Here is a 57,671-nt window from a genome sequence, read left to right as displayed (position 1 = left end):
GCCGCCCCTCCGGCCGGCGGTGCAGCCGGGCCAGCACTTCGAACCAGGCCAGCGAGATCCCGTGGGCGTCCATCAGCTCACGGTCGAGGGTCTTGGAGACCAGCGAGAACGCGTGGACGACGGTCATCCAGGCCTGGAAGCCGGCCTCGCCGGCCTCCGGCGGGGCGATCCCCAGGGGGAGGGACGCCGATTTTTTGATTGACATGGAAACCATCATACGGATACATTGCCGCTCGGAACGGTTTCCAAGTTAATTAATCTCAACGCGCCCCCTTGTGCGCGGCGCGTACCTCCTGAGGGGACGTCATGTCCGAACGCGTAACTCTCTCGGCTGATTCGGCGACCCGCGGGCATCCCGTCCGGACTGCGATCGTGGTCGGGATCGCCCTGTTCATGGCCTCGCTGGACAACCTGATCGTCACCACGGCGCTGCCGAGCATCCGCGAGGAACTGCACACGGACGTCGAGGGCCTGGAATGGACGGTCAATGGCTACACATTGACCTTCGCGGTCTTCCTGATGATCGCTTCGGCGGTCGCCGACCGGTTCGGCCGCAAGCGGCTCTTCGCGATCGGACTGGCGATCTTCACCGGTTCCTCCGCGCTCGCCGCGCTCTCCAGCAGCATCGAGACGCTGATCGCCGCCCGGGTCGTCCAGGGCCTCGGCGCGGCCATCGTGCTGCCGCTCACCCTGACCCTGCTCTCCGCCGCCTTCCCGCCCGAGAAGCGCGGTGCCGCGCTCGGCGCCTGGGGTGGCATCGGCGGCCTGGCCGTCGCGCTCGGCCCGCTGGCCGGCGGCCTGGTGCTGAACAACCTCTCCTGGTCCTGGATCTTCTGGATCAACGTGCCGATCGGCATCGTCCTGCTGGCGCTCATCCCGGGCTGGCTCACCGAGAGCCACGGCCCGAGTGCCAAGCTCGACCTGGTCGGCACCCTGCTCGCCGGGCTCGGCATGCTCGGTCTGGTGCTCGGCATGGTCCGGGCCGGCGAGCGCGGCTGGACCGACGGCCAGATCGTCGCCAGCCTGGCCGCCGGCGTGCTGTTCTTCGCCGCCTTCGTCTGGTGGGAGGCCCGCACGCCCGCCCCGATGCTGCCGATGCGCTTCTTCCGCAGCGCCACCTTCACGGCGGCCAACCTGGCCTCGCTCTTCATGTACTTCGGCATGTTCGGCGTGATCTTCCTGATCACCCAGTACCTGCAGACCGTGCAGGGTGCCTCGCCGCTCGGCGCCGGCGTCAAGATGCTCACCTGGACCGGCATGACCCTGCTCGCGGCCCCGGCCAGCGGCATCCTGTCCGACAAGATCGGCGGCAAGCCGATCGTCGCGGCCGGCCTCTTCCTCCAGGCCGCCGGCATCCTCTACCTGGCCATGGTGGTCACCCCGACCGCGTCCTACGCCGTCCTGATCCCCGGCTTCATCGCCAACGGCCTCGGCATGGGCCTCTACTACGGCCCGGTCGCCAACCTGGTGCTCGGCTCGGTCGGCCGCGCCGAGGAGGGCATCGCCTCCGGCGCCAACAACGCCATCCGCGAGCTCGGCGGCGTCTTCGGCATCGCCGTGCTGGCCTCGATCTTCACCGCCGAGGGCGGCTACGGCAGTGCCCAGAGCTTCACCGACGGCCTGGCCCCGGCGCTGTGGGTCGGCACCGCGGTGGTCCTGCTCGGCGGCATCTCCGCGCTGTTCATCAAGGGCGGTCCGGCGGCGCAGGCCGCAGGGGCGCCGGCCGGACCGGCCGGCGAGCCGGTCAAGGAGGCGGTGGGCCGCCCCGGCGGTGCCGTCCTCAGCGAGATCGAGATCTGACCCGTTCCGTACCGGCGCGACCCACCGGGCAACCGCCCGGGGGGTCGCGCCCACGACCGAGAGGTTCGGCCGCCGTGGCACGTCCGGTCATGCTGCTCGCCCTGGTCTGCACCGGCCTGTTCGCCGGATTCTGCTTCTGCTACGCCTTCGCCGTGGTCCGCGCCCTGGCGCGGCTCGACGACCGGGCCTACGTCGTCGCGATGCGGCACCTGAACGAGGCGGTCCCCAGCCCGCCGTTCCTGGTGGTGCTGGCCGGGACGGCGCTGCTGCCGTGGGCCGTCCTCGCGGGCGGCTTCGGCGGCGGTAGGCGCACCTGGCTGCTGGGTGCGGCGGCGCTCTGCGCGGCCGGCGCGATCGCCGTCACCCTGCTCGGCAACGTCCCGCTGAACGCCCGGCTGGCCGCCGGGAGCCCGGTCGCCGAGGCGGACTGGCACGCGCTGCGGCAGGGGTTCGAGGCGCGCTGGAACGCCCTGCACGCCGCGCGCACCGCGCTCGCGGTGGCCGCCTTCGGCCTGCTCGCGGCGGGTGGCCTGAAGTAGTCGGCGGCCCGGCGCCACCGTGGGCCGCCCGGGCCGCGCGGTGGCGCTACGCCCGGCCGCGCAGGCCCCGCAGGTGCTCGGCGACGGGCGCCAGCGCCTCGTACATCGCGTCGAGCTGCTCGGCGGAGAAGCGGTCGATGAAGTGCGCCCGGACGCTGCGCACATGGCACGGCGCGACCCGCTGCATGGTCTCCCAGCCCTGCTCGGTGAGGTGGGCGTAGAGGCCGCGGCGGTCGCCGGGACACTCCTGGCGCAGCACCAGGCCGGCGTTCTCCATGCGGGTGATCTGGTGCGAGAGCCGGCTCTTCGACTGGAGGGTGGCGGTGGCCAGGTCGGTCATCCGCATCCGCCGCTCGGGGGCCTCGGAGAGCACCACCAGGATCTCGTAGTCGTTGATCGCGAGGTTGTGCGGCTGGAGTTCACGGCTGAGCTGGTAGTCCAGCAGCTTGGCGACCTCCAGGTGGGCGCGCCACAACCGCTGCTCCCGGGCGGTGAGCCACGGGGTCTCCTCCTCGGGCCCCTCGGCCGGGGGGGCTGAGATGTCGGCGGGGTCGATCGTGTGCGTCTCCATGGGTCCCACGATACCGCATTTAGTTCAATGTTGTACGACTCTCCCGGTGCTCCCGCCGGACGGCCGACGCGATCCGGCCACGGCGCGTGCGGGGTGGCCGGATCGCGCCGTGGCCGTGCGGTCAGAGCCCGAAGCGCCGTCCGAGGTTGCCCAGGTTACCGAGTCCGGGCACGTTCATGTTGGGCAACTGACTGTTGCCCGAGCCGTGCTGGCCCGGCACTCCGCCCATCGGCACCCCGGCCTCGGCATGCACCTCGCCCACCGAGCGCTCGGCCATCAGGACCTCGCTCGACTGCAGCAGCACCTGGCCGGCGCCGATGAACTCGAACTGGTGCTCCTCGCCGGAGGCCCCGCCGAGCCCGGTGAGCCGGCGCAGGCCGCCGATCAGCCCGTGCATGTAGTCGTGGTCGTAGTGGTGGCACGGCGCCGGGCAGTCCGCCCAGCCGACCAGCGCCTGCGGGTCCACCCGGATCGGCGGCTCGACGAAGTGCACCGGCCCGTTCGAGGCGGCGACGAACTTGCCGGTGCCGATCAGGGTCAGGAACCCGGGGATGATCGACTGCTTGAGCTTCAGGGTGGGCTCGTAGGCCAGCAGGTTCCCCGAGCGGACCGTCAGGTTCCCGTTCTCCAGGTCGTAGGAGTTCAGGTCGAAGGCCCGGTCGGCCAGCAGCAGCTTGCCGCGGCCCTCGGCGACCACCCAGTCCGCCGCGTGCATGGGGGAGTTGAAGTGCCCGAGCAGCCGGTCGGCCGCGCCGGAGCCGACGCCCTTGAAGGAGATGTCGCCGTAGTAGGCGATCATCTTGCCCTTCTGGAGGAAGTACGGGCCGTTGAGGTCCACCGAGAAGGCGTACGGGTTGACGTTGTCGTTGGACGGCAGGCTGTGCGCGTCGTGCACCACCGGGCCGGAGCCGTCCTGCGCCGTGGGCAGCGGGGCCTGCGCGCCGCCGTACTGCTCCTGGGCGTACTGCTGCGGCGGCTGGGCGGGCGGCGGGGGCGGCGGGTAGCCGCCCTGCTGGGGGTAGCCCTGCGGCGGGTAGGGCTGGCCCTGCTGGGGGTACGGCTGGCCGGGCGGCGGCGGGTAGGGCTGCCCCTGCGGCGGATACGGCTGCCCTTGGGGTGGGTAGGGCTGGCCGGGCGGCGGGTAGCCGGGCGGCGCGGCGGGGTGGCCGGGCTGGGTCGGCTGGCCGTACGGGTCCTGGCCGTACGGGGGCTGCGGAGGGTAGGACATCAGAGCTTCTCCTCGCTCGCCTGCACGTACACCGTGCCGTTCCCGGACAGCTCCAGCTGGAACGCCTCGCCGGAGCCGCGGCCGATCATGTCGCGCCACCCGAGCGCGGTGGACAGCTTGTTCTGGACCTGGCCGCGGTGCGCGACGTAGGCCTGCGGGTCGACGTGCACCGGCTGGTGCGGGGTGATCGGCAGCTCGAAGACGCCGCCGTGCGCCATCACCGCGACCGAGCCCTTGCCGTCGAGCTTGGTGGTGAACAGGCCCTGGCCGGTCACCTGGCCGCGGACCATGCCCATCACGCCGCCCTGCGAGCCCATGAACATGGTGGACTGCTGCAGCGAGCCCTCGAAGGCCAGCAGCCGGTCCGCCTCGACGTACAGGGTGTCGCCGGTCAGGTCGATCACGTGCACGTGGTGGCCGCCGTGGCCGAACATCACGCTGCCCTGGCCCTCGACGGTCATCAGCGGGGTGTCCTCGTTGGCCACCCGGCGGCCGATCATCGACATCACGCCGCCCTGGCCGCCGGTGATGTTCGGCGTGAACTTCACCTCGCCGGTGTACGCGAGCATTGCGCCGCGCTGGCTGAACAGCCGCTGGCCCGGGACGACCCGGGCCTCGATCATCTTGCTGTTGATCTTCGTGAACGCCATCAGACGTCGCCCCCGATGGTCAGCTTCTCGGAGGGCTGCACGTAGACCAGCCCCTCGCCGGTGAACTCCACCTGGACGGCCTCGCCGCCGCCCTCGCCGATGAAGGTGCTCCAGCCGGCGCCGGACTTGATGGAGCGGTTGAGGTTGCCGGTGTGGGCGACGTACGCCCCCGGGTCGACCCGCAGCGGTGTGCCCTGCGAGACCCGCAGGATGATCGCCGGCCCCTTGGAGGTGACCGCGGCCCAGCCGTGGCCCTCGACCTTGGTGGTGAACAGGCCGTTGCCGGCGGACAGGCCGTTCAGACCGGTGAAGGTGGTGCCGGTCTTCAGGGTGCCCTCGGTGCAGAGCAGGTTGTCGGACTCGACGTACAGCGTCTCGCCGTTCAGCCGCACGAGGTTGATCTCGGTGGCCTGGTCGGCGAAGTAGCAGGTGCCCTGTCCCTTCACCTCCATGACCGTCATCTGCTCACCGGTGAGCCGACGGGTCACCATGCCGCGCAGGCCGTCACCGCCCCCGCTGAGCTTCTTGAAGTTCATCTGGCCGGTGTACGCGACCATCGAACCGTTCTTGGCCTTCACGGAATCGCCGGTCATGTCGACGGCGAGCGTCTTTGACCCCTGGAGTCGAAACTGTGCCACGGCCGCAATCTAGCGGTCGGCGGGCACGGCGGGGGAGGGGGCGGCGGTGTTCTGGTACGCGTCTGCGACAAAGCGGCCGGCCGGGCTCCGGTACCACCCCCGCCGATTGGTTCGGACAGGTGATCGGTGATAATGGACCGGATGCTTGTGAGCCGGTTCACAAGCGATCCCCAGAGCCCCCCGCGTATCGAGGTACCCATCGTGAACAGCAGCGCCGTCCACCGCCTGCGCCTGGTCTCCGGCCCCGAAGGGGTCTCCTTCCTGCTCCTGCTGCTCTGCTCGTTGCTCAAGCGCACCACCGACTTCAACGCCGTACCGGTGATGGGCATGATCCACGGGATCCTGTTCATCCTGTACGTCGTCTTCTGGATCATGGCCTGGCAGACGCAGAAGTGGGACGTCAAGCGCGGCGCCCTGCTGTTCATCCTCTCGGTGCTGCCCGGCGGCGGCTTCGTGGCCGAGCGGATGCTCGCCAAGGAGGAGCGCGGCGAGGTCGCGGTGCCGGCCGCGGCCTGACTCCTCCCCGCAACGCGCCGGCAGGCTGCCGGGGCCCCCTCTCCCAGTGGGCCCCGGCAGCCTGCCGTCTTTTCCGGGGGTGGTCCGTTCGTCGCTAGTTGACGTTCACCGCGCTCCACGCCGCGGCCACCGCGTTGACCTCCGGGGCGCCGTAGAGGTCCCTGGCGGCGTTCAGGGTGGCGGTGCGGGCCGCCTTGTAGTTGGTGCTCGACGTGAAGTAGACGGTCAGCGCGCGGTACCAGATGGCGGCGGCCTTGTCGCGGCCGATGCCGGCGACGGTGGAGCCGTTGGAGGTCGGGCTGTTGTAGCTGACGCCGTTGATCACCTTGGCGCCGCTGCCCTCGGACAGCAGGTAGAAGAAGTGGTTGGCCACGCCCGAGGAGTAGTGGACGTCAAGGCCGCCGATCCCGGCGTACCAGGCGTCGGGGGACTTGCCGTCCTTGGAGGGCTTGTCCAGGTAGCGCAGCGGCGTGCCGTTGCCGTTGATGTCGATCTTCTCGCCGATCAGGTAGTCCGGCACGTCGGAGGGGATGTTGGCGTACCACTCGACCAGGGTGCCGAAGATGTCCGAGGTGGCCTCGTTGAGGCCGCCGGACTCGTTGAGGTACGTGAGGTTGGCGGTCGCCGAGGTGACGCCGTGGCTCATCTCGTGGCCGGCCACGTCGAGGGCGGTCAGCGGGTGGGTGTTGCTCTGGCCGTCGCCGTAGGTCATGCAGAAGCAGGAGTCCTGCCAGAAGGCGTTGATGTAGGCGTTGCCGTAGTGCACCCGGTTGCTGGCGCCGACGCCGTCGTTGCGGATGCCGCTGCGGCCGAAGGTGTTCTTGTAGAAGTCCCAGGTGGCACCGGTGCCGAACTGCGCGTCGACCGCGGCGGACTGCGTGTCGGTGGCGAGGCCGTTGCCCCAGACGTTGTCCGCGTCGGTGTACAGCGCGTTGTTGTTCTTGGCGTTGCCGGTCCACTGGTTGCCGCGGGCCGGGTCCTTGAGCTGGTAGGTGGCGCCGCTCTGGGTGGTGTTGAGGGTGACGGTGCCGACGTGCACGCCCTTGCCGGTGCCGTTGACCGTCTGCACCTCCTCGTGGCTGGAGAGCACCTGGCCGGTGGCGGCGTCGGTGACCAGCTGCTGGCGGCTCGGGGTGCCGTCGGCCCGCTCGCCGTGGACCGCCGTCCGGTAGGCCAGCCGCGGGCTGCCGTCGCCGGCCCAGACCACCAGGGCCGGGGTGCCGGCGCCGTCGACCCGGGTGACCGGGGAGGCGTCCTTGTCGGTCGGGGCGATGCCGACGGTGGCCCGGACCGAGTCGACGGCCTGGGCGGAGGCGGTGCCGGCGGAGATCGCCGGGGTCAGGCTCGCCAGTGCGAGGCGGCCGTCGAAGGCCCGGTCCACCGAGGCGATCGTGCCGTTGGCCTTCTGGTGGACGACCAGGTCGCCGCCGAGCACCGGCAGGCCGGCGTAGGTGCGGTCGTAGCGCAGGTGGCGCGTGCCGTTGGCGTCGACCACCACGTCCTTGACGACCAGCTTCTCCTGGCCGCCGAGGGCGAGCGCCTGGGCCACCGGGGCGGCCTGCTGCCCGGCCAGCGCGATGAGCGAGTCGCGCTGCTGGACGGGGGCGGCGTGGGCGGGGGCGGCGGCGACCTGGATGGCGCCGGCCAGCAGGACGGAGGCGGAGAGTACGGCGCCGGCTGTCAGCTTTCGCTTCACGTACGGGTTCCTTCCACGAAACCGCGGGTGCGCGGTCACGCCACGTACCGGGGCGCCGGGGTCGGCGCCAGGGGCGGTAGGGCGCGGACGTGCTGGTCCCGTGCGGCCTGACGCACCGTCGATGGGTGGGGGCGACGGGCGTCCGGACGGGGCTTTGGTCAGAAGCATGACAACAAAGGGCGTGGAAGGACAGGTCGCCGCCGGGGATTGGCCAGGTCTCGCCAAGACCCGCACGGATGGGTTCGGGTACGACAGTTGACCGGTTCGTCCCGGTTGGTCCGCTGGCGGGTTCCCGCCAGCGGCGAGTCTTGCCGCCCCCGTCCGGCGTTGCTACGCGGGCGAAGGGAGCGGAGACGTCCGGGGCCTCCCCTCCCAGTGGGGCCCCGGACGTCTCCCTCGGCGGGCGTCAGTTGACGTTGACCCCGCTCCACGCGGCCGCCACCGCGTTGTACTCGGCGCTGCCGGCGCCGTAGAGGTCGGCCGCCGCGCTCAGGCTGCCGGTGCGGGCCGCCTTGTAGTTGGTGGTCGAGGTGAAGTAGACGGTCAGCGCGCGGTACCAGATCGCCGCCGCCTTGTCCCGGCCGATGCCGGTGACGGTGGAGCCGTTGGAGGTCGGGCTGTCGTAGGCGACCCCGTTGACGGTCTTGGCGCCGCTGCCCTCGGACAGCAGGTAGAAGAAGTGGTTGGCCACGCCCGAGGAGTAGTGGACGTCCAGGCCGCCCACCGAGGAGGACCAGGAGTCGGCCGAGGCGCCGTCCTTGGAGGGCTTGTCCATGTAGCGCAGCGGGGTGCCGTCGCCGTTGATGTCGATCTCCTCGCCGATGAGGTAGTCCGGCTTGTCGGCGGGGAGGTTGGCGTACCACTCGACCATGGTGCCGAAGATGTCCGAGGTGGCCTCGTTGAGGCCGCCGGACTCGCCCGAGTAGTTCAGGCCGGCGGTGGCCGAGGTGACGCCGTGGGTCATCTCGTGGCCCGCGACGTCCAGCGCGGTCAGCGGGTTGGTGTTGTTGGTGCCGTCGCCGTACGTCATGCAGAAGCAGGAGTCGTTCCAGAACGCGTTGACGTAGTTCCGGCCGTAGTGGACCCGGCTGGTGGCGCCGACGCCGTTGTTCTTGATGCCGTTGCGGCCGAAGGTGTTCTTGTAGTAGTCCCAGGTGGCCGCCGCGCCGAACTGGGCGTCCACCGCGGCCGACTGGCGGTTGGCGGCGGTGCCGTCGCCCCACACGTTGTCGGTGTCGGTGAGGAGGGTGCCGGAGCCGGAGGTCTTGCCCTTGAGGTCGCTGGTGGACTGGCCGCCGCGCGAGGCGTCCTTGAGCGAGTAGGTCGAGCCGCTCTGGGTGGTGGTCAGCGGGACGGTGCCGACGAAGACGCCGGTGCCGGTGCCGGTGGCGGTCTGCACCTGCTCGTGGCTGGAGAGGACCTGGCCGGTGGCGGCGTCGGTGACCAGCAGTTGGCTGCTGGGGGTGCCGTCGGCGCGGACGCCCTCGACGGTGGTCCGGTAGGCCAGCCGCGGGTTGCCGTCGGCGGCCCAGACGACCAGCTGGGCGGCGCCGGCCCGGTGCACCCGGGTGACCGGCGACTCGTCCTTGTCGGCGGCGATGCCGACGGTGGACTGCACCGCGCCGGTGGCCTGGTCGGCGGCCCGGTCGGCGGGGATCCCCGGGGTCAGGCTGGGCACCGCGATCTGCGCGGTGACGGCCTTGTCGACCGCCTTGACGGCCCCGTCGGCGGCCTGGTGCACGACCAGGTCGCCGCCGAGCACCGGCAGGCCGGCGTAGGTGCGCTCGAAGCGGAGGTGGCGGGTGCCGTTGGCGTCCACCACGGCGTCCTTGGCGACCAGCTTCTCCTGGCCGCCCAGCCCGAGGGCCTTGGTCAGCGGATCGGCCTGACCGTTCGCCAGCGCGATCAGGTCGGCGCGCTGCTGCGCGGCCTGCGCCTGGACCGAGGGGGTGGGGGTGGCCTGGGCGGTGGTGCTCACCTGGATGACGCCGGTGACGAGGGCGGTGGCGGAGAGTACGGCGCCGGCTGCGAGCTTTCGCTTCACGTACAGGTCCTTCCGGGAAACCGCGTGTGCGCGGTCGCGCCGCGCTCCGGGGTGCCGGGCTTGGCACCTGAGGGGCGGAACGGGCGCTGACGTGCTGCTCCGTGCGGTCCACGGTGGTCACCGGTGGGTGGGGCGGTGGCCACCGAACGGGGCTGGCGGAAAGCATGACAATCCAACAAGTGAAATGACAGGTCTCGTTCACGAATTGGCCAGGTCTCGCCAACGCGGCGGAAGGTGAACGGCGTGACGAACGGGACGAACCGCCCCGCCGTTCGGCGGGTTACCGTCCGAACCGACGCCCGGTGGCGGGGTGGAGGCCGCCGCGGGGGTCAACCGGCCCGTCCGCGCGGATGGTTGGTGCCCGTTCACACCCCGGCAACGTGCTGGTCCGTACCTGACAGGTCGACTGGCGGGTTCCCGCCACGTGTCGCGCTTGTCCACCATCAGGACGCCTGGTAGCCCTCCCCGTGCCCGCCGGTACGGTAAGGAGGTGGCCAAGCCCCTCGCACTCGACTTCGACCCGATCGCCCGCGCCGACGAGCTGTGGACCCGCCGCTGGGGGACCGTCCCCGCGATGGCGGCGATCACCTCGGTCATGCGGGCCCACCAGATCCTGCTCTCCCGTGTGGACGCGGTGCTCAAGCCGTACGGGCTGACCTTCGCCCGCTACGAGGCGCTCGTGCTGCTCACCTTCAGCCGGACCGGCGAACTGTCGCTCTCCAAGATCGGTGAGCGCCTGATGGTGCACCCGACCAGCGTCACCAACACCGTCGACCGCCTGGAGCGGGCCGGCCTGGTCGCCCGCCGCCCCAACCCGCTGGACGGCCGCGGGGTGCTCGCCGCGATCACCGGCCGGGGGCGCGAGGTCGTCGAGGGCGCCACCCGGGAGCTCATGGCGATGGAGTTCGGCCTGGAGGAGTACGACGCCGACCAGTGCCGGGAGGTCTTCGAGCTGCTCCGCCCGCTGCGGGTGGCGGCGGGCGACTTCGCCGAGCCGTCCGGCGAGGGGGCTGCGCGGCCGGGGGCGTGAGGGCGGCTACCCTCGTGTGAGCGGTGCGCGGATCCGGACGTACCCCCCGATGCTGCCGAGCGAGGCGATGAAGACGATGAAGGCGACCCCCCTGCTGGGCTGGTACCGCGCCCTGGCCATTGCGACCGGTGTGGCGCTGCTGGTGTTCTGCGGCTTCATGGTCGCGAAGTACGGCTTCCACGCGGCCGAGGACGTGACCACCTACGTCGCGATGCTGCACGGCTACCTCTACATCGGGTACTTCGTGGTGACCTTCCTGCTCGGTCAGAAGCTCAAGTGGCCGCTGGGCCGGATGGTCTTCACCCTGGCCGCCGGCTGCATCCCGTTCGCCTCCTTCGTCGCCGAGCGCAAGGTGGTCGCCGAGGCCGCCGCCAAGCTGCCCGCCGGTGACGCCGCCCGCCAGCCCGCCGGCGTCTGAGCGAAGCCCCGGGGCACATCCGAAGGGCGCCCTTCCCCGTCCGGGGGAGGGCGCCCTTTCGCATGCCCGCGTGGTCGGTGGGCGACGTCCGTCGACAAGTACTAGGACGTCCGAGTAAATTGGTAGGACGTCCTAATAGCTGTGCCGCCCGCTGGCGTGGCGGCCGTACGGAGCGGAGTTCGGGGTCATGGACGCCGAGGAGATCGAGCGCGGGCGGCAGCGCTGGCAGCAGCGGTACGACAGCGCCCGCAAGCGGGACGCGGACTTCACCACCCTCTCCGGGGACGAGGTCGAGCCGGTCTACGGCCCGGCCCCCGGACAGGCCTACGAGGGCTTCGAGCGGATCGGCTGGCCCGGCGAGTACCCCTACACCCGGGGCCTGCACCCGACCGGCTACCGCGGCCGGACCTGGACCATCCGCCAGTTCGCCGGCTTCGGCAACGCCGAGCAGACCAACGAGCGCTACCGGATGATCCTGGAGGCGGGCGGCGGCGGCCTCTCGGTCGCCTTCGACATGCCCACCCTGATGGGCTACGACTCGGACGACGCGCGCTCGCTCGGCGAGGTGGGCCACTGCGGCGTCGCGATCGACTCGGCCGCCGACATGGAGGTGCTGTTCCGCGGCATCCCGCTCGGCGAGGTCACCACCTCGATGACGATCAGCGGCCCGGCCGTGCCGATCTTCTGCATGTACCTGGTCGCCGCCGAGCGGCAGGGCGTCGACCCGGCGGTGCTCAACGGCACCCTCCAGACCGACATCTTCAAGGAGTACATCGCCCAGAAGGAGTGGCTCTTCGCTCCCGAGCCGCACCTGCGCCTGATCGGCGACCTCATGGAGTACTGCGCCAACGGGATCCCGGCGTACAAGCCGCTCTCGGTCTCCGGCTACCACATCCGCGAGGCCGGGGCGACGGCCGCGCAGGAGCTGGCGTACACCCTGGCCGACGGCTTCGCCTACGTCGAGCTGGGCCTGTCCCGGGGCCTGGACGTGGACGTCTTCGCACCCGGCCTGTCCTTCTTCTTCGACGCGCACCTCGACTTCTTCGAGGAGATCGCCAAGTTCCGCGCCGCCCGCCGGATCTGGGCCCGCTGGATGCGCGAGCGGTTCGGCGCGAAGACCGAGAAGGCCCAGTGGCTGCGGTTCCACACCCAGACCGCCGGTGTCTCGCTCACCGCCCAGCAGCCCTACAACAACGTGGTCCGCACCGCCGTCGAGGCGCTCTCGGCGGTGCTCGGCGGCACCAACTCGCTGCACACCAACGCCCTGGACGAGACCCTGGCACTGCCCTCCGAGCAGGCCGCCGAGATCGCCCTGCGCACCCAGCAGGTGCTGATGGAGGAGACCGGTGTCACCAATGTGGCCGACCCGCTGGGCGGCTCCTGGTACGTCGAGGCGCTGACCGACCGGATCGAGCAGCAGGCCGAGGAGATCTTCCGCAAGATCCTGGACAAGGGCCGTGAGGACCACGCGATCGGTCCCATCACCTCCGGCATCCTGCGCGGGATCGAGGACGGCTGGTTCACCGGTGAGATCGCCGAGGCCGCCTTCCAGTACCAGCGCGGCGTGGAGAAGGGCGAGAAGCGGGTCGTCGGCGTCAACTGCCACCCGCGCAGCGTCACCCCCGAGCTGGAGATCCTGCGGGTCAGCCACGAGGTGGAGCGCGAGCAGGTCCGGGTGCTCGGCGCGCGCAAGGCGGGCCGGGACGAGGCCGCGGTCCGGGCCGGGCTGGACGCGATGCTGGCCGCCGCGCGGTCCGGCGCGTCGATGATCCCGCCGATGCTGGACGCGGTGCGCGCCGAGGCGACCCTGGGCGAGATCTGCAACGTGCTGCGCGAGGAGTGGGGGATCTACCGGGAGGCCGCCCGGTTCTGAGCCGGTCCGCACGGGCGTGAAGGCCGCCCGGCGCCCCTGCGCGGGGTGCCGGGCGGCCTTCGCCGTGCCCGGCCTCAGCCGGACTGCGGGATCGGGAAGGGGCCGAGCAGCAGGCCGGTGAAGCGCCGGGTCCACTCGGGGGTGATCGGCTCGCCGCTGACCAGCACCCGGTGCTCGACCGTCCCGGCGATGGTGTCGAAGATGATGTCGACCTCCTCGCGGGTGGTCGCCTCGTCGCAGTCCGGTGCCAGCTCGCCGCGGGCCTGGGCGGCCGCGCGGCCCTGCCGGACCAACCGCTTCTGCGGGTCGACGATCGACTCCCGGATCCGCCGGCGCAGCTGCCCGTCGCGGGTGCCCTCGGCGAACAGGGCGAGCAGCGCCGCCTGGGTCTCCGGGCGGGCCAGCAGATCCGCGAACTGGGCCACCACGGCCTCGATGTCGGCCTGCAGACTGCCCAGGTCGGGCATCACCAGCTCGTCGAAGAGGCTGGCGACGGCATCCACCACCAGCTCGTTCTTGGACGGCCAGCGGCGGTACAGGGTGGTCTTGGCGACCCCGGCGCGGGTCGCGACATGGCCCATGGTGAGACCGCCCCAGCCGAGTTCGGCCAGCGCCTCGCGGGTGGCGTCCAGGATGGCGCGATCGGCGGCGGCGCTGCGCGGGCGGCCCTTGGCCCGGGTGGTGGCGGTCTCCGGGGTCTCCGGGACGAATGGCTGGGGGGCCGGCACCGGGCCTCCTCTGCGATTTACCGGTAAGTAACTTGGGTGGGGCTGGTAACGGTAGCGACTTCTTCGTGTCCAGGTCAGCCGGGCTGCGCCGGAAAGTGGCCCAGCTCACGTCCGGCAGGCCCCGGCGGGGGTTGCGGCGGGTGCCCCGGGTCCAGTTACGCTACGACTCGTAGCGAAAGCGACGACCAGGCGCCGCGTCCCCGTGGGACGGGAGCGGCGCGGGCGCGGATGGGGATCCGCGCCGAACGGTTCAGGCTATCGGGCAGTGGCTCCGCCACCCCGGGAATCGGGACCGCGCAGCCCGCGCGGGGCGTTTTCCGGGAGGTTGGTGCCCACCAGCGGCGCGGGCGGGGGAGGATGGTGCCATGCAGCCACGGAATTCTCGTCTCAACAGTGCCGCCCTGCGTGGTGCGGTCGACCTCGCCGCGGTGAAGGCAGCCGGCGAGGCTGCCCAGAAGGCCGAGCAGGCCAGGGCCGAGCGGGCCCGCCAGGCGGGCGCCGGAGATGCGGCCGGGGACGCCCCGGCCGGGACCGGGTACCCGCTCGTCGTCGACGTCACCGAGGACACCTTCGAGGTGGAGGTCGTCCAGCGGTCCACCGAGGTGCCGGTGGTGGTCGACTTCTGGGCCGAGTGGTGCGGGCCCTGCAAGCAGCTCAGCCCGATCCTGGAGCGCCTGGCCGAGGAGTACGCCGGCCGGATCGTGCTCGCCAAGATCGACGTCGACTCCAACCAGCTGATCGCCCAGCAGTTCGGCATCCAGGGCATCCCGGCCGTGATGGCCGTGGTGGCCGGCCAGCTGGTCCCGCTGTTCCAGGGCGCCGAGAACGAGGCCAACGTCCGCAAGGTGCTGGACCAGCTGATCCTGGTCGCCGAGCAGCGCTTCGGCATCGTCGGCGCCGGCGGCGGCGCGCCCGTCGAGGGCGCGGAGGCCGCCGCCCCGCGCCGTCCGGAGGACCCGGCGCTGTCCGCGGCCCACGACGCGCTCGACCAGGGGGACCTGAGCGGCGCGATCCAGGCCTACCGGAACGTGCTGGCCGACCAGCCGGGCAACGCCGAGGCCAAGGTCGGCCTGGCCCAGGCCGAGCTGCTGCAGCGGATCGAGGGACTGGACCTGCAGACCGTCCGGACCGCCGCCGCGGCGGACCCCAAGGACATCGAGGCCCAGCTGCGGGCGGCCGACCTGGACCTGGTCGGCGGGCACGTCGAGGATGCCTTCGGCCGGCTGGTGACGACGGTCGGCAGGACCTTCGGCGAGGACCGGGACGCGGCCCGGCTGCGGCTGCTGGAGCTGTTCGAGGTGATCGGCCCGGAGGACCCGAGGGTCACCGCGGCGCGCCAGGCGCTGGCCCGGGTGCTGTTCTGACGCAGCGTCGGGTGACACGCCGGATGACCTGCGGTGCCGCCTGGTGATTTGGCGACAATGCGGTCATCGTCTCTGAGGTTTACCAAATCTTGACAACACCCGTGGACGGTCACGACATGTGACCGTCCACGGGTGTTTCGCTGCCGTTTCCTAGGGGTTTAGCCCTCACGAATCCTCCATTTCGTCACGCTGCGTGCCCAGGGTGCCGATTTCATGATCATTCGCGCTCGTGTGGGATTACCCGTCAGTAATGCAACCTCTTGTGCTTCGCCCGGGATTCGAGCAGCATCGGCACGCCCGGTCCCCACACTTCGACCCCCGCCGGCAGCCGGTCGGCGGACCCGGAGGAGGGGATCCCCACCGGGCGGCCGGCGGTCCCGCCGCCGGCGAGAGGGCAGGGGGGTATCCGCTCCCACGGCGGTTCCTGTCCTTCGTACGGCCGCGCTGCCCGCGCGGTCGCTGGTTGTCGCTCGGGGGGACCGCCCGTGTCGCCACGGCGCTCTCCGCTACCGAGGACGTAGCTCTCTCCCATCCCAGGCCCCCATCGGTGCGGCATCCGCCACCGGGGAGCCGGAGATGTACGTCCCAGAAGGAGGACACGCATGTCCAGGACCTACGGCAAGACCCGCTGGAAGCGCTTCGCCCTGGTGATGGTGCCGAGCCTCGCGGCCACCGCCGCGGTCGGCGTCGGACTGGCGAACAGCGCGCTCGCCGCCTCGTTCAGCATCTCGGGCCAGCAGTTCAAGGTCTCCGCGAAGGAGCTGCACGGCACCAACTTCGCGCAGTTCGGCTCGATCGACGTCCAGACCGACAAGACGACCCACCCGGTCGCGGTCTCGGCCTTCGACACCGCCCGGATCAAGGGGATGTGCCAGTCGCTGGTCACCGACCCGAACGTGATCCCGCTGCCCTTCAAGCTCCCGAAGGTCACCCTCCGCCTGGAGGCCGGTGACAGCGAGGACGAAGCGCGTCAGGTCCAGGCCGGGAACCTGCTGATCGACCTCGACTACCTGGAGGCCGATGCCGAGTTCGGCCACATCAACATCGGCCAGGACGCCTCCACCCTCACCGGCGAGGCCACCAAGAACTGGAAGTCCGCGCTCGGCTCCGGCCTGCCCAGCGGCAAGACCGGTTTCGCCCAGGCCGCGGAGACCGCCGACCTGTACGGCGTGAAGCAGACCGCGTGGGCCACCTCGGCGGGCACCTTCAAGCTCAAGGGCCTGAAGCTCAACCTCTACACCGACGGCAACCACGAGTGCTTCTGAGCCGGTTCCTCGGCTGACCGGCTGACCGCCTGACGGCGGGTCGGGGGCGGGGGACGGCGGCCGCACGGGCCGCCGTCCCCGGGCTCCCCCTTTCCGTTTCACCTCGTCACACCATCGAGGAGCTGCTCCGTGTCCAGCACCCTTGCCGAGCCGCGGCCCGCCGAACGCGAGAACCCCCTGAGGTGGGTCCGCCGGGCGTTCCGTGACTTCCGCCGTTCCCGGCCGTTCTACGGCGGGCTGCTGGCCGTCCTCGCCGGCGTCCCGATCATGTACTTCCCGTACGCCAACCTGTCGTTGAACGGCATGACGCTCGCCATGGCCACCACCGCCGGCGCGGGCTCGCTGATCATCGGGGTGCTGCTGATCGTGCTCGGGCTGACCGCCTGGTTCCAGCCGGTCGTTCGGGTCTTCGCGGGCATCGCCACCACCCTGCTCACCCTGGTCTCGATCCCGGTCTCCAACCTGGGCGGCTTCGGGATGTCGATCCTGCCGGGTCTGATCGGCGGCGGTCTGATGATCGCCTGGGCGCCGTTCCAGGCCACCGACCCGGCCGGGGCCGCGGTCGCCGCTGCGTCCGGCGGGGGGACGGCCACCGCCACCGCGGCCGAGGAGCCCGTCGAGGAGCCCACGGCCACCGAGGAGCCCGCGGCCACCGAGGGCACCGTCCCGGCACAGCAGGCCACGGCGCCCGAGGAGGCCCGGTGAGCGAGCCGCGCGAGGAGCTCCCGCAGGCCCCGGCGCAGCGATCGCCGCGGCACGCGGCGCCCCGCACACCGGTCCGGGCACGGCTGCGCGGCCGGGCGCTGGCGATGGCCGCGGTGCCGACCGCGCTGCTGATGGCCGCCGCCTACACGCCGAACCCGGCGATCGCCGAGTCCACCGCCGGCAAGCCGTGCGCCACCGCCCCGGACAGCGTGCCGCAGTCGCCCGCGGTGGCCGAGACGCCGGTGCCCAAGAGCGAGCTGCCGCCGCCGGTCCCCGGTCCGTCCGTGCCGCTGCCCGAGGCCCCGGCCGCCGGGACGCCCGAGCCGACGGACGCCCCGACGGCCGTGCCGGAGCCGACGGCCGGCGCGACGGCGACCGCGACGGCGACCGCGACCCCGACGGCCGGGGCGAGCGCGAACCCCGAGGGCGGCGTCGTCCGGGCCGGCCTCGCCGACGGCCTCCTCGGCGGCATCACCCACCTGGTCACCCCGGGCGGCTCACCGAGCCCCACCGCCGCCGGCACCCCGGCCGCCGACCCGACGGCCGTGCCGACCGGCAGCGCGGCGCCCACGCCCTCGGCCACCCCGGGAACGCCCACGCCGACCACACCGACCACGCCGACCGCGTCGGCCGGACCGGCGACGCCGACCACCCCGGCCGCGTCGACGACGCCCTCCGCCACCGCGTCCGCCAGGGCGAAGCCGTCCGCCGGCGCCACCGCCTCCGGCTCCGCCACCCCCGCCGCGAAGCCGACCGCGTCCGGCAGCCCCTCGGCCACCCCGTCCAAGGACCCGAACTGCCTGGTCGACACCAAGGCGCTCGCCCCGAACGGCAAGCCGGCCGACAACCCGATCCTGGTCCCGGACCAGAACTGGACCCTGCAGACCACCCGGCTCGCCCTGAACCACGCCGTGCTGCTCGGCGTGGTCGACGTCCGGACCCCCACCGGTACCAAGCGGGTGCTGAAGTTCGAGGTGGAGAGCGTCGACATCGAGAACCTGCACATGTCGACGCTGCAGGGCAACGGCAAGACCTTCCACGTGAAGGGCGCGCCCGGCTCGGTCTCGACCATGCGCAAGGGCCCGGTGACCATGTACGTGGAACGGCTCTCCGGCCATCTGTCCAAGGTGCTCGGCCTGCCGGTCCCGATCGACCTGGGCGAGCTCACCCTCACCCCCGACGGCCCGCTGCCGCAGTGGCTGTACGACCTGATCGGCCAGCTCCAGCTGCCGCTGTGGATCGAGCTGACCGGGGTGACCGCGATCCAGTCGGGCCAGTTCGGCGGCACCCTGAAGATCCCCGGCATGCGGCTGTCCAACGACGACCAGCCCTACCCCGGGAACGCCTGAGGCCCGGCCCCCCGACGCCCGTGGGGCGGCCCCTCCCTCCGGAGGGACCGCCCCACGGGCGTGTTCCGCGCTGCCTCAGGCCTTGCGGGTGCCCAGGTGGTGCACCTGGACCATGTTGGTGTTGCCGGGGATGCCGGGCGGGGAGCCGGCGGTGACGATCACGGTGTCGCCCTCGCCCAGTTCGCCGATCCGCAGCAGCTCGCGGTCGACCTGCGCGACCATTTCGTCGGTGGTCTCCACCTGCTCGGTCACGTGCGCCTCGACGCCCCAGCTCAGCGAGAGCTGGTTGCGGGTGGCGTGGTCCGGGGTGAAGGCGATCACCGGGATCGGCGAGCGGTAGCGGGAGAGCCGGCGCGCGGTGTCACCGGACTTGGTGAACGCGACCAGCGCCTTGCCGTTCAGGAAGTCGCCCAGCTCGCACGCGGCGCGGGCGATGGAACCGCCCTGGGTGCGCGGCTTGCGGCCCGGGTTGAGCGGCTGGAGGCCCTGGGAGACCAGCTCCTCCTCGGCCTTCTCGCAGATCCGGCTCATGGTGCGGACGGTCTCGACCGGGTACTTGCCGACGCTGGACTCGGCGGACAGCATGACCGCGTCGGTGCCGTCCAGGATGGCGTTGGCGACGTCGGAGACCTCGGCGCGGGTCGGGCGCGAGGCGTGGATCATCGACTCCATCATCTGGGTGGCGACGATGACCGGCTTGGCGTTGCGGCGGGCCAGGGTGATCAGCTGCTTCTGGACCAGCGGCACCCGCTCCAGCGGGTACTCGACGGCCAGGTCGCCGCGGGCCACCATGATCGCGTCGAAGGCGAGGACGATCTCCTCCATCGCCTCGACGGCCTGCGGCTTCTCGATCTTGGCGATGACCGGCACCCGGATGCCGACCTCGTCCATGACCGCGTGGACGTCCTTGATGTCCGCGGCGTTGCGGACGAAGGACAGGGCGACCATGTCGACGCCCAGACGCAGGGCGAAGCGCAGGTCCTCCTTGTCCTTCTCGGACAGGGCGGGCACGTTGACGGCCGCGCCGGGGAGGTTGATGCCCTTGTTGTTCGAGAGCACGCCGCCCTCGACGACCACGGTCTTCACCCGCGGGCCGTCGACGCTGACGACCTCCAGGGCGATGACGCCGTCGTTGATCAGGACCGGGTCACCGGGCTTGACGTCGCCCGGCAGACCCTTGTAGGTGGTTCCGCAGATGTGCTGGTCACCGGGGACGTCCTCGGTGGTGATGGTGAACTCGTCGCCGTTGTCGACGGTCACCGGGCCGTTGGCGAAGGTCGCCAGACGGATCTTGGGGCCCTGCAGGTCGGCCAGAACGCCGATGGTCCGGCCGGTGTCCGCGGAGACCTGGCGGACCTTGCGGTACCGCTCCTCGTGCTCCGCGTGGGTGCCGTGGCTCATGTTCAGTCGGGCGACGTTCATGCCCGCTTCGACGATGGCCTTGAGCTGTTCGTAGGAGTCCGTCGCGGGACCCAGGGTGCAGACAATTTTCGCTCGGCGCATATCGATCAGTCTATCCGTTCGTGTTATTGGTGCATTCGGCCCGAATGGAGAGGAAACGGCGCCCAGGAGTCCGCGGAGCGAGACGACGGGGGGTCAGTTTTCGGACGACCGGTGCACCAGGGCGAAGGCCTGCCGGGCGATCTCCAGCTCCTCGTCGGTGGGGACGACGGCGACGGCCACCCGTGCGCTGCCGCCGGAGGGCAGCAGCGCCGGGGAGATGATCCTCGGCTCGCGCGAGCGTACCGAGTTGAGCTCGGGATCGACGGCGATGCCGAGCTCCTCCAGCCCGGCCGTGGCGGCCGCCCGCACCGGGGCCGCGTTCTCCCCGACACCGGCGGTGAAGGCGATCGCGTCCACCCGGCCGAGCACCGCGTAGTACCCGCCGATGTACTTGCGCAGCCGGTGGATGTAGGCGTCGAAGGCCAGCTTCGCGTCGGCGTCGCCCCCGTCGGCGCGGCGCATGATCTCGCGCATGTCGTTGTCGCCGCACAGGCCCAGCAGGCCGCTGCGGCGGTTGAGCAGGTTGTCGATGCCGTCGATCGACAGCCCGCCCACCCGGTGCAGGTGGAAGACCACGCCCGCGTCGATGTCACCCGAACGAGTGCCCATCACCAGGCCCTCCAGCGGGGTCAGGCCCATCGAGGTGTCCAGGCAGCGCCCGCCGCTCACCGCCGACGCGGAGGCGCCGTTGCCCAGGTGCAGCACGATCACGTTCACCTCGGCCGGGTCCTTGCCGAGCAGCCGCGCGGTGGCCCGCGAGACGTACTGGTGCGAGGTGCCGTGGAAGCCGTAGCGGCGCACCCGGTGCTCGTCGGCCACGGCCTTGTCGATCGCGTACCGCGCGGCGTACTCGGGCATCGAGGCGTGGAAGGCGGTGTCGAAGACGGCCACCTGCGGCAGGTCCGGCCGCAGCGCGCGGGCCACCTCGATGCCGGTGATGTTGGCCGGATTGTGCAGCGGTGCCACCGGGATCAGCCGGCGGATCTCCTGGAGCACGTCGTCGGTGACCACGGTCGGCTCGGTGAAGCGCAGGCCGCCGTGCACCACCCGGTGGCCGATCGCGGCCAGCTCGGGGGAGTCCAGCCCGAGGCCGTCGGCGGACAGCTCCTCGGAGACCGCCTTGAGCGCCGCGCCGTGGTCGGGGAAGGCCTGGACGGTCTCCCGCTCCGCGCCGCCGCGCGGGGTGTGCACCAGCCGGCCGCCGGCCTCGCCGATCCGCTCGGCCAGTCCGGAGGCCAGCCGGTCGCCGTCCAGCATGTCGATCAGCTGGTACTTCACCGACGAGGAGCCGGCGTTCAGCACCAGGACCCGAGTGCCGCCACTCATGCCGTGCCCCCTTCACCGCGCGGCTGGGACCCGCGCTCCTGCGACTGGATGGCGGTGATCGCCACCGTGTTCACGATGTCCTGCACCAGCGCGCCGCGCGACAGGTCGTTGACCGGCTTGCGCAGCCCCTGGAGCACCGGCCCGACCGCGACCGCCCCGGCCGAGCGCTGGACCGCCTTGTAGGTGTTGTTGCCGGTGTTGAGGTCCGGGAAGATCAGCACGGTCGCCCGCCCGGCCACCGGCGAGCCCGGCAGCTTGGTCGCCGCGACGTGCGCGTCCACCGCCGCGTCGTACTGGATCGGCCCCTCGACCAGGATGTCCGGGCGCAGCTCGCGCACCAGCTCGGTGGCCTTGCGGACCTTGTCGACGTCGGCGCCGGAGCCGGAGGTGCCGGTCGAGTAGGAGAGCATCGCGACCCGCGGCTCGACGCCGAACTTGGCGGCGGTGGCGGCCGACTGGATGGCGATGTCGGCCAGCTGCTGGGCGTCCGGGTCGGGGTTGACCGCGCAGTCGCCGTACACCAGCACCTTGTCCGCCAGGCACATGAAGAAGACGCTGGAGACGATGGACGCGCCCGGAGAGGTCTTGATCACCTCGAAGGCGGGCCGGATGGTGGCGGCGGTGGAGTGCACCGCGCCGGAGACCATGCCGTCGGCGATGCCCTCCTGGACCATCAGGGTGCCGAAGTAGGAGACGTCGGTGACCACGTCCAGGGCCAGCTCGACGGTCATGCCCTTGTGCGCGCGCAGCTTCGCGTACAGCTCGGCGAACTGGCGGCGCAGCGGGCTGGTGGCCGGGTCGACGATCCGCACCTGGGCGCGGTCGGCGGCCGGGATCTCGGCCGGCAGCTCGATGCCCAGCGAGGCGGCCTTGCGGCGGACGGCGTCGGCGTCGCCGAGCAGGGTGAGGTCGCAGATGTTGCGGCGCAGCAGGATCTCGGCGGCGCGCAGCACCCGCTCCTCGGTGCCCTCCGGCAGCACGACGTGCCGGCGGGTCGCCCTGGCCTGCTCCAGCAGCTCGTGCTCGAACATCATCGGGGTCACCCGCTCGGACCGGCCGACCTCGATCAGCTTGGTCAACTCGTCGGTGTCCACGTGCAGTTCGAACAGGCCGAGGGCGATCTCGGCCTTCCGGGGGCTGGCCGTCGAGAGCTTGCCCTCCAGGTGGGTCAGCGCGGCGGCGGTGAGCCAGCTGCCCTCCGGGACGACCGCGACCGGCGTGCCGGGGGCGAGCCGGGCGGCCAGCGCCATCACGTTCGGGCCGGGGCGCAGGCCGAGGGTGAGCAGGACGCCGGCGATCGGCGGGGCGCCGGCGGCGTGCGCGGCCAGCGCGCCGATCACCAGGTCGGCGCGGTCGCCGGGGGCCACCACCAGGGCGCCCTCGGTCAGCGCGTCCAGGAAGGTCGGCAGCATGGCGCCGCCGAAGACGAAGCCGCGGACGTCCCGGGCCAGGCCGGCCGCGTCGCCGAGCAGCACCTCGGCACCGGTGGCGTCGACCAGCTGGGCGACGGTCGGCGCGGCCAGCCCCGGTTCCTCGGGGATGACGTAGGCGGGGATCGGCAGCTTCTCGGTGAGCTTGCGCTGGACCGGCTGCTCGGCGGCCGGGGCGACCCGGTTGGCGATCACCGCCAGGGTTTCGCAGCCGAGGTCGGTGTAGGCGCGGTGGGCGTTGCGGACCTCGGCGATCACCGTGTCGGCGTCCTCGCCGTGTCCGCCGATCACCGGCAGCACGGCGGCGCCGAACTCGTTGGCCAGCCGGGCGTTGAAGGCCAGCTCGTCGGGGATGTTGGTGTCCGCGAAGTCGGTGCCCAGCACCAGGACCGCCTGGCAGCGCCGCTCCAGCGCGTGGAAGCGGTCGACCAGGACCGAGACCAGCTCGTCCTGGCCGTGCGCGGCCTGCAGCGCGGCGGCCTCCTCGTAGGTGAGGCCGTAGAGCTCGGTGGCCGGCAGGTCCAGCCGGTACCGGGCGCGCAGCAGCTCGACCACGTGGTCCGAGCCGGCCTCGCCCGGTGCATGGGCGTGCACCAGGGGGCGGAACACCCCGACCCGGTCCACCCGGCGGGTGAGCAGCTCCATGACGCCGAGTTCCACCGCCTGGCGGCCGTCCCCGCGGTCGATCCCGGTCACGTACACGCTGCGCGCCACGTGGCTCTCTCCGTCCCGTCGTCTCAGGAAGTGGTCATATCGACCATACCTTCGCACCGTGAACGCCCGTCCGCGAGCAGAACGGGACGGCTCGTGGCAAGGGGCCGAAGGTCACCGGACGCCGCTACGGCGTGCGGTCGGGGCCGACCAGCCGGACGGTCACGCCGTCCGGCCGCTCGATGAGGAACAGCTGGGTGACCCGCTTGTCCAGCAGCCAGCCGTGCCGGTGGACCAGGCAGCCGCCCGGGCCCGCGGTCCAGCCGTCGGCGGCGAGCCGGACGCGCAGCCGGCGGGCGGCCTCGGCGCCGGGCAGGCCCTCGGTGCTCACGATCGCGAGGTCGCGGCGGCAGGCGTGCAGTCCGCAGCTGCGGTCGGGGCCGCTGTCGTGCCGGACGGTGAGGCCGGGCGGCAGCGACAGCTCGGAGCGCTCCGGGGAGAAGGGCTCGTGGACGGCGAGCTGGTAGAGCAGACCGAGGACGAGGCCGACCAGGGAGTGGGCGGCGATCACGATGGTGGCCCCGGCGGCGGGCTGTCCGGACCCCCGGGTGGGCCGGGGCCCGCACAGCCGCCGTTCGGCCAGCGTGCCGAGCAGGACCACCAGCCCGGCGGCGAGCGGGTAGCCGGACTGGGACTCGGCGACCGCCCGGCTGTGGAACCACCCCCGCTCCAGGCCGACCGGGATCACCGCGAGGGCGGCCAGGACGGCGGCGACCGCCACCCCGACCGCCCGGGTGCGGGCCAGTGCGGCCCAACAGGCCAGTGGCAGCAGAACGTAGCCCCAGCCCAGCACCAAACCCACAGAAGGCCCCCCGCCCGCTGTCGACGTCTCAGCCGGGGAGCCTAGAACGTCACGCCGGGCGGAGCCAGATGGTCGCGAGCGGCGGCAGGACCAGCTCGGCGCTGCGCGGCTGCCCGTTCCACGCGGACGCATCCGCCTTCACCGGAAGGGAGTTGGCGGTTCCGCTGCCACCGTACTCGGTGGCGTCGGTGTTGAGGACCTCTTCCCACAACTGGTCGCGCCCGGCCAGCTCCGGCAGGCCCACCCGGTGGGCGTGCCGCACGACGGGGGAGAAGTTGCAGACGGCGACCAGCGGGGTTCCGTCGGCGGCGTAGCGGACGAAGGAGAGCAGGTTGTCCTCGGCGGCGCCGCCGTCGAGCCAGCGGAAGCCGGCCGGGGCGGTGTCCTGCTCCCACAGCGCCGGGGTGTCGAGGTAGCACCGGTTGAGGTCGCCGACCAGCCGGCGCACGCCCCGGTGCTCCTCGTGGGACGGCCACTGGTCGTCGAGCACCCACCACTGCGGGCCCTGCTCGTGGTGCCACTCCGCGCCCTGGGCGAACTCCTGTCCCATGAAGAGCAGTTGCTTGCCCGGGTGGGCCCACATGAAGCCGAGGTAGGCGCGGTGGTTGGCGCGCTGCTGCCACCAGTCGCCGGGCATCTTGGCGACCAGCGCCTGCTTGCCGTGCACCACTTCGTCGTGCGAGATCGGCAGGATGTAGTTCTCCGAGTAGGCGTACACCATCGAGAAGGTGATCTCGTTGTGGTGGAACCTGCGGTGCACCGGGTCCTTGCTCATGTAGACCAGGGAGTCGTGCATCCAGCCCATGTTCCACTTGAGGCCGAAGCCGAGGCCGCCCTGGTCGGTGGGCCGGGTGACGCCGTCCCAGGCGGTGGACTCCTCGGCGACGGTGATCACGCCGGGGCAGCGCCGGTAGACGGTGGCGTTCATCTCCTGGAGGAAGGCGGCCGCGTCGAGGTTCTCCCGCCCGCCGAACCGGTTGGGGGTCCAGGCGCCGCTGTCCCGCGAGTAGTCGAGGTAGAGCATGGAGGCGACGGCGTCCACCCGCAGGCCGTCGACGTGGAACTCCTCGCACCAGTACACCGCGTTGGCGACCAGGAAGTTGCGCACCTCGACCCGGCCGTAGTCGAACTCCAGGGTGCCCCAGTCCGGGTGCTCGGCGCGCTGCGGGTCGGCCGGCTCGTACAGCGGCTCGCCGTCGAAGCGGGCGAGCGCGAAGTCGTCCTTGGGGAAGTGCGCGGGCACCCAGTCGACGATGACGCCGATGCCGTGCCGGTGCAGGGTGTCCACCAGGAAGCGGAAGTCGTCGGGGCTGCCGAGCCGGGCGGTGGGGGCGTAGTAGCCGGAGACCTGGTAGCCCCAGGAGCCGCCGAACGGGTGCTCCATGACCGGCATGAACTCCACGTGGGTGAAGTTCAGCTCCTTCAGGTACCGGGGGAGTTCGGCGGCGATGGCGTGGTAGGTGGTGAGGTCGGGGCGCCAGGACGGCAGGTGCAGCTCGTACACCGACATCGGGGCGCGGTGGTGCGCGGTGCGCGCCCGGCGGGCCATCCACTCGCCGTCCTGCCAGCGGTGGGTGGACGCGGTGACGACCGAGGCGGTGCCGGGCGGGACCTGTGCGGCGCGGGCGAGCGGGTCGGCCTTGTCCAGGACCCAGCCCTGCCGGGTGTGGATCTCGTACTTGTACTGGGTGCCTTCGCCGAGGCCGGGGACGAACAGCTCCCAGACGCCGGAGGAACCGAGCGAGCGCATCGGGTGACCGGTGCCGTCCCAGTGGTTGAAGTCGCCGATCAGCCGGACGCCGACGGCGTTCGGCGCCCAGACCGCGAACGCGGTGCCGGGCACGCCGTCCACGGTGCGCGGGTGCGAACCCAGGGCCCGCCAGAGCTGCTCGTGCCGGCCCTCGGAGATGAGGTGCAGATCGAGGTCACCGAGGGTGGGCGGGGTGCGGTAGCCGTCGTGCTGGCGGATCGGCTCACCGCCGGGGTAGCTCACCAGCAGCCGGTAGTCGGGCGCCTGCGGGGCGGCGAGCAGGCCGGTGAACAGCCCGCCCTGCTGGTGGGTGAGTTCGACGGGGCCCTGGCCGGTCTCCACCACGACCCGCTCGGCGAACGGGCGGAGCACTCGGATCGCGGTGCCGCCGTGCACGGGGTGGGCGCCGAGCAGGGCGTGCGGGTCGTGGTGCTGGCCGCCGACCAGCCGGTCCACCTCGCCGGGCGGCAGCGGCGCCTCGGGCAGCCGCAGCGCTCCGGTGGGCGCCGGTCCCGGGACGGGCACCGGCTCGGCGGCGGGCAGCGGCTCGGCGGGCAGGGGCTCGGCGGACGGTGGCTCGGCGGGGGCCGGCTCGGCCCGCCGGACGGTCGCGGGCTCACGCTTCGGGGAGTCCGGGCCGGCCAGGAAGGTGGCCGGCACGGAGCGGGTGGTGCGGCCTGGCGGGTCGAGCGGCGTCACGGCGGGGACCTCTCTTGGAGCGGGGCGGCGGAACGAGGGACGTCAGACGGTGAGCGCCAGCCGGTTGATCGCGGCCAGCGGGATCGGCAGCCAGCTCGGCCGGTGCCGGGCCTCGTACACCACCTCGTACACCGCCTTGTCGATCTCCAGGGCGCGCATCAGCTCCGGCGAGGCGGCCGGGTCGGTGCCGCCGCCCGCGGTGTAGCCGGCGCAGAAGGCGGTGCGGTTGCGCTGCGCCCAGGCGGCGGCCAGGTGCGCCAGCTCAGGGTCGGGCGGCCCGCCGGCCAGCAGGTGGGCGGCGGCGTAGTCGAAGGAGCGGAGCATCGCGGCGACGTCCCGCAGCGCGGTCTGCGGCTCGCGCCGTTCGGCGACCGACTTGGCCGGCTCGCCCTCGAAGTCCAGCAGCACCCAGCCGTGCGGGGTGCGCATCGCCTGGCCGAGGTGCAGGTCGCCGTGGATCCGCTGGACCGGCAGGCCGTCCGGGTGGGCGTCGGCCAGCTGCCCGAAGGCAGAGCGCAGCGCGCCCCGGTAGCGCATCAGCCCCGGGACGGCGGCGACCGCGCTGTCCAGCCGGTCGGCCATCGCGGTGGCCAGCTGCCGGGTCTGGGTGCGGTCCAGCCGGGCGACCGGCATCGAGCGGGCGAGCACCCGGTGCACCTCGGCGGTGGCCCGGCCGAGCCGGTGCGCCTCGATCGCGAAGTTGCCCGGCGACGGGTCGCCCTTCAGCCGGCCGACCTGGTCGAGGGCGAGCTCCCAGCCGTCCTCGGCCTCGGGGAGGTAGCGCTGGAGCAGCCCGAGGGTGGCCGGCTCGGCGCGCTCCAGACGGCTCTCGAACCAGGCGGCGACCCGGGGGATGCGGGTCGAGCCGGCCCGGGAGAGCGCGAGCGACAGTTCGAGGTCGGGGTTGGTGCCGGGGTGGACGCGGCGGAACAGCTTGAGGATGTACGAGGTGCCGTAGATGACCGAGCTGTTGGACTGCTCGGCGGTGGAGGCGCGGCCGGGCAGGTTGGTGGGGAGTCCGGAGCCGGGGGTGCGGCGGAAGGACAGCGAGCCGAACCGGTCGCCGGTGGCCAGGTGCTCCAGCAGCCGCCCGGTGAGCTCGGGGTCGTGCACCGCGTCGTAGAGCGCCGCGCCGTCGTACGGGCCCTGGGTGAGCCGGCCGAGGACCGCGGCGGGCTCGATGCCGGCCGGACCCTGCGAGCGGATGCCGAGCAGCAGTTGGTAGAGGTCGCCGTGCGGCGCGCCGGCGGTGGCGGCGTGTTCGACCCGGAGGAGCAGGTGCAGCAGGGCGGGGTCGCCGACCTGGAGGGGGGTGCCGACCAGGGGGACCAGGCCGGTGATCGGCCGGCCCTTCCCGGCGTACCAGCGCTGGGTGGGGAGCCACTCGGCGATCAGCGGCAGCGCCGCCTGGACGAGTTCGCTGACCCCCAGGGCGGTCCTCCGGACCCCGGTGCCCCGCGGGGAGGCCGCCGTGGCGGGCCCGGCGGGGGCGTCACGGTGCAGGGGGGCTTGCGAACGGGAGGTTTCGGACATGACTCCCTTTCCCCGGAGGAGCTGGGCGGATCGCCCGACGGGTCTGGCCGGGTCCGTCAGTCTTCCGGATTGCGGCGGCGCGGCGGCGGCGGCACGCGAGCGGTGGGCCCGGGTGTCACGCCTTCGTGTGGGTGGCCGTTGGGCTGTTCTCCGTACGCGGTGGTGCAGAGACGACCGGGGGCGCGGGGTGCGAACTCGCGCCCCCGGAGGCTTCGGTGGGGCCTGCGGCGGTGCCGGATCGTTACTTCGATCGCCCGGTTCCGCTCAGCCGGGGGGGCCGGCGGAGCTGGAACCAGTAGAAGCCGTGGCCGGCGAGGGTGAGCAGGTACGGCCACTCGCCGATCGAGGGGAAGCCCACCCCGCCGATCAGCTCGACCGGGTACCGTCCGCCGTACCGCCTCAGGTCCAGTTCGGTCGGCTGCGCGAACCGGGAGAAGTTGTTCACGCACATGACCAGGTCCCCCTCGTGCTCGCGCACGAAGGCCAGCACCGCGGGGTTGCTGGAGGGCAGTTCGGTGTAGCTGCCGAGGCCGAACGCCGGGTTGAGCTTGCGGATCTCGATCATGCGACGCGTCCAGTGCAGCAGCGAACTCGAACTGCTCTGCTGCGCCTCGACGTTGGTCACCTGATAGCCGTACACCGGATCCATGATGGGCGGCAGACTGAGCCTGCCCGGGTCGGCGTGGGAGAAACCCGCGTTGCGGTCCGGGGTCCACTGCATCGGGGTCCGGACGCCGTCCCGGTCGCCCAGCCAGATGTTGTCCCCCATGCCGATCTCGTCGCCGTAGTAGAGCACCGGGGAGCCCGGCAGCGAGAGCAGCAGGGCGGTGAAGAGCTCGATCTGGTTGCGGTCGTTCTCCAGCAGCGGGGCGAGCCGCCGGCGGATGCCCACGTTGGCGCGCATCCGCGGGTCCTTGGCGTACTCGGCGTACATGTAGTCGCGCTCCTCGTCGGTGACCATCTCCAGGGTCAGCTCGTCGTGGTTGCGCAGGAAGATCCCCCACTGGCAGCCGTGCGGGATGTTGGGCGTCTTGGCGAGGATCTCCGAGACGGGGTAGCGGGACTCCCGGCGGACCGCCATGAAGATCCGCGGCATCACCGGGAAGTGGAACGCCATGTGGCACTCGTCGCCTCCGGAGGCGAAGTCGCCGAAGTAGTCGACGACGTCCTCCGGCCACTGGTTGGCCTCGGCGAGCAGCACGGTGTCCGGGTAGTTGGCGTCGATCTCCTTGCGGACCCGCTGGAGGAACTCGTGCGTCTCCGGCAGGTTCTCGCAGTTGGTGCCCTCCCGGGCGAACAGGTACGGCACCGCGTCCAGCCGGAACCCGTCGATGCCGAGGTCCAGCCAGAACCGCAGGCCGGCGATCATCTCGTCCTGGACCCGCGGGTTGTCGTAGTTGAGGTCCGGCTGGTGGGAGAAGAACCGGTGCCAGAAGTACTGCTTGCGCACCGGGTCGTACGTCCAGTTGGAGGTCTCGGTGTCGACGAAGATGATCCGGGCGTCGGGGTACTGCTTGTCGTCGTCGGCCCACATGTAGAAGTCGCCGTACGGGCCGTCCGGGTCCTCCCGGGAGGCCTGGAACCACGGGTGCTGGTCGCTGGTGTGGTTCATGACGAAGTCGATGACCACACGCATGCCGCGGGCGTGCGCCGCGTCCACGAACTCCATGAAGTCGGCGAGGTCGCCGAACTCCGGCAGCACCGACTTGTAGTCGGACACGTCGTACCCGCCGTCCCGCAGCGGCGAGGCGAAGAACGGCGGCAGCCAGAGGCAGTCGACGCCGAGCCACTGCAGGTAGTCGAGCTTGGACGTGAGCCCCTTGAGGTCCCCGACCCCGTCGCCGTTGCTGTCCTGGAAGGACCGCACCAGCACCTCGTAGAAGACCGCACGCTTGAACCACTCCGGGTCCAGGTTCTTCTTCGAGGTCTCGGGGAAGGTGTCGGGGACGGGCTCGTTCACTGTCACGCTGGGTTCCTCCGAACCGTGAGGAGGTGGGCCGGCTCGGCTGAGGGGTCGAGCCGGACGTAGTTGTGCCGGCCCCACGTGTAGGCGGCACCGGTGAGCTCGTCGTGGACCGCGAAGGGCCCGTCCCCGTCCAGGGTGACGGTGGCCGCCTGGGCGTGGTGGGGATCCAGGTTGACCACGGTGATGAGGTGGTCGGTGAGGCCGTCGGGTGTCAGGGCGGTCTTGGAGTAGGCGAGCACCTGGTCGTTGTCAGTGGGGTGGAAGCGCAGCGAACGCAGCTGCTGGAGGGCCGGGTGACGGCGGCGCAGCCGGTTCAGGACGGTGAGCAGCGGGGCGAGGGTGTCGGTGCGGCTCCAGTCCCGGGGGCGCAGTTCGTACTTCTCCGAGTGCAAGTACTCCTCGGATCCGGGGTGGGCCGGCTCGTTCTCGTAGAGCTCGAAGCCGGCGTACACGCCGTAGCTGGGGGAGAGGGTGGCGGCCAGCACGGCGCGGATCGCGAAGGCGGCCGGTCCGCCGTGCTGGAGGAAGGCGTGCAGGATGTCCGGGGTGTTGGCGAAGAGGTTGGGCCGCATGTGGGCGGCCGCCTCGCCGGTCAGCTCGGTGAGGTACTCGGTGAGTTCCGCCTTGCTGTTGCGCCAGGTGAAGTACGTGTACGACTGGTGGAATCCGATCTTCCCCAGGGTGTGCATCATCGCGGGGCGGGTGAAGGCCTCGGCGAGGAAGAGGACGTCCGGGTCGGTGCGGGCGATGTCGGCGAGCACCCGCTCCCAGAAGACCACCGGTTTGGTGTGCGGGTTGTCGACCCGGAAGATCCGGACGCCGTGCGCCATCCAGAACCGGAGGATCCGGACGGTCTCCTTGACGATTCCGTCCATGTCCTGGTCGAAGTTGATCGGATAAATATCCTGGTATTTTTTCGGCGGATTTTCGGCGTAGGCGATGGTGCCGTCCGTGCGGTGGCTGAACCATTCCGGGTGCTTGTTCACCCACGGGTGGTCGGGCGAGCACTGGAGCGCGAAGTCCAGTGCCACCTCCAGGTGCAGCGCGGTGGCCTCCGCGACGAAGTGGTCGAAGTCCTCGATGGTGCCGAGGTCCGGGTGGACGGCGTCGTGGCCCCCCTCCGGCGAGCCGATCGCCCAGGGCGAGCCGACGTCGTGCGGACCGGCCGTCAGGGTGTTGTCCGGCCCCTTGCGGAAGGCTCGCCCGATCGGGTGGACCGGCGGCAGGTAGATCACGTCGAAGCCCATCGCGGCGACCGCCGGCAGCCGCTCGGCCGCCGTCCGCAGGGTGCCCGAGCGGGGCGGCTCCACCCCGGACGGGTCCACCACCGCGCCCTCCGAACGGGGGAAGAACTCGTACCAGGAGCCGAACAGCGCCCGCTCCCGGTCCACCTGGAGCGGTGCCGGCCGGGAGGCGCTCACCAGTTCGCGCAGCGGGAAGCGGCCGAGCAGCTCCTGCACCTCCGGGGCGAGCGCGGCGGCCAGCCGGGACAGCGGCGGCAGGCCCGGGTCGCGCAGTGCCTCGGCGGCGGCCAGCACCACCGCCCGGCCCTCCTTCTTCGGCACCCCGGCCGCGGCGCGCTCCAGCAGCTGGGCGCCCTCCTCCAGGACGAGCGCGGTGTCGATCCCGGCCGGCAGCTTGACCGAGGCGGTCCTGCGCCAGCTGGCCACCGGGTCGGACCACGCCTCCACCAGGTACGACCAGCGGCCGGGGGCGGTCGGGGTGACGTACGCGCCCCAGCGGTCGGTGCCCTCGGCCAGCTCGCGCATCGGCGTCCACGGGCCGCTGCGCCCGCGCGGGTCGCGCAGCACGACGTTGGCGTTGACCGCGTCGTGGCCCTCGCGGAACACGGTCGCGCAGACCAGGAAGGTCTCGCCCGCCACGGCCTTGGCCGGGCGGCGGCCGGCGTCTACGAGGGGGCTGACGTCCAGGACGGGGATGCGGCCGATCACGGTGTCGCTCTCTGTCGTCTTGCGGGCGGCTGGCTTGCGGGCGGCGGCGGGCTTCGCGCGGGCGCGTCCGGCGGCGGGACGCGCGGCGGCGGTCCGGGCCGGTTCGGCGCCCTCGGCCCGGGGGGCGGAGGGGTCGGCGGTGCTCGCGCTGCGACGGGTGGTGGTGCGCTTGCGCGGGGCCTCGGCACGGCCGGGCCCTGGTGCGGCCCGGCTCTCGTCGGCCCCGGGTTGCCGGGCCGGTTCGTCGGGTCGCTCCGTACGGATAGCCCCGGCACCCCGGGGCCCCGGCATCGCCGCGTCTGTCCGAGTGTCAGAATCCATCCGTCCGGCGGATTCCGCGACCGCTGCGTCGAGGGTGTCGGCCACCGGTGTGGACTGGTCCCGCGTATCGCCGTGCATGCCAAACTCCTGCCCGAGATCGGCGGCAGCTCCCGCGGGCCGGCGCGGCCAGGGGAGTACCGGGAGGACTGCTGGGTGGGGAGGACGTGCGACCGGAAGCCTGCCCGCGCCGCCGTTCCGGGCAACCTGCCCCGCTCCCGCTCGGCCCGTGGCGGAGAGCCCGAGAGCCCGCGCGCGTTCCGGCGCACGCCTCTCGGGGCGCGCCTCCGGGTGCCCCAGCCCACCCGTGAACGATCAGGGCGGGACCGAGGACACGCGGCGGTCCGCGATGGGTGCCGAATGGACCAATCAGGATGAGGAACGGTCAACGCGAAAAGGATTCGGACGTGCTGCTTCGCGGGGGAACGCCACCCGTCTCCGCACACCCCGCAGCATCAACGACCGTGCTTCATCCTCGCACCGGTGGCCCCGATTCCGCAGCGGTACGCCAGGAGTTCCAACGACGATCGGGCGCGGGTCCGCCGGTGGAAATGGATCTGTTCCACGGTGTTCACGTATTGGTGGCGCGGCGCCGTGGAAAGTGCGCCTCGCGCGCCCCCCGTGCAGACCAATGCGCCGAATGCGATCTCATCAATAGGCCGAACGGATGCCGAATAGCCCAACTGACGCACCATCATGCCACCCGCCGAGGCTACGCTTCACGCCGTGAAGGCAATCCGCAGATTCACCGTCCGCACCGTCCTGCCCGAACAACTCCAGCCGTTGCACGAGCTGGCCCTCAACCTGCGCTGGTCCTGGCACCCCGAGACCCGGGACCTCTTCCGGTCCGTGGACCCGGACGTCTGGGCCGCGACGGGCGAGGACCCGGTACGGCTGCTCGGGGAGGTCCCCGCCGCCCGGCTCGCCGCGCTCGCCGCCGACCGCCGCTTCCTGCGCAGGCTCGGCGACCTCGCCGACGACCTGCGGGAGTACCTGGCCGGCCCGCGCTGGTACCAGAGCGCCGGGCAACAGGGCACCGCCCCGCTGCCCGCCGCCATCGCCTACTTCTCGCCCGAGTACGGGATCGCCGCCGCACTGCCCCAGTACTCCGGGGGCCTCGGCATCCTGGCCGGTGACCACCTCAAGGCCGCCAGCGACCTCGGCGTCCCGGTCATCGGCGTCGGGCTCTTCTACCGGCACGGCTACTTCCGGCAGTCCCTCGACCGGGACGGCTGGCAGCAGGAGCGCTACCCCCTGCTGGACCCGGACGAGCTGGCCGTCACCCTGCTCCGCGAGGGCGACGGCACCCCCAGCCGGGTCGACCTCGCCCTGCCCGGCGGCCGCACCCTCGCCGCGCACATCTGGAAGGCCCAGGTCGGGCGGGTCCCGCTGCTGCTGCTCGACTCCGGCATCGAGGCCAACTCGCCGGCCGAGCGCGACGTCACCGACCGCCTCTACGGCGGCGGCAGCGAGCACCGGCTGCTGCAGGAGATGCTGCTCGGCATCGGCGGCGTCCGGGCGGTGCGCGCCTACCAGCGGCTCACCGGCCACCCCGCTCCCGAGGTCTTCCACACCAACGAGGGCCACGCCGGCTTCCTGGGCGTCGAACGGATCCGCGAACTGGTCGCGGACACCGGCCTCGACTTCGCCGCCGCCCTGGAGGCGGTCCGGGCCGGCACCCTGTTCACCACCCACACGCCCGTCCCGGCCGGCATCGACCGGTTCGACCGCGAGCTGGTCGCCCGGCACTTCGGCGGCGACACCGCGCTGCCCGGCGTCCCGGTCGAGCAGGTGCTCGCGCTCGGCGCCGAGACCTGGCGCGGCGGTGACCCCAAGCTGTTCAACATGGCGGCCATGGGCCTGCGGCTCGCCCAGCGCGCCAACGGCGTCTCCACCCTGCACGGCGAGGTCAGCCGCTCGATGTTCAACGGCCTCTGGCCGGGCTTCGACGCCGCCGAGGTCCCGATCACCTCCGTCACCAACGGCGTGCACGCCGCCACCTGGATCGACCCGGCGGTCGTCCGGCTCGGCGCCGCCGAGATCGGCGCCGAGCGCGCCGAGGAGGCCATGACCACCGGCGAGACCCAGCGCTGGACGGGCCTGGAGAGGATCGGCAACACCGAGGTCTGGGAGCTGCGCCGCACCCTGCGCGCCCAGCTGGTCGACGAGGTCCGCCGACGGCTGCGCGCCTCCTGGCGCCAGCGCGGGGCCGGCGAGGCCGAACTCGGCTGGGTCTCCTCGGTGCTCGACCCGGACGTGCTCACCATCGGCTTCGCCCGCCGGGTGCCCTCCTACAAGCGGCTCACCCTGATGCTCCGCGACCCGCAGCGGCTGCGCGCCCTACTGCTGCACCCCACCCGGCCGGTGCAGATCGTGGTCGCCGGCAAGGCCCACCCGGCCGACGACGGCGGCAAGCGGCTGATCCAGCAGATGGTCGCCTTCGCCGACGACCCGGCCGTCCGGCACCGGATCGTCTTCCTGCCGGACTACGACATGGCGATGGCCCAGCGCCTCTACCCGGGCTGCGACGTCTGGCTGAACAACCCGCTGCGCCCACTGGAGGCCTGCGGCACCTCCGGGATGAAGGCGGCCCTCAACGGCTGCCTGAACCTGTCGGTGCTGGACGGCTGGTGGGACGAGTGGTTCGACGGCCAGAACGGCTGGGCGATCCCCACCGCCGACACCGGCGAGGGCGTGCTCGACCCGGACAGCCGGGAGGCCGAGCGGCGCGACGACATCGAGGCCGCCGCGCTCTACGACCTGATCGAGGAGCAGGTGGCCGCCCGGTTCTACGACCGGGGCTCGGACGGCCTGCCGCACCGGTGGATCGCGATGGTCCGGCACACCCTGGTCACCCTCGGGCCCAAGGTGCTGGCCGGCCGGATGGTCCGCGAGTACGTCGAACGGCTCTACGCCCCGGCCGCCCGGGCCCAGCGCGAGCTGGCCGGGACCGGCGCGTTCCGGGCCGCCCACGAGCTGGCCGACTGGAAGGCGAAGGTGCGCGAGGCCTGGCCGGCCGTCCGGGTGGAGCACGTCGAGGCGGACTGTCCGGACGAGGCGCAGGAGCTGGGCAGCGCGCTGGCCCTGCGGGTGCAGGTGGCGCTCGGCCCGCTGGAGCCGGCCGACGTCGAGGTGCAGGTGGTCTCCGGCCGGGTCGACGAGTCGGACCGGATCTCCGACGCCGCGCTGCTCGCCCTCAAGCCGGTCGGCGGGCCCGACCTCGACGGGCGGACCAGGTACGAGGGCTCCCTGGAGCTCGGCCGCACCGGGCCGTTCGGCTACACCGTGCGGGTGCTGCCCGCCCATCCCCGGCTGGCCTCGCCCGCCGAGCCCGGCCTGGTGGCGCTGCCGCCGGAGACGGCGGGGATGGACGCCGGACTGCTGCGCTGAACGCGAGCGGGGGGCACCGGTACGACCGGTGCCCCCCGAGTCCGCGCCGAGCCGCCGGGTGACAGCTCAGCGGACGGCGGCGACCAGGGCGTCGGTGACCGAGCGCCAGGCCACCCCGGCCTCGGCGAAGCCGGCCTCCCGCAGCCGTTCGAGGTGCCAGCCGGCCGGGTGCGACTCGCCGTCGGCGTGCGAGCCGTACAGCCGGTGGCGGGCGGCCACCTGCTCGGCGAGCAGCGGGTCGGCCGCGGCGGCGAGCCACCAGCCCTCCCAGTCCAGGACGCCCGCGTCCTTCTCGCGCTCCTGCCGCCCGTGCCGCAGGGCCCGCTCGGCGGTGTTGAGCAGCGGGACCGCCGGGTCGGGCATGTGGTCGGCGTTGAGGAACACCCCGCCGGGGCGGACCAGGCCGGCCAGGTCGCCGAAGAGCCGGACCAGCGCGGTCCCGGGCAGCCAGTGCAGCGCGGTGGCGGTCACCACCGCGTCGAACGGGCCGGGCGGGAGGGCGTCGGCCCACCGCGGGTCCTTGAGGTCGGCGGTGACCAGGGTGAACCGCTCGTCCTCGCCGAGGACGCCGCGGGCGATGGTCATCAGCGCCGGGTCCTGGTCCACACCGACGCTGGTGGCGCCGGGCAGCCGGGCGAACAGGCGCTCGGTGATGCTGCCGGTGCCGCAGGCGAGGTCGAGCACGCGCGGGGCGGGCCCGGTCACCGCCTCGACGACGTCGAGCATCACCCGGAACCGCTCCTCGCGGTCGGGCAGGTACCACTCCTGCTGGCGGTCCCAGCTGCGCTGCCACTGCTCCCAGTGGTGACGGTCGACCATGGTCGCTCCCCTTCGTGAGCCGGCATCGATGAGTCCTGGGAACGACCCTAGGCCCTTTCGGTAATGGATGAAAGGGCCCAGGGGTTATTACGATCGGTTGTGTCGGCGTCAGACCAGACTGCTGCGCCAGGCCTGGTGCAGCTGGGCGAAGCGTCCGGCGCCGTTGATCAGCTCGCGCGGGGAGCCGTCCTCGACGATCCGGCCCTGGTCCATCACCAGCACCCGGTCCGCGATCTCCACGGTGGAGAGGCGGTGGGCGATGATCACGGCCGTCCGGCCGGCCAGCACGGTGCGCATGGCCTGCTGCACCGCCCGCTCGCCGGGCACGTCCAGCGAACTGGTGGCCTCGTCCAGGATCAGCACCGCGGGGTCGGCGAGCAGCGCGCGGGCGAAGGCGACCAGCTGCCGCTGGCCGGCCGAGATCCGCCCACCGCGCTTGCGCACGTCGGTGTCGTAGCCGTCCGGCAGCTCGGCGATGAAGTCGTGCGCGCCGATCGCCCGGGCGGCCGCCTCGATCTCGGCGCGCTCGGCGCCCGGCCGGCCGATGGCGATGTTCTCGGCGACCGTGCCGGAGAACAGGAAGGACTCCTGGGTCACCATCACCACCCCGCGCCGCAGCTCCGGGCCGGTCAGGTCACGCAGGTCCACCCCGTCCAGGGTGATCCGGCCCTCGGTCGGGTCGTAGAACCGGGCGAGCAGCTTGGCCACCGTCGACTTCCCGGCCCCGGTCGCGCCGACCACGGCGACGGTCTGCCCGGCCGGGAGCAGCAGGTCGAACGTCGGCAGCACCTCCTTGCCGGCCCGGTAGGCGAACCGGGTCTTCTCGAAGTGCACCTCCCGGCCCTTGACGGTCGAGGCCGGCAGCTCCCTGGGCTCAGCGGGCTCGGCCACGGTGGGCTCGTGGGCGAGCAGACCGGCGATCTTCTCCAGCGCCGCGGCGGCCGACTGGTAGCTGTTCAGGAACATCGCCAGCTGGTCGATCGGCTCGAACAGCCGGTGCAGGTAGAGCACGAAGGCGGTCAGCACGCCCAGCTCGACCGAGCCGTCGGTGACCAGGTAGGCGCCGAGCACCACCACGGCGGTGGTCCAGAGGTTGGCCGTGGTCCGGGACAGGCCCCCGTAGCGGGCGACCTCCAGCAGGCCGTCCGCGGTGGCGGCGGCCGACTGCCGGTTCACCGCGCCGAACGCGATGTCGTTGGCCCGCTCGCGGCGGAACGCCTTCACCGGGCGGATGCCGTTCATGGTCTCGGTGAAGCGGACGATCAGCGAGGCCGCCGCGGTGCGCGAGCGCCGGTAGACCGGCTGCGAGCGGTGCCGGAACGACTGGGTGATCAGCCACAGCGGCAGGAAGGCGACCAGCGCGGCCAGGCCGAGCTTCCAGTCCAGCACCAGCAGGATCACCGAGATGGAGCAGACCGACAGGGTGACCGTCAACAGCTCCTGGAGTCCTTCGGACAGCAGTTCGCGCAGCGCCTCCACGTCGCTGGTGGCGCGCGAGATGATCCGGCCCGAGGTGTACCGCTCGTGGAAGTCCAGGCTGAGCCGCTGGGCGTGCCGGAAGATCCGGCCGCGCAGGTCCAGCAGGACGTCCTGGTTGACCCGGGCGCTGATCTTGATGAAGGACCACTGGAGCAGCGTGCCGAGCAGCGCGCAGCCCAGGTAGGCGGCGACCACCGCGATCAGCGGGCCGGCGTTGTCGTCGCGCAGCGCCGGGATGCCGCGGTCCAGCGCGAGGGCGACCATCAGCGGTCCGGCCTGCAGGGCGGCCTGCTGGAGCAGGATCACCGTCATCGCGGTGGCGATCCGGCGCCGGTGCGGGCCGAGCAGCGAGCGCAGCAGGGTGCTGGGTGCGCCGGGCGGGACGGGGATGTCCTCCTCGTCGTCCGGCGGGGGCAGCTCGTCCTCGGGCAGGTCGGCGTGCGGGTGGACGTCCTTCGTCCGGGTGTCGACGGGCTCGCAGGTGGTGGTCATCGGGCGGTGCTCCTCTCGGGGGCGAGGGTGGCCTCGCCCGACATGAGTGCGCGGTAACGCGCCGAGCTCTGCAGCAGTTCCTGATGGGTGCCGACCGCCTCGATCCGGCCGTCGGCGAGGACGGCGACCCGGTCGGCGAGCATCACGGTGCTCGGACGGTGGGCGACGACCAGCGCGGTGGTGGAGGCGAGGACCTCTCGCAGGGCGCGCTCGACCAGCGCCTCGGTGTGCACGTCCAGCGCGGAGAGCGGGTCGTCGAGCATCAGGAAGGACGGGTCGCCGACCACCGCGCGGGCCAGCGCGAGCCGCTGGCGCTGGCCGCCGGACAGGCCCAGGCCCTGCTCGCCGACCTCGGTGTCGACGCCCTCGGGCAGTTGGTCGACGAACCCGGCCTGGGCGGTGGCGAGGGCGGCGCGCAGCCGGTCCTCGCCCGCGCCGGGTGCGCCCATCAGCACGTTCTCGCGGATGGTGGCGGAGAAGAGGGTGGGGTCCTCGAAGGCGACCGCGACCAGTTCGCGCAGCCGCGAGCGGTCCAGCTCGCGGATGTCCTGGCCGTCCAGGGTGATGGTGCCGGCGGTGGCCTCGTAGAGGCGGGGGAGGAGGGCGGTCAGCGTGGTCTTGCCGCTGCCGGTGGCGCCGACCAGGGCCATCGTCTCGCCGCTGCGGATGTGCAGGTCGATTCCGCGGAGCAGGTCGGGGGTGTCCGCGGGGGCGTCGGGGTAGCGGAAGCGGACGCCGGTGAGCCGGATGCCGTCGGGGGTGGTGACGGTCTTCACGGCAGTGGTCGTGGTCGAGGGTGTGGCGGAGGGTGTGGTCGAGGGCGTGGTCGTGCGCACGGTTTCGGCCGGTTCGGCGTCGGGCGCGTCCAGCACCTCGAAGAAGCGGTCGGCCGCGGTGGCGGCCTCGTTGGAGTAGGCGATCAGCCAGCCGAGCGACTCGATCGGCCAGCGGATGGTCAGCGCGGTGGAGAGGAAGGCGACGAGGGCGCCGGCGCTCATCTCGTCGTGCGCGACCAGGTAGGCGCCGACCGCGAGGGAGCAGCCGAGGGCGAGCTCGGGCAGACCGATGACGATCGACCAGAGGTTGGCGAGCATGCCCGCCTTCTCCAGCTCGGTCCGGCGGAGCACGGTGGACTGCTCGTGGAACCGCTCCGACATCGAGCGGTGGCGGCCGAAGGCCTTGAGGATCCGGATGCCGAGGACGGACTCCTCGACGAGGGTGGCGAGGTCGCCGTTCCGGTCCTGCGTCATGCGGGTGGCACGGGAGTAGCGGGACTCGAACCGGCGGGTGAGCAGGAACAGCGGGAGGGTCGGAGCGAGGGTGATGAGGGCGAGCCGCCAGTCCTGGGTGAACATCAGCGCGATGCCGGCCAGGAAGGTCAGCGAGTTGACGACGAGGAAGATCAGGGGGAACGCCAGGTAAGTCCGCACGACGTACAGGTCGGACATCGCGCGGGAGAGTAACTGGCCGGAGCCCCAACGGTCGTGGAAGGAGACCGGCAGGCGTTGCAGCTTGCCGAAGAGCTCGCCGCGCATCGTCGATTCGACGCCGGCCAGCGGCCGGGCCAGGACGACCCGACGGGCGTGGAAGAAGACGGCCTCGGAGAGGCCGAGCAGGAGCAGGAGGGCCGCGTAGGGCCAGAGGGCTTCGAGGTCGTGCTCGGCGATCGGACCGTCGACGATCCATCCGAGTACGACCGGTATGACGAGAGTGCTGAGGGAGGCGAGCAGCGCGGCGGCCACCGAGACGACCAGGCGCGTGCGGACGGGACGGACGTAGGGCCACAGCCGAAGGAGCGATCGCACGGTCGAACGGCCCGGCGCGGGAGGCGCGGTGCCGGGCACTGCGACGGAATCGGTGGCTGTGTCAAGGACTGGGTTCTTGGCCATCGTGGCGAGAATAGGCCGGATACCCTCTATCGCTCAGTCAGGTATCGAACGCACCGTCGATTACCGGCCAAGTGCACGGCCGGATCAGGGCGTCACCCGGAAAAGGTGCAGGGAGCGGCCGGTGAGCAGCACCGTGTCCTTCGGAAGGTGTAGACCGGTGGGGCTGGTGTAGACCTCCGCGGCGGTGTCGACGACGGTCTCGTAGCGGGTGCCGTCGGCCGTCCAGGGGGCACCCGGCAGGACGAACGGAAGCGGGCGCGCACCGGCGTTGAGGAGCAGAAGGAAGCTGTCGTCGAGCAGCGGACGGCCGCACGCGTCGCGTTCGGAGATCGCGGTTCCCGACAGGAGCATGCCGAGCGTCGCGGACGGCGCAAACCAGTCGGTCTCGGTCATGTCCCGGCCAAGCGGGGTGAACCAGATCAGATCGGGCCGTCCGCCCGCGGTGGTGGCCCGGCCGGAGAAGAACGCCCGCTGCCGGAGCACGGGGTGGCGGCGGCGGAGCCGGACCAGAGCGGCGGTGAAGGCGCGCAGGGCGCGCCAGGCCGGGTCGTCGAGCAGCGACCAGTCCAGCCAACTGACCTCGTTGTCCTGGCAGTAGGCGTTGTTGTTGCCGCCCTGGGTGCGGCCGAACTCGTCCCCGGCGGTGAGCATCGGGACGCCGGCGGAGAGCAGCAGGGTGGCGATGAGGTTGCGCAGCTGGCGGTGGCGCAGGGCGGTGACATCGGGGTCGGCGCTGTCGCCCTCGGCGCCGTGGTTCCAGGAGCGGTTGTCGTCGGTGCCGTCCCGGTTGGCCTCGCCGTTGGCCTCGTTGTGCTTGCGGTCGTAGGAGACCAGGTCGCGCAGGGTGAAGCCGTCGTGCGCGGTCACGTAGTTGACGGAGGCGTACGGGAGCCGCCCGGCGTGCTGGTAGAGGTCGGAGGAACCGGAGAGGCGGTAGCCGAGCTCCCGGACGTCGGGGCGGGCGCCGCGCCAGAAGTCGCGCACGGTGTCGCGGTAGCGGTCGTTCCACTCGGCCCAGGGCGGGGGGAAACCGCCCACCCGGTAGCCGCCGGGGCCGACGTCCCAGGGCTCGGCGATCAGCTTCACCCGGCTGAGCAGCGGGTCCTGGGCGATGGCGGAGAGCAGCGGGTGGTCCATGGTGACCTCGTCGTCGCCGCGGGCGAGGGCGGCGGCGAGGTCGAAGCGGAAGCCGTCCACGCCCATCTCGTGCACCCAGTACCGCAGCGAGTCCGTGATCAGCCGGATCACCTGGGGGCGGCGGGTGTCCAGGGTGTTGCCGCAGCCGGTGTAGTCGGCGTAGCCGCGCGGGCGGTTGGGCGGCAGGCGGTAGTGGCCGGCGTTGTCGATGCCGCGCAGGGACAGCGAGGGGCCGAGCTCGGCGCCCTCGGCGGTGTGGTTGTAGACGACGTCGAGGATCACCTCGATGCCGGCGGCGTGCAGCGCGCGGACCATCCGCTTGAACTCGCCGACCTGGCCGCCGCGCGAGCCGGAGGCGGAGTAGCCGGCGTGCGGGGCGAAGTAGCCGACGGTGTTGTAGCCCCAGTAGTTGACGAGGCCGCGGGCCTGGAGGTGGTCCTCGCTGACGTGGTGGTGGACCGGGAGCAGTTCGACCGCGGTGACGCCGAGACCGGTGAGGTGGGCGAGGGCGGCGGGGTGGGCCAGGCCGGCGTAGGTGCCGCGCAGGGCGGGCGGGACGCCGGGGTGGCGCAGGGTGAAGCCGCGCACGTGCAGCTCGTAGAGGACGGTCTCGGCCCAGGGAGTCTTGGGGCGGTGGTCGTCGGACCAGTCGTCGTCGTCCCGGACGACGACGGATCTGGGCACGTATGGGGCCGAGTCGCGGTTGTCCCGGACGGTGTCGGCGACCTCCGCCTCGGGCCAGCCGCGGACGGCGGCGCAGGCCGCACCGTGGGAGGTGTAGCCGCCGTCGACGGCCCGGGCGTAGGGGTCGAGCAGCAGCTTGGCCGGGTTCCAGCGGGCGCCGGTCCACGGGTCCCAGCGGCCGTGCACGCGGTAGCCGTAGCGGGTGCCGGGGAGGACACCGGGGACGAAGCCGTGCCAGGTCCGGGCGTCCTGCTCGGTGAGGCGCAGCCGGGTCTCGCGGCCGTCCTCGTCGAAGAGGCAGAGGTCGACGGCCTCGGCGCCGGCGGCCCAGAGCGCGAAGTTGGTGCCGGGGCGGCCGTCCGGCCCGGGGTGGAAGCGGGCGCCCAGCGGCTGCCGGCTGCCCGGCCACGGCACCGCGCCGCCGGGCTGCGTGCGTACGGCGGTGGCCGGCTCCTGCCCTGACGCCATGGCGGTGCCCTCCCTGGCGGGGTGTCCCGGACCCCGTGCGGTCTCTCATTCCCTGTTCGCACCGGACGGAAGCGGCTGAACGCCGTCTTACCGGCAGATGGCGCCCCGGCGCGCACCCCGGGGGCCGGCCGGTCCGGCTTTCCGCTCCGGAGGAGGGGGTCCGCGGGCCGGTCCGCCCGGAGTGGCCGCGCGGTGCCTCCGGCGTGTCCTGGTGAGAGCGGTCTCGTTGTGGGGGATAGCGGACGGCGAGGGCGGGAGGCCCCGGATGTGGGTACGGCGGCTGGCGGCGCTGGGCTGCTGCCTGGCGGTGCTGGCCGGGTGCTCCGGCGGTGGCGGCGCGCAGCCCAGCGGGGACGCCGTGGCGGCCGGTCCGGCCGGTCCTCCGCAGGCCTCGCGGGCGTCGATCACCGCGCTGCCCGCCGACGACACCCAGAACCTGCCGGCCGAGGGCCCGGTCCGGGTGTCGGTCACCCAGGGCCGGCTGGTCTCCGTCAGGCTCGCCGACACCCGGGGCACCGAGGTCCCCGGCACGCTCGCCGCGGACGGCACCGGCTGGACCCCGAACGGTCCGCTGCCGCTGGCCACCGCTTTCACCCTGGACGCCGTCGCCGAGGACGACCAGGGCCAGCGCGCGGTCCAGCACACCGACTTCTCCACGACGGCCCGCGCCCACACCTTCGTCGCCTTCTTCACCCCCGAGGACGGTTCCACGGTCGGCGTCGGCATGCCGGTCTCGCTGCGGTTCAGCCGCCCGGTCACCGACCGGGCCGCGGTGGAGCGCGCCGTCGCGGTGACCACCGACCCCCCGGTGGAGGTGGCCGCGCACTGGTTCGGTGGCCGGCGGCTGGACTTCCGGCCCCGCGCGTACTGGGCGCCGGGCACCAGGGTCACGGTCGCGCTGCGGCTCAAGGACGTGCAGGGCGCACCGGGCGAGTTCGGCACCCAGAACAAGGAGGTCCGGTTCACCGTCGGCCGCGCCCAGGTGTCCACCGTCGACCTGGACGCCCACACGCTGACCGTCCGGGCCGGCCAGGGCGGCAGGCCGGTGCGCACGCTCAAGGTGTCGGGCGGGGACGCCAAGCACGCGACGTACCGGGGCGTGCTCGTGGTCTCCGAGAAGTACCGGGTGACCCGGATGAACTCGCAGACGGTCGGGATGGGCGACGAGTACGACATCAAGGACGTGCCGCACGCGATGCGGCTGACCGGCTCGGGCACCTTCGTGCACGGCAACTACTGGGCGAACCCGTCGGTGTTCGGCAGCGACAACACCAGCCACGGCTGCATCGGGCTTTCCGACGTCAAGGGCGGGGCGAGTGCCGAGACCCCGGCGGGCTGGCTGTTCGAGCACACGATCCCGGGAGACGTGTTCGAGGTGAAGGCCGCGGCGGGGGAGGTGGTGCCGCCGGACAACGGTCTGAACGGTTGGAACCTGCCCTGGGCGCAGTGGGTGGCCGGGAGCGCCCTCCAGTCCTCCGCGAGCTCCTCGGTGAGCCCTTCCGCGAGCCCGGGCCCGGCGCCCTCGTCAACGCCGGCGCCGTGACCGCCGCCTACGGATGATCTTCGCCGGTGTCCACCGGTGGCCTCCCCGGGGTTCACTCGTTCGGCCCAGCTATCCTGACTTGCCGCGCCGAAGCCCGGCGCGAAAGATCGCCGGCCCGGTGCAACCCGTCCGGCGAACCGGGCGTCTACAAGATGTACACCGGGAGGGGAGAAACCGTGAAGCAGGTTAGGGCGGCCGACGCCGCGATACGCACCACCGTCACCCGCCGCCGAGTCCGTCGGAGCGCGGTGGCGTTGGCGATGGGCGGGGTGCTGCTGCTCACCGCGGCCTGCAACAGCGGCAACGACGACAAGACCGACGCCGGCGGCGAGAGCGCCGCCACGGCGGGTGCCACCGGCGGGGACGCCGGTACCGGCAGCCCGGCGCCGGGCCAGTCCTCGGCGGCGCCGAAGACCTCGGCCGCCGTGGTGACCGTCGAGCCCAAGGACGGGTCCCAGGACGTCGCCCCGGACGGCGCGCTCAAGGTCTCGGTGGCCAACGGCAAGCTCACCACGGTCGAGGTGACCGACAAGGAGGGCAAGCCGGTCGAGGGCGCCCTCGCCGCGGACGGCAGCGGCTGGAAGCCCAACGCCGCGCTGGCCGTCGGCATGGCGTACAAGGTGAACGCCCAGGCCGCCGACGCCGACGGCCTGGTGGCCGCGTCGACCACCTCGTTCACCACGCTGACGCCCGCGAAGAAGGTCTCCACCAACGACAACATCGCCGACAACGCCACCTACGGCGTCGGCATGATCGTCTCGGTGGTCTTCAACAAGGACATCAAGAACAAGGACGCGGTCGTCCAGGGCATCAGCTTCGAGACCAACAACGGCACGACGGTCAAGGGCCACTGGTTCGGCGCCCGCCGCCTGGACTTCCGCCCCGAGAAGTACTGGGCGCCGGGCACCAAGGTGACCATCAAGTACCGGCTGAAGAACGTCGAGGTCGCCCCGGGCGTCTACGGCGACATCGACAAGGACGAGCCGTTCACCATCGGCCGCTCGCAGGTCTCCGTCGCCGACTCGGCCACCCACCAGATGACGGTGACCAGGGACGGCGCGAGCCACAGCGTGCCGGTGTCCCTCGGCGACGAGAAGAACCCGTCCTGGAACGGCACCATGGTGATCTCCAGCAAGGAGAAGGTCACCCGGATGAACTCGCAGACCGTCGGTCTCGGCGGCGAGTACGACATCCCGGACGTGCCGCACGCGATGCGGCTGACCACCTCCGGCACCTTCGTGCACGGCAACTACTGGGCCAGCCCCTTCGGCAAGACCAACGCCAGCCACGGCTGCATCTCGATGCAGGACGAGAAGGGCGGCAGCGACAGCTCGGTGGCGGGCAAGTTCTTCAACGACTCGATCATCGGTGACGTGGTCGTCGTCAAGAACTCCAAGGAGAAGACCGTCGCCCCCGACAACGGCCTGAGCGGCTGGAACATCGGCTGGGCCAACTGGTAGCCCCTGCCCGCCGGCGGGAACGTCCGCCACGCACGGCGACGAGCGGCCCGATCCCCACGCGTGGGGATCGGGCCGCTCGGGTGTTCCGGGTGGAACATGCCCCGGACGGCGCAACCTCGTCCGAGGGCCAACGCGTGTAACTGTCGGACATCGGGCACGAGGGAGGGAGTCAACGGTGAGGTCGATACCGACGGTGAGGTCGATACGCAGGGCGGTGGCCGCGGGTCTGGTCGGGGGAGCGCTGGTGCTGACCAGCGCCTGCGGCGGTGGCGGCGGTGCGAGTGGGGGCGGCGGGAACGCGGGGGCGGCCAAGGCGGAGCTGGGCGGGGCCGCGGGGGTCCCGTCGGCGTCGGCCACGGGCGCGCCCGCCACCAGCGCGGCCCCCAAGGTGTCGCAGGCCGTGGTGGACATCGAGCCGAAGACCGGCACGGTGGACGTCGCCCCGGACGGCGCGCTCAAGGTCGCGGTCTCCGGCGGCAGGCTGACCACCGTCAAGGTGAGCGACAGGGCGGGCACCGAGGTGGCCGGCAGCATCGCCGCCGACGGGTCGAGCTGGACCCCGTCCGGTCCGCTGGCGGTCGGCACCGCCTACCAGGTGAGCGCGCTGGCGGCGGACTCCGGCGGCCTGGTCGCCTCGGCGGACAGCAGCTTCACCACGCTCACGCCCGAGCGCGAGGCGAAGGCGAGCGACAACGTCGAGGACGACGCCACCTACGGCGTCGGGATGATCGTCTCGGTCGCCTTCGACAAGGACGTGAAGAACAAGGAGGCGGTGGCGCGCGGCATCACCTTCATGACCAGCGACGGCACCGCGGTGAAGGGCCACTGGTTCGGCAACCGCCGGCTGGACTTCCGTCCCGAGAAGTACTGGAACCCGGGGACGAAGGTCACCGTCCAGTACCGGCTGAAGAGCGTGGAGATCGCCCCGGGCGTCTACGGGGGAGTCGACCGGGACGAGCCCTTCACTATCGGGCGATCCCAGATTTCGACGGTTGACGCGAAGACGCACCGGATGACGGTGGTCCAGGGCGGTCAGAGCTCGGTCGTCGAGATCACCTCCGGCTCGACGGAGCACCCGACCTGGAACGGCACCATGGTCGTCATGTCCAAGGAGGGTGTGGTGCGGATGCAGTCCAGCACCCTGCCCGGGATGACCGGCGACCCCTACGACCTCCAGGTCCCGCACTCCATGCGGCTCACCGACTCGGGCACCTATGTGCACGGCAACTACTGGAGCGACGCCTTCGGCAAGGACAACGTCAGCCATGGCTGCGTGGGCCTGAAGGACGTCAACGGCGGCGGCTCGGGCACCTCGGCGGGCAAGTTCTACGACGGCTCGCTGATCGGGGACGTCGTCACCGTGCAGAACTCCAGCCGCGGCCAGGTGGCGCCGGACAACGGCCTCAGTGGCTGGAACCTCGACTGGAGCGCCTGGTAGCCGCAGCGCCCGCCCACCCGCGGCCCGCCGTGACCCGGACCTGCCCGAACGCGGGTTCGGGTTGCACGCGGCATATGCCGAAACACCCGTGATCGTTTGCTCATTGTCCGTACGCGGCCGCTTGCGTTCCGCAATGATGGGGCGCATGGCGGGTTGGGGCGAAACAGATCAGTCATCACTTCCGGGATCCAGCTTGGTCGCTGACGCGTCGTGGGCACCGTTCCAGGACGCCCTCGCGGCCCTGGAGCGGCTCAGCTCCGACGAGCTGGAGCAGTTGTACGTCGGGAAGCTGTGCGACCGGGAGGCGCCGCGCGAGGTGCGGTTGCCGTCCCGGCCGGCCACCGGCCCGTTGGCGCGGCGGCTGGTGCTCGCGGCCCTGGAGAACTGGGACCTGCACCAGCACCTGGAGGTCGGCGAGTTACTCACCAGCGAGCTCGTCGCCAATGCGCTGCGGCATGCTGCCGGTCGGACCATCGGACTGCACGTGGCGCGCAAGCCGGGCTGGGTCCGGGTGGAGGTGCGGGACTCCTCGCGGGCGCTGCCGTGCATGATCCTGGCGGAGCCGCTGCCGGCCAACGAGCGCGGGCGCGGGCTCCAGGTGGTCGACGACCTGGCGGACCGCTGGGGCGCCGACCTGCTGCCGCGCGGCAAGGGCGTCTGGTTCGAGCTGAAGGTCCGCGACCGGGCGGTCTGAGCCATCCGGTCCGGGAGGGGCCGGGATGGTCCGGGAGGGCCCTGGGCGGTCCGGGAAAACACGCGGGGCCCCCGAATTCACCGTGGTCCGGTGGCTGGGGGCCCCTGCAGGTCATCGCGCCGGCCAAGGGGGTGCGTGCCGCGCGATGGGTGTCGGCCGTGCCAGGTCGGGCCGGCCGAAGTCATCGTCGCCCAGGGCGCGCGCCAGTCGCTGGCGCCCGCCGTCGGACAACTCGACTATCGCACGGATCTCAGCATGTGGGCAAACCAGGCGGCTTCGATTTCAAGGTTTGTAACTTAGTTCACCTTGGGAATTTGCATAGGTTCATGCCGGCGCCTGAGATTATTCATGATCGACACTATTTTCCATGCTCGGCGGCCAGGCTCGCACGGGGTCCGGAGAGCGGGCATCGCGGGACTCCTTGATCATTTCGATTCTCCCGAAACGGCAGGTCCGGATCATGTCCCTGCGGCGGGCGGCGGGCGGCGGGCGGCGGGCGGCGGGCGGCGGGCGGAGGCGGACGCGGCCTTCCCGGGCCTGCTCGCCGCCGTTCTCGGCCCGCGGCCCTTGACCTGAAGCCGACTTCAGCTCCTACGGTCCTCTTCAGACCGCCGGTGATCGGCCGGCGGCGTCCATCGAGGGGATCCGTCATGACCGGCACCGACAGCGTCGTTCCCGACCGCTACCGCTACGCGGTCGTCCCGCACATCATGGTCGGCGACGCCGCCGCCGCGATCGACTTCTACGTGAAGGCCTTCGGGGCGCGTGAGGACTTCCGGCTCGACGCGCCCGGCGGCGGCATCCTGCACGCGGAGATCAGCATCGGGCAGTCCGTCCTGATGCTGGGCGACACCGGCGACAGCGCCCCGTTCGCCGCCCCGACCGCGCTCGGCGGAACCAGCGTCGCCCTGCACGTCTTCGTCCCCGACGTCGACGCCCTCGCCGAGCGCGCCGAGGCCGCCGGCGCGGAGGTCCTCCAGCCGCCGACGGACATGTTCCACGGCGACCGCACCGCCATCCTCAGGGACCCCTCGGGCCATGTGTGGGTCTTCCTGACCCACCTGGAGAACCCCTCGCTGGACGAACTCCACCGCCGCATGTCCGCCGGCTGACGGCCGCGGGCGGGCTCGCCCGCGGGCCGGAGCCGGCCCGGGTCAGCCGCGCGGCGGCAGGACGTTGGCGGCGTACTCGGGCGAGACGTTGCCCGGCGGGTTGTAGTCGCAGACGACGTAGGTCTCGTACCAGGTGTCGCCGCGGCCGTAGGCGCGGGCGCAGCCGAGGCGGGTGGAGGACTTCCAGACCACCTGGGTGAACAGGCCGGTCGCGGCGGAGTAGCCGGGGTTGCCGTAGTCGTAGTTCCCGGCCTGCGCGTACCAGGCGTCGACGGCCCGGCGGCAGCCGGCGCGGTCGGGGGTGCTGGAGGCGAACCAGGACTGGTTCTCGCCGTACGCGGGGTCGAGCCCGGCGTGGCCGCCGGAGAGGCGCTCGTACGTCGACAGCCGGGCGGCGCGGCTCTTCGCGTACTCCTGGACGGCGGGGTCCAGGGCCAGCGCCGGGACGCCGTGCCGGGCGCGGTACTCGTTGTGGGCGCGCAGGCAGTCGTCGGCGAAGGCCGCGTCGGTGGCGTCCGGCAGCGCGGCGCGGGCCGCGGCGGGGGTGGTGGCGGCCGCGCCGAGGACGGCGGCCAGCAGCAGGGTGGTGAGGGTGCGGACACCGGTTCGGGTGTGCTTCATCCGCGCTCCGGGGGCTCGTGGGAGTGGTGTTGCGGCCACGATGGCAGTCGGCCGGAACTGGGGACGGGCCCTCCGGGTGTGGTTCACCCGGGCGAGTGAGTAGTCCGACCGTCGCACGTCCCGTGGTGACTACAGTGGAGTCCGGTCGACCGCCACCGCAGCAGGAGGACCGATGACCGCACAGCCGGTGGAACCGCATCGCACCCGTCCGCGCACTCAGGACGAGATCGGGGCCGCGTTGCCGCCATCCCAACGGATGGCCTTCTACCGGGACATGGGCTCGGCGGACGAACACGAGATCGCCGGCGTGCTGCGCCGCTGGCGGCTCCGGCTGGAGCTCTACGGCGACCCGGCGACCGCCCGCACCCACGCCGAGGTCCAGCAGGGTGCCGCCCCCGGCCGGGCCCTCTCCGCCGTCCTGCGCGAGCGAGAGCGCCCGTGAGTGACTGGGACGATCCGTACGACGGCGACGAGGAACACGACCCGATCGTGCTGTCACCCCAGGTCGAGGCGGTGTTCGATTTCGCGGTGACACCACCGGACGTCGTCTCGGCGATCGCCGCGTTCCTGGTGGGCCTGCGCGAGACGCTGGACGGCGGCCCGCATCCCGACCACGCCGAGGCCGTTCCCGGGCTCCCCGGCGCCTACACCGCTCCGCTGGCCCACGATCTCGGGCTGGTCCAGTACCACGCGACCGGGACCCCGCACGGGCCCGGCTTCTACGTCGCCCGGATCGTGCGGACGGACGCCTACCCCGAGGAGTTCTGAGTCCGGAAACGGCGGCGCCCCCGCCGGGAGGGCAGGGGCGCCGTACCGGCCGGGTGCGGGATCAGCACTCGATGACGTTGACGGCGAGGCCGCCGCGCGAGGTCTCCTTGTACTTGATCTTCATGTCGGCGCCGGTCTCCTTCATGGTCTTGATCGCCTTGTCGAGGGAGACGTGGTGGCGGCCGTCGCCGCGCAGGGCCATCCGGGCGGCGGTGACGGCCTTGACCGACGCCATGCCGTTGCGCTCGATGCAGGGGATCTGGACCAGGCCGCCGACCGGGTCGCAGGTGAGGCCGAGGTTGTGCTCGATGCCGATCTCGGCGGCGTTCTCGACCTGCTCCGGGCTGCCGCCGAGGACCTCGGCGAGGCCGCTGGCGGCCATCGAGCAGGCGGAGCCGACCTCGCCCTGGCAGCCGACCTCGGCGCCGGAGATGGAGGCGTTCTCCTTGAAGAGCATGCCGATCGCGCCGGCGGAGAGCAGGAAGCGGACGATGCCGTCCTCGTCGGCGCCCGGGATGAAGTTCAGGTAGTAGTGCAGGACGGCGGGGATGATGCCGGCCGCGCCGTTGGTCGGGGCGGTGACCACCCGGCGGCCGGAGGCGTTCTCCTCGTTGACCGCCATCGCGTAGAGGGTCACCCACTCCATCGCGTTGGCCGGGCCGATGCCCTCGGCGCGCAGCGCGCGGGCGGCCGCGGCGGCGCGGCGGCGCACCTTGAGGCCGCCGGGGAGTATGCCCTCGCGGGACATGCCGGCCCGGACGCACTCCTGCATGACCCGCCAGATCTCCAGCAGGCCGGCGCGGATCTCCTCCTCGGTGCGCCAGGCCTTCTCGTTCTCCAGCATCAGGCCGGAGATCGACAGGCCGGTCTCCCGGGTGAGCCGCAGCAGTTCCTCGCCGGTGCGGAAGGGGTACTTCAGTGCGGTGTCGTCGGGCTTGACCCGGTCCGCGCCGATCGCGTCCTCGTCGACGACGAAGCCGCCGCCGACCGAGTAGTAGGTCTTCTCCAGCACGGTCGAGCCGTCGGCCCGGAAGGCCCACAGCGTCATGCCGTTGGCGTGGTACGGCAGCGAGCGGCGCCGGTGCAGCACCAGTTGGGTGTCGGGGTCGAAGTCGATGGCGTGCACGCCGAGCAGGTGGATCCGCTTCTCGGCGGTGATCCGCTCGACGTCGCGGTCGGCCTGGTCGACGTCGATGGTGCGCGGGGAGGCGTTCTCCAGGCCCAGCAGCACCGCCTTCGGGGTGCCGTGGCCGTGGCCGGTGGCGCCGAGCGAGCCGTACAGCTCGGCGCGGACGGCCGTCACCTCGGTCAGCAGGCCCTCCGACTTCAGGCGGCGGGCGAACATCCGGGCTGCGCGCATCGGCCCGACGGTGTGGGAGCTGGAGGGACCGATGCCGATGGAGAAGAGGTCGAAGACGCTGATGGCCACGGAGGGACGTCCTTGTCTGGTCTCGTGGGTGGTGCCGGCAGGGAGGGGAGGACGGCGGTGGCGGGAGGGTGGGTCGGGCGAGGGCGGGCGGCTGACACGGGTCGGGGCACCGCGCGCACTCTCCAGTGTGCGCGGTGCCCCGGAATCCCCGGTGTCCGGGCGGGGTGAGCCCGGTCACCGGCCGCCGAACGGCGGGACCTACAGGTTGGGGTAGAGCGGGTACTTCTCGGCCAGGGCGGTGACCCGGGCCTTGAGCGCCTCGGCGGTGCCCTCGTCGAAGGCCGGCTTCAGGGCCTCGGCGATGATGTCGGCGACCTCGCGGAAGTCCTCGGCCTGGAAGCCGCGGGTGGCGAGCGCCGGGGTGCCGATCCGCAGGCCGGAGGTGACCATCGGCGGGCGCGGGTCGTTCGGGATGGCGTTGCGGTTGACGGTGATGCCGACCTCGTGCAGACGGTCCTCGGCCTGCTGGCCGTCGAGCCGGCTGTTGCGCAGGTCGACCAGGACGAGGTGCACGTCGGTGCCGCCGGACAGCACGGAGACGCCGGCCTCGGTGACGTCGGCCTGCAGCAGGCGCTCGGCGAGGATCCGGGCGCCGTCCAGGGTGCGCTGCTGGCGCTCCTTGAACTCCTCCGAGGCGGCGACCTTGAAGGCGACGGCCTTGCCGGCGATGACGTGCTCCAGCGGGCCGCCCTGCTGGCCGGGGAAGACCGCGGAGTTGATCTTCTTGGCGTGCTCGGCCTTGGAGAGGATGACGCCGCCGCGCGGGCCGCCCAGGGTCTTGTGGGTGGTGGTGGTGACCACGTCCGCGAACGGCACCGGGTTGGGGTGCAGGCCCGCGGCGACCAGGCCGGCGAAGTGCGCCATGTCGACCATCAGCAGCGCGCCGACCTCGTCGGCGATCCGGCGGAACTCGGCGAAGTCGAGCTGGCGCGGGTAGGCGGACCAGCCGGCGATGATCAGCTGCGGGCGGTGCTCCTTGGCGAGGCGCTCGACCTCGGCCATGTCGACCTGGCTGGTCTTGTCGTCCACGTGGTACGGCACCACGTTGTAGAGCTTGCCGGAGAAGTTGATCTTCATGCCGTGGGTCAGGTGGCCGCCGTGGGCCAGGTTCAGGCCCAGGATGGTGTCGCCCGGCTTGATCAGCGCGAACATCGCGGCGGCGTTGGCCTGCGCGCCGGAGTGCGGCTGGACGTTGGCGTGCTCGGCGCCGAACAGCGCCTTGATGCGGTCGATCGCGATCTGCTCGACCACGTCGACGTGCTCGCAGCCGCCGTAGTAGCGGCGACCGGGGTAGCCCTCGGCGTACTTGTTGGTCAGCACCGAGCCCTGGGCCTCCATGACCGCCACCGGGGCGAAGTTCTCGGAGGCGATCATCTCCAGGGTGGTCTGCTGGCGGTGCAGCTCGGCGTCGACCGCGGCGGCGATCTCCGGGTCGAGGGCGTGCAGGGACTGGTTCAGAACCGTCATGGTGGGGTCTTCCCGGGAGGAGGCGGGGCAGAGGGGGGCCGGCAGCGGGGCGGCCGTGGTGCGACGGCCGCCCCGGCGGTGGCTCAGGCCGAGGGGTTGGTGAGCGCGGTGTACTCGTCGGCGGTCAGCAGCTTGCCGGTCGACTCGATGCGGACCTTGAACAGCCAGCCACCCTCGAACGGCTCGCTGTTGACCAGGCTGTTGTCGTCGGAGACGGCCTCGTTGACCTCGGTGACCTCACCGGTCACCGGCGAGAACAGGTCGCTGACCGACTTGGTCGACTCCAGCTCGCCACAGGTCTCGCCGGCGGTCACGGTGTCGCCGACCTCGGGGAGCTGCACGTACACGATGTCGCCGAGGGCGTCGGCGGCGTGCTTGGTGATGCCGATCGTGGCGACCTCACCGGCCTCGGAGGTGGTCAGCCACTCGTGCTCGTCGGTGTACTGCAGGTGCTGGGGGTTGCTCATGGCGTCATTCTCCAGGATGGGAAGCGGGTACGACGAAGCGGCCCGGCGCGCGGACCTGCCTCGCGTGGGGAACAGCGGGAAACCGGTGGGGGAGGGGCGTCAGCGGGCGCGCTTGTAGAACGGCAGCGCCACGACCTGGACCGGCTCGTGCTTGCCGCGCACGTCCACCGCGACGGTGGTGCCGGGGGCGGCGTGGGCCGCGTCCACGTAGGCCATCGCGATCGGCTTCTCCAGCGTGGGGGAGGGCGCGCCGGAGGTGATCCGGCCGATCGCCTCGCCGTCGGTGGAGACCACGGTGTACTCGGCGCGCGGCACGCGCTTGCCCTCGGAGACCAGGCCGACCAGCACCCGCGGCGCCTTGGCCTCGGCCTCGGCGGCGGCCCGCTCCAGGGCCTTGCGGCCGACGAAGGCGCCCTCGTTGGTGGTCTTGTCGAAGCGGACGACCCGGCCCAGGCCCGCGTCGAACGGGGTCAGGTCGGTGGACAGCTCGTGGCCGTACAGCGGCATGCCGGCCTCCAGGCGCAGCGTGTCGCGGCAGGACAGGCCGCAGGGGATCAGACCGCGCCCGGTGCCGGCCTCGGTCAGCGCCTGCCAGATGTGCTCGGCGTCGCCCGGGTTGCAGAAGATCTCGAAGCCGTCCTCGCCGGTGTAGCCGGTGCGGGCGAGCAGCACGTCGCGGCCGGCCACCTGGGCCGGGAGGATCGCGTAGTACTTCAGGCCGGGCAGGTCGGCCTCGGTGGTGTCGGCCAGGATCCCGGTGGACTCCGGGCCCTGCACGGCGATCAGCGCGTAGGCGTCGCGGTCGTCGGAGACGACGGCGTTGAAGCCCTTGGCACGGGCGATCAGCTCGTCCAGCACCAGCTGGGCGTTGGAGGCGTTGGCGACGACCAGGAAGGCGTCCTCGCGCAGGCGGTAGACGATCAGGTCGTCCAGGATGCCGCCGTCCTCGGCGCAGATCATGGTGTAGCGGGCGCGCAGCACGCCGAGCGCGGAGACGAAGCCGACCAGGGCGTGGTCCAGCATCTCGCCGGCCTGCGGGCCGGTGACGGTGATCTCGCCCATGTGGGAGAGGTCGAACAGGCCGGCCTTGGTGCGGACGGCGAGGTGCTCCTCGCGCTCGCTGCCGTAGCGCAGCGGCATGTCCCAGCCGGCGAAGTCGGTCATGGTGGCGCCGAGGGCGCGGTGCAGCGCGTCGAGCGCGGTGAGGCGGAGGGACGACATGGCCAGGAACTCCTCGGTCGGGGCACTCAGGGGTGCGCGCGCCGGGACCGGCCCTGTCTCGGGGGCGGCGGACCCTGCGCGCGGGCATGCGGCGGCTGGGTCTCCCCATCTGTCGTCGTACCTGAGAGCTTCACCGTCCACTGCCCTGTAGGGGAACAGCATGGCGGCTTGCACCGTGGGTGGGCGGACGGCAGGGCCGTACGCCGCTTTCCAGATGTGCCTAACCCGTGCGGTAGGGGTGCCTGAGAGATTCCGGGGAGGACTTGCTCCTTCGGCGCCGGCTGTGCCGCCTGGACGGGGCACTCCGGACTCTCCCGCGCGGGTTCGAGCGGCCGGTATGGAGTTGGCGGGGCCTGGGTGGATGCCACCGCAGACGCGCACATCATGGCACGTCCGCCGGGACAAGGGGAGAGGGGGTTGCGTCACGTCGGGCCTGGCGGCCCGGGGCGGGGTGCCGAAACGCTAGGCTGCGGGCATCGGCGAGCAGAGGACGGTACGGCGGCGCATGGGGTACCCGGTGGAGCAGCAGGGGTGGGACGGGGCCGAGTCGGCGCCGCCGGGAGGCGCGTGGCCGGCCAACGAGCTGGAGCAGGTGCTCACCGCCGCGCTCGGCGACCCCGGTGCGACCCCGCGGGTGATCGAGGTGCTGGCGCGCAGCCAGGTGTGGATCCCGCTGCCGTCGGGCGGCGGCCCGCAGGGGCAGTCGCTGGACCTGCCGACGATCGAACTGGCCGGCGACCCCTATGTCCCGGTGTTCTCCTCGCAGGAGGTGTTCGTCCAGCAGGCTCCCGGGATGGCGTTCGCGGTCGCCCCGGTGTGGGAGTTCGCCCGTGGTCTGCCGCTGGGCGTGGGCATCGCCGTCAACCCCGAGGCGGCGGTGGGCATCCCGGTGCCGCCGGAGGGCGTGGCGGAGCTGCGCCGCGGGCCGCGCGAGGACCGCTGGGCCGACGCCCCGGACGCCGTGCAGGCTCCGGGCGGCGGCCGGGTGGCGCTGCGCGAGCCGGTGCCGGGGGAGGACCCGGAGGCGTTCCTGGCCGCCTGCCGCGCGGAACTCGCGGCGCTGCCGGGAGTGCTGACCGCCCGGCGGGCGCTGGCGAGCGTCGAGGGCGAGCCGACCGTGATGTTCGTGGGCGTCCAGCTGGATCCGGGGGCCCCCGCCGACCCGGCTGCGGTGAACGAGGGATTGGGCCGCGCACTGGGAACCGCACCGCTTCCCGGAGGCGTCCACCTCGTACTGCTCGACCTCGCGGACGATCCGGTGGTCGACTGGTTGGTGAACCGGGTCGCGCCCTTCTACGTGCGGGGCTGACCCGGCCCCGGCCGTCCGTCCGGCAGCCGTCGGACGGGGTGCGGGCGGGGAGGCGGTGCGGACCCTGGCACGGTGGCGTGGCGGCGGTCGGTGGCCGCCCCATAGGGTGCGTGCTGACGGCCGCCGGGCCGCCGGTGACGGACGAGGAACGAAGAAGCGCAGCGAGGTGGGCGCATGAGTGCGGGATCGGTAGCTGGCGGTGCACCGGGGCCCTGGGGCCAGGCGCCCACCGGACGCCCGGATCCGGGCGCGCTGGAGCGCGCGCTGCGCGAGGTGGCGCCGGAGCGCTACGAGGCCTACGAGACGATGCTGCACGCGCTCGCCGAGGGCCGGGTCTGGATGCTGCTCTGGCACGGCACGCCGGGCAGCGCGGACGCCCAGTACGGGAACATGGAGATCAGCGGCCACGGCTACGCGCCGGCCGTCACCTCGCCCGAGCAGCTGGCGGCGTCCGGCTGGGCGCGGGCGCACGAGGTGATCTCCGGCCGGGAGATCGCGGCCTCGCTGTACCGGACCCGGTGGGGCCTGTGGCTGAACCCGCACGCCCCGGGCGGCGGGGTGGGCGTGCCGTGGGCGGACCTGCGCCGGGTCGCCGCGGGCCTGGACCGGCTGCCGGCCGGGCCGCTGAAGCTGAGCGAGCCGCAGGTGCCGGCGCAGCAGTTCTTCGCGCTGCTGGAGCGCCAGGCGGTCGAGGTGCGCGCGGTGAGGGCGCTGCGCCGGGCCTGGGTGCGGCCGTCGGTGGGCGAACCGTACCTGGCGATCGGCCTGGACCTGTACGAGAGTTCGCCGCCCACGGTGGAGGCGGTGCGGGCGCTGATGCAGCGGGCGATCGCGGTCGCGCCGGAGGGGCTGGCGGTCTCGACGGTCGCGATGGCGGACGAGTACGACCCGGTGGCGCTGTGGATGCGGGCCAACGCGCGCCCGTTCTACGACCGGGAGGCGGCCGGGCACGGCCGGCCGGCGACGGGGCCGTACCCGCCGGTGCCGCCGCCGTACACCGCGCAGCAGGGGCCGGCCCAGGGGCACGGCTTCGGCTACGGCACGCATCCGCCGGCGCAGGGCTGGCCGGGGCAGCAGCCGCCGCCGCAGCAGCCGTGGCCCGGCTACCCCGGTCGCTAGGGCCTCTCTTTCGGATCACGCCGGGCGGTCGCCGCCGGAGCACGCACCTCGCCGGCTTGTCGTCGGTCGCCGATGCTCCGCATGGACTCCCTCCTCCGTGCCGCCGATGCACGCACTCCAACGACGCCTGCTTGTCCGACGTGATCCGAAAGAGAGGCCCTAGGCCCAATGCCGGTGACTTAAGTTGTGTCTCGCTGGGTGATCGTGACTGTTGCCGGTTGTGGTGGTGGCCAGTTGTGGTGTTGGGCGCGTTTGAGGGGC

45 protein-coding genes and 1 riboswitch (1 of these 46 running past the window's edge) are annotated in these 57,671 nt (G+C 72.4%); of the genes, 20 read left to right on the top strand and 25 right to left on the bottom strand.

The window, feature by feature from the left end:
• On the bottom strand, nt 1–205 hold the beginning of the coding sequence (locus ABZW10_RS31650; RefSeq protein ID WP_355372805.1) for a MarR family transcriptional regulator. 302 nt of this gene lie to the left of the window's left edge; only the first 205 of its 507 coding nucleotides appear in the window; its start codon is at nt 203–205; its stop codon lies beyond the left edge, outside the window.
• 167 nt (nt 206–372) lie between these two features.
• Between ABZW10_RS31650 and ABZW10_RS31645 the strand changes: the two genes are divergently transcribed.
• Both ABZW10_RS31645 and ABZW10_RS31640 read left to right on the top strand, forming a co-directional pair.
• Entirely contained in the window at nt 373–1,800 is a 1,428-nt protein-coding gene (locus tag ABZW10_RS31645) for an MFS transporter (RefSeq protein WP_355372802.1), read from the top strand.
• A gap of 74 nt (nt 1,801–1,874) precedes the next feature.
• Nucleotides 1,875–2,339: an anthrone oxygenase family protein gene (locus ABZW10_RS31640; RefSeq protein WP_355372800.1), complete on the top strand. Its 465-nt coding sequence runs from the start codon at nt 1,875–1,877 to the stop codon at nt 2,337–2,339.
• Between the two features lie 46 nt (nt 2,340–2,385).
• On the opposite strand, the gene ABZW10_RS31635 is transcribed toward ABZW10_RS31640, so the two are convergent.
• The 4 genes from ABZW10_RS31635 to ABZW10_RS31620 form a co-directional block, all read right to left on the bottom strand.
• Nucleotides 2,386–2,910: a MarR family transcriptional regulator gene (locus ABZW10_RS31635; protein WP_355372797.1), complete on the bottom strand. Its 525-nt coding sequence runs from the start codon at nt 2,908–2,910 to the stop codon at nt 2,386–2,388.
• A gap of 121 nt (nt 2,911–3,031) precedes the next feature.
• Nucleotides 3,032–3,838: an AIM24 family protein gene (locus tag ABZW10_RS31630; protein ID WP_355372830.1), complete on the bottom strand. Its 807-nt coding sequence runs from the start codon at nt 3,836–3,838 to the stop codon at nt 3,032–3,034.
• A gap of 299 nt (nt 3,839–4,137) precedes the next feature.
• Nucleotides 4,138–4,788, bottom strand: a complete 651-nt coding sequence (locus ABZW10_RS31625) for an AIM24 family protein (protein ID WP_355372795.1) — start codon at nt 4,786–4,788, stop codon at nt 4,138–4,140.
• Nucleotides 4,788–5,426: an AIM24 family protein gene (locus ABZW10_RS31620; protein ID WP_355372792.1), complete on the bottom strand. Its 639-nt coding sequence runs from the start codon at nt 5,424–5,426 to the stop codon at nt 4,788–4,790. The genes ABZW10_RS31625 and ABZW10_RS31620 overlap by 1 nt, the downstream gene beginning before the upstream one ends.
• 141 nt (nt 5,427–5,567) lie before the next feature.
• Here ABZW10_RS31620 and ABZW10_RS31615 point away from each other — a divergent pair, with 141 nt between their 5' ends.
• Nucleotides 5,568–5,942: a DUF3817 domain-containing protein gene (locus tag ABZW10_RS31615; protein ID WP_355372789.1), complete on the top strand. Its 375-nt coding sequence runs from the start codon at nt 5,568–5,570 to the stop codon at nt 5,940–5,942.
• 94 nt (nt 5,943–6,036) lie between these two features.
• Here ABZW10_RS31615 and ABZW10_RS31610 read toward each other — a convergent pair whose 3' ends face one another.
• Together ABZW10_RS31610 and ABZW10_RS31605 are read right to left on the bottom strand one after the other, a co-directional pair.
• Nucleotides 6,037–7,638 carry a M4 family metallopeptidase gene (locus tag ABZW10_RS31610; protein WP_355372787.1) on the bottom strand — a complete coding sequence of 534 codons (1,602 nt, stop codon included), beginning with the start codon at nt 7,636–7,638 and terminating at the stop codon, nt 6,037–6,039.
• Nucleotides 7,639–8,044: 406 nt separating this feature from the next.
• Nucleotides 8,045–9,682, bottom strand: a complete 1,638-nt coding sequence (locus tag ABZW10_RS31605) for a M4 family metallopeptidase (protein WP_355372784.1) — start codon at nt 9,680–9,682, stop codon at nt 8,045–8,047.
• Between the two features lie 490 nt (nt 9,683–10,172).
• Between ABZW10_RS31605 and ABZW10_RS31600 the strand changes: the two genes are divergently transcribed.
• From ABZW10_RS31600 to ABZW10_RS31590, 3 genes are all read left to right on the top strand, one after another.
• Nucleotides 10,173–10,712 (top strand): MarR family transcriptional regulator, encoded by a 540-nt coding sequence (locus tag ABZW10_RS31600; RefSeq protein ID WP_355372781.1) that lies wholly within the window; start codon nt 10,173–10,175, stop codon nt 10,710–10,712.
• Nucleotides 10,713–10,761: 49 nt separating this feature from the next.
• Entirely contained in the window at nt 10,762–11,130 is a 369-nt protein-coding gene (locus ABZW10_RS31595) for a DUF3817 domain-containing protein (protein WP_355372778.1), read from the top strand.
• Between the two features lie 187 nt (nt 11,131–11,317).
• Complete coding sequence (locus ABZW10_RS31590) at nt 11,318–13,003, top strand: methylmalonyl-CoA mutase family protein (RefSeq protein WP_355372776.1); 1,686 nt, start codon at nt 11,318–11,320, stop codon at nt 13,001–13,003.
• Nucleotides 13,004–13,077: 74 nt separating this feature from the next.
• Here the strand turns inward: ABZW10_RS31590 and ABZW10_RS31585 are convergent, their stop codons facing one another.
• Nucleotides 13,078–13,731 carry a TetR/AcrR family transcriptional regulator gene (locus ABZW10_RS31585; protein WP_355372774.1) on the bottom strand — a complete coding sequence of 218 codons (654 nt, stop codon included), beginning with the start codon at nt 13,729–13,731 and terminating at the stop codon, nt 13,078–13,080.
• A 365-nt stretch (nt 13,732–14,096) separates the two neighbouring features.
• On the opposite strand from ABZW10_RS31585, the gene ABZW10_RS31580 reads away from it, so the two are divergent.
• The 4 genes from ABZW10_RS31580 (at nt 14,097) to ABZW10_RS31565 (ending at nt 18,414) form a co-directional block, all read left to right on the top strand.
• Complete coding sequence (locus ABZW10_RS31580) at nt 14,097–15,095, top strand: tetratricopeptide repeat protein (protein ID WP_355372771.1); 999 nt, start codon at nt 14,097–14,099, stop codon at nt 15,093–15,095.
• A 602-nt stretch (nt 15,096–15,697) separates the two neighbouring features.
• Nucleotides 15,698–16,360, top strand: coding sequence for a DUF6230 family protein (locus ABZW10_RS31575; protein ID WP_355372768.1), 663 nt, complete (start codon nt 15,698–15,700; stop codon nt 16,358–16,360).
• Nucleotides 16,361–16,489: 129 nt separating this feature from the next.
• Nucleotides 16,490–17,065 (top strand): DUF6114 domain-containing protein, encoded by a 576-nt coding sequence (locus tag ABZW10_RS31570; RefSeq protein ID WP_355372766.1) that lies wholly within the window; start codon nt 16,490–16,492, stop codon nt 17,063–17,065.
• Nucleotides 17,062–18,414 carry a hypothetical protein gene (locus ABZW10_RS31565; RefSeq protein ID WP_355372764.1) on the top strand — a complete coding sequence of 451 codons (1,353 nt, stop codon included), beginning with the start codon at nt 17,062–17,064 and terminating at the stop codon, nt 18,412–18,414. The genes ABZW10_RS31570 and ABZW10_RS31565 overlap by 4 nt, the downstream gene beginning before the upstream one ends.
• Before the next feature lie 75 nt (nt 18,415–18,489).
• On the opposite strand, the gene pyk is transcribed toward ABZW10_RS31565, so the two are convergent.
• The 8 genes from pyk to ABZW10_RS31525 form a co-directional block, all read right to left on the bottom strand.
• Nucleotides 18,490–19,917, bottom strand: coding sequence for a pyruvate kinase (gene pyk / locus ABZW10_RS31560; RefSeq protein ID WP_355372761.1), 1,428 nt, complete (start codon nt 19,915–19,917; stop codon nt 18,490–18,492).
• Between the two features lie 93 nt (nt 19,918–20,010).
• A complete protein-coding gene (locus ABZW10_RS31555; RefSeq protein ID WP_355372758.1) occupies nt 20,011–21,243 on the bottom strand; it encodes an acetate kinase in 1,233 nt (410 codons plus the stop codon).
• Nucleotides 21,240–23,387: a phosphate acetyltransferase gene (gene pta / locus ABZW10_RS31550; RefSeq protein WP_355372756.1), complete on the bottom strand. Its 2,148-nt coding sequence runs from the start codon at nt 23,385–23,387 to the stop codon at nt 21,240–21,242. The genes ABZW10_RS31555 and pta overlap by 4 nt, the downstream gene beginning before the upstream one ends.
• Nucleotides 23,388–23,511: 124 nt before the next feature.
• A complete protein-coding gene (locus tag ABZW10_RS31545) occupies nt 23,512–24,186 on the bottom strand; it encodes a hypothetical protein (protein ID WP_355372754.1) in 675 nt (224 codons plus the stop codon).
• A gap of 49 nt (nt 24,187–24,235) precedes the next feature.
• A complete protein-coding gene (glgB, locus tag ABZW10_RS31540) occupies nt 24,236–26,635 on the bottom strand; it encodes a 1,4-alpha-glucan branching protein GlgB (RefSeq protein WP_355372752.1) in 2,400 nt (799 codons plus the stop codon).
• Nucleotides 26,636–26,677: 42 nt separating this feature from the next.
• Nucleotides 26,678–28,168, bottom strand: a complete 1,491-nt coding sequence (locus tag ABZW10_RS31535; RefSeq protein ID WP_355372749.1) for a phosphotransferase — start codon at nt 28,166–28,168, stop codon at nt 26,678–26,680.
• Nucleotides 28,169–28,409: 241 nt separating this feature from the next.
• Nucleotides 28,410–30,134, bottom strand: coding sequence for a maltose alpha-D-glucosyltransferase (treS, locus tag ABZW10_RS31530; protein WP_355372746.1), 1,725 nt, complete (start codon nt 30,132–30,134; stop codon nt 28,410–28,412).
• Nucleotides 30,131–32,086: an alpha-1,4-glucan--maltose-1-phosphate maltosyltransferase gene (locus ABZW10_RS31525; RefSeq protein ID WP_355372828.1), complete on the bottom strand. Its 1,956-nt coding sequence runs from the start codon at nt 32,084–32,086 to the stop codon at nt 30,131–30,133. The genes treS and ABZW10_RS31525 overlap by 4 nt, the downstream gene beginning before the upstream one ends.
• A gap of 1,044 nt (nt 32,087–33,130) precedes the next feature.
• On the opposite strand from ABZW10_RS31525, the gene glgP reads away from it, so the two are divergent.
• Nucleotides 33,131–35,794 carry an alpha-glucan family phosphorylase gene (gene glgP / locus ABZW10_RS31520; RefSeq protein ID WP_355372743.1) on the top strand — a complete coding sequence of 888 codons (2,664 nt, stop codon included), beginning with the start codon at nt 33,131–33,133 and terminating at the stop codon, nt 35,792–35,794.
• 66 nt (nt 35,795–35,860) lie between these two features.
• Here glgP and ABZW10_RS31515 read toward each other — a convergent pair whose 3' ends face one another.
• The 4 genes from ABZW10_RS31515 to glgX form a co-directional block, all read right to left on the bottom strand.
• Entirely contained in the window at nt 35,861–36,613 is a 753-nt protein-coding gene (locus ABZW10_RS31515) for a class I SAM-dependent methyltransferase (protein WP_355372740.1), read from the bottom strand.
• A 108-nt stretch (nt 36,614–36,721) separates the two neighbouring features.
• On the bottom strand, nt 36,722–38,584 hold the full coding sequence (locus tag ABZW10_RS31510) for an ABC transporter ATP-binding protein (protein WP_355372737.1): 1,863 nt from the start codon (nt 38,582–38,584) through the stop codon (nt 36,722–36,724).
• The gene (locus ABZW10_RS31505; RefSeq protein ID WP_355372734.1) at nt 38,581–40,389 is read right to left on the bottom strand and encodes an ABC transporter ATP-binding protein; all 1,809 of its coding nucleotides are present in this window, start codon (nt 40,387–40,389) and stop codon (nt 38,581–38,583) included. The genes ABZW10_RS31510 and ABZW10_RS31505 overlap by 4 nt, the downstream gene beginning before the upstream one ends.
• 168 nt (nt 40,390–40,557) lie before the next feature.
• On the bottom strand, nt 40,558–42,762 hold the full coding sequence (glgX, locus tag ABZW10_RS31500) for a glycogen debranching protein GlgX (RefSeq protein WP_355372731.1): 2,205 nt from the start codon (nt 42,760–42,762) through the stop codon (nt 40,558–40,560).
• Nucleotides 42,763–43,027: 265 nt separating this feature from the next.
• On the opposite strand from glgX, the gene ABZW10_RS31495 reads away from it, so the two are divergent.
• The 5 genes from ABZW10_RS31495 to ABZW10_RS31475 all read left to right on the top strand — a co-directional run bounded on the left by ABZW10_RS31495 (nt 43,028) and on the right by ABZW10_RS31475 (nt 49,009).
• On the top strand, nt 43,028–44,305 hold the full coding sequence (locus tag ABZW10_RS31495; RefSeq protein ID WP_355372728.1) for an Ig-like domain-containing protein: 1,278 nt from the start codon (nt 43,028–43,030) through the stop codon (nt 44,303–44,305).
• A 176-nt stretch (nt 44,306–44,481) separates the two neighbouring features.
• Nucleotides 44,482–45,765, top strand: a complete 1,284-nt coding sequence (locus ABZW10_RS31490; RefSeq protein ID WP_355372725.1) for an Ig-like domain-containing protein — start codon at nt 44,482–44,484, stop codon at nt 45,763–45,765.
• A 175-nt stretch (nt 45,766–45,940) separates the two neighbouring features.
• Nucleotides 45,941–47,203: an Ig-like domain-containing protein gene (locus tag ABZW10_RS31485; RefSeq protein ID WP_355372722.1), complete on the top strand. Its 1,263-nt coding sequence runs from the start codon at nt 45,941–45,943 to the stop codon at nt 47,201–47,203.
• Between the two features lie 193 nt (nt 47,204–47,396).
• Nucleotides 47,397–47,897, top strand: coding sequence for an ATP-binding protein (locus tag ABZW10_RS31480; RefSeq protein ID WP_355372719.1), 501 nt, complete (start codon nt 47,397–47,399; stop codon nt 47,895–47,897).
• 650 nt (nt 47,898–48,547) lie between these two features.
• Nucleotides 48,548–49,009: a VOC family protein gene (locus tag ABZW10_RS31475; protein WP_355372716.1), complete on the top strand. Its 462-nt coding sequence runs from the start codon at nt 48,548–48,550 to the stop codon at nt 49,007–49,009.
• A gap of 42 nt (nt 49,010–49,051) precedes the next feature.
• Here ABZW10_RS31475 and ABZW10_RS31470 read toward each other — a convergent pair whose 3' ends face one another.
• Nucleotides 49,052–49,630 carry a CAP family protein gene (locus tag ABZW10_RS31470; RefSeq protein WP_355372713.1) on the bottom strand — a complete coding sequence of 193 codons (579 nt, stop codon included), beginning with the start codon at nt 49,628–49,630 and terminating at the stop codon, nt 49,052–49,054.
• 172 nt (nt 49,631–49,802) lie between these two features.
• On the opposite strand from ABZW10_RS31470, the gene ABZW10_RS31465 reads away from it, so the two are divergent.
• Both ABZW10_RS31465 and ABZW10_RS31460 read left to right on the top strand, forming a co-directional pair.
• A complete protein-coding gene (locus ABZW10_RS31465) occupies nt 49,803–50,072 on the top strand; it encodes a hypothetical protein (protein ID WP_355372710.1) in 270 nt (89 codons plus the stop codon).
• Nucleotides 50,069–50,398 (top strand): hypothetical protein, encoded by a 330-nt coding sequence (locus ABZW10_RS31460; protein WP_355372707.1) that lies wholly within the window; start codon nt 50,069–50,071, stop codon nt 50,396–50,398. The genes ABZW10_RS31465 and ABZW10_RS31460 overlap by 4 nt, the downstream gene beginning before the upstream one ends.
• A 61-nt stretch (nt 50,399–50,459) precedes the next feature.
• Here ABZW10_RS31460 and ABZW10_RS31455 read toward each other — a convergent pair whose 3' ends face one another.
• The 4 genes from ABZW10_RS31455 to gcvT form a co-directional block, all read right to left on the bottom strand.
• A complete protein-coding gene (locus ABZW10_RS31455; RefSeq protein ID WP_355372705.1) occupies nt 50,460–51,827 on the bottom strand; it encodes an L-serine ammonia-lyase in 1,368 nt (455 codons plus the stop codon).
• 198 nt (nt 51,828–52,025) lie between these two features.
• Complete coding sequence (gene glyA / locus ABZW10_RS31450; RefSeq protein WP_355372702.1) at nt 52,026–53,294, bottom strand: serine hydroxymethyltransferase; 1,269 nt, start codon at nt 53,292–53,294, stop codon at nt 52,026–52,028.
• 83 nt (nt 53,295–53,377) lie between these two features.
• Nucleotides 53,378–53,761 carry a glycine cleavage system protein GcvH gene (gene gcvH / locus ABZW10_RS31445; protein ID WP_355372699.1) on the bottom strand — a complete coding sequence of 128 codons (384 nt, stop codon included), beginning with the start codon at nt 53,759–53,761 and terminating at the stop codon, nt 53,378–53,380.
• A 99-nt stretch (nt 53,762–53,860) separates the two neighbouring features.
• Nucleotides 53,861–54,982, bottom strand: coding sequence for a glycine cleavage system aminomethyltransferase GcvT (gene gcvT / locus ABZW10_RS31440; RefSeq protein ID WP_355372696.1), 1,122 nt, complete (start codon nt 54,980–54,982; stop codon nt 53,861–53,863).
• 220 nt (nt 54,983–55,202) lie between these two features.
• A riboswitch (glycine riboswitch) is annotated at nt 55,203–55,309 on the bottom strand.
• Between the two features lie 178 nt (nt 55,310–55,487).
• On the opposite strand from gcvT, the gene ABZW10_RS31435 reads away from it, so the two are divergent.
• Both ABZW10_RS31435 and ABZW10_RS31430 read left to right on the top strand, forming a co-directional pair.
• Nucleotides 55,488–56,291 carry an enhanced serine sensitivity protein SseB gene (locus ABZW10_RS31435; protein ID WP_355372693.1) on the top strand — a complete coding sequence of 268 codons (804 nt, stop codon included), beginning with the start codon at nt 55,488–55,490 and terminating at the stop codon, nt 56,289–56,291.
• 306 nt (nt 56,292–56,597) lie between these two features.
• Nucleotides 56,598–57,410, top strand: a complete 813-nt coding sequence (locus ABZW10_RS31430; protein WP_355372825.1) for an enhanced serine sensitivity protein SseB C-terminal domain-containing protein — start codon at nt 56,598–56,600, stop codon at nt 57,408–57,410.
• Nucleotides 57,411–57,671 lie beyond the last annotated feature (261 nt).

It is taken from the genome of Kitasatospora sp. NPDC004723, assembly GCF_040609255.1.
Taxonomy (GTDB): Bacteria; Actinomycetota; Actinomycetes; order Streptomycetales; family Streptomycetaceae; genus Kitasatospora.
This window is presented reverse-complemented; position numbering and strand designations above follow the sequence as displayed.

Excerpts from the sequence above, each read along its gene's own strand:
- ABZW10_RS31635 (WP_355372797.1), bottom strand. The coding sequence starts at position 2,910 with ATGGAGACGCACACGATCGACCCCGCCGACATCTCAGCCCCCCCGGCC.
- ABZW10_RS31625 (WP_355372795.1), bottom strand. The coding sequence starts at position 4,788 with ATGGCGTTCACGAAGATCAACAGCAAGATGATCGAGGCCCGGGTCGTC.
- ABZW10_RS31615 (WP_355372789.1), top strand. The coding sequence starts at position 5,568 with ATGCTTGTGAGCCGGTTCACAAGCGATCCCCAGAGCCCCCCGCGTATC.
- ABZW10_RS31595 (WP_355372778.1), top strand. The coding sequence starts at position 10,762 with ATGCTGCCGAGCGAGGCGATGAAGACGATGAAGGCGACCCCCCTGCTG.
- ABZW10_RS31590 (WP_355372776.1), top strand. The coding sequence starts at position 11,318 with ATGGACGCCGAGGAGATCGAGCGCGGGCGGCAGCGCTGGCAGCAGCGG.
- ABZW10_RS31580 (WP_355372771.1), top strand. The coding sequence starts at position 14,097 with ATGCAGCCACGGAATTCTCGTCTCAACAGTGCCGCCCTGCGTGGTGCG.
- ABZW10_RS31575 (WP_355372768.1), top strand. The coding sequence starts at position 15,698 with ATGTCCAGGACCTACGGCAAGACCCGCTGGAAGCGCTTCGCCCTGGTG.
- pyk (WP_355372761.1), bottom strand. The coding sequence starts at position 19,917 with ATGCGCCGAGCGAAAATTGTCTGCACCCTGGGTCCCGCGACGGACTCC.
- ABZW10_RS31555 (WP_355372758.1), bottom strand. The coding sequence starts at position 21,243 with ATGAGTGGCGGCACTCGGGTCCTGGTGCTGAACGCCGGCTCCTCGTCG.
- ABZW10_RS31535 (WP_355372749.1), bottom strand. The coding sequence starts at position 28,168 with ATGTCCGAAACCTCCCGTTCGCAAGCCCCCCTGCACCGTGACGCCCCC.
- ABZW10_RS31515 (WP_355372740.1), bottom strand. The coding sequence starts at position 36,613 with ATGGTCGACCGTCACCACTGGGAGCAGTGGCAGCGCAGCTGGGACCGC.
- ABZW10_RS31510 (WP_355372737.1), bottom strand. The coding sequence starts at position 38,584 with ATGACCACCACCTGCGAGCCCGTCGACACCCGGACGAAGGACGTCCAC.
- glgX (WP_355372731.1), bottom strand. The coding sequence starts at position 42,762 with ATGGCGTCAGGGCAGGAGCCGGCCACCGCCGTACGCACGCAGCCCGGC.
- ABZW10_RS31495 (WP_355372728.1), top strand. The coding sequence starts at position 43,028 with ATGTGGGTACGGCGGCTGGCGGCGCTGGGCTGCTGCCTGGCGGTGCTG.
- ABZW10_RS31475 (WP_355372716.1), top strand. The coding sequence starts at position 48,548 with ATGACCGGCACCGACAGCGTCGTTCCCGACCGCTACCGCTACGCGGTC.
- ABZW10_RS31470 (WP_355372713.1), bottom strand. The coding sequence starts at position 49,630 with ATGAAGCACACCCGAACCGGTGTCCGCACCCTCACCACCCTGCTGCTG.
- ABZW10_RS31465 (WP_355372710.1), top strand. The coding sequence starts at position 49,803 with ATGACCGCACAGCCGGTGGAACCGCATCGCACCCGTCCGCGCACTCAG.
- glyA (WP_355372702.1), bottom strand. The coding sequence starts at position 53,294 with ATGACGGTTCTGAACCAGTCCCTGCACGCCCTCGACCCGGAGATCGCC.
- gcvH (WP_355372699.1), bottom strand. The coding sequence starts at position 53,761 with ATGAGCAACCCCCAGCACCTGCAGTACACCGACGAGCACGAGTGGCTG.
- gcvT (WP_355372696.1), bottom strand. The coding sequence starts at position 54,982 with ATGTCGTCCCTCCGCCTCACCGCGCTCGACGCGCTGCACCGCGCCCTC.
- ABZW10_RS31435 (WP_355372693.1), top strand. The coding sequence starts at position 55,488 with ATGGGGTACCCGGTGGAGCAGCAGGGGTGGGACGGGGCCGAGTCGGCG.
- ABZW10_RS31430 (WP_355372825.1), top strand. The coding sequence starts at position 56,598 with ATGCTGCACGCGCTCGCCGAGGGCCGGGTCTGGATGCTGCTCTGGCAC.